Below are 55,796 nucleotides of genomic sequence, written 5' to 3' on the forward strand. Positions count from 1 at the left end.
GGCGGGCCGACCACACCGGTGGCGTCGTCGTCCGGGTCCGGCTTCCGCCTGCGGCCGCTGCGCTTCGGTGCGGGGGCCTCGGCCAGCGGATCGGCGCCGTACGGCGTGGCGGCTTCCAGCGGATCCGGTGCACTGTGCCGGGAGTTGGAGGACATGTCGCGTCCCGGCATGACCAGATTGGAGCGCCCGGGCGGCGGATCCGAGTAGGACGGCGCCGCCGGGTAAGGCGTCGGCTCGGGATAGGCCGGGTAACGCGTCGGCTCGGGATAGAGCGTCGATTCCCGGTACGGCGCCAGCGGGTCGTACCGGGTGATCGGGCCCGACATCGGGGAATGGCTCGGTAGCTCCGCGACGGGATCCGGTGCGGCGGGCTCGAAGGCGGGGGGTTCGTAAGCCGTCGGTTCGAACGCGGCGGGCTCGAACGGTGCGGGCGCGTAGGAGGCGGGGTCGTACGACGCGGGTTCGTACGCGGGCGCTGCGGGTTCGTACGCGGGCGCGGGGGATTCGTACGCGGGCACTGAGTACGCGGGCGCTGCGGATTCGTACGCGGGCGCGGGGGGTACTTCGTCTTCGGGTGCGGCGTGCGCGGAATGGCTGCCGCCGTCCCGGATGACCGGGAGATCGCCCGTCAGCTCGGCGACGGAAATGCCGCGGCCACCGCGCCTGCGTCGGCCACCGCCGGACGACGACGAACCCTGCTGACCGTTGCGGGCCAGCAGCTCGGCGACCGATAGCTGCTTGGATTCATCACTCATGCCTGCACCTCGCTGGCGCTCGGCCTGTGTGAGGCACGCTGGCACACGATTCGCTCACTGCCTTCACTCATGCGCGCGCCTCGCTGACGCTCGGCTCCGGCATGCGCGACGCGCGCCGACGCATGATTCGCTCATTACTGCGTTCGTTCATGACGACACCGTTTCGATCGGACCCGAGCGTGCGGCACCACCGGACGCCGGCGTGCCGGATTCGGCCGCCGGGCCTGTCGTCAAAGACAACGCTTTGGGTCCACCGTTCATATCGGTATCCAGTTTGCGCAGGATCAGCCCTTCTCGCAGCGCCCACGGACAAATCTCGAGGGTATCCAGCGACAGCGCCCGCATACTCGCCTCCGCGACCAACGCGCCAGCCACCAATTGCTGTGACCGATCGGAACTTACGCCTTCCAATTCTGCACGGTCCGACGCCGTCATCCGCGAGATGAACGCAATCAGTTGGCGCAGACCCGAGCTGGTGAGTGTACGGCGCACCCGGGTGCCCGCCGTCGACGGCGCGGCTCCGGTCAGCCTGGCCAGCGAGCGGAATGTCTTCGACGTGCCGACGGCGAGATCGGGCTTGCCCACCTCGATCAGCTGCTTCGCGGGGGCGACGAGTTCGGCGTCGAGCCAGTCGCGCAGGACCGCGATCCGGCGCTTGCCCGGCGGGTCCTCGCGCAGCCACTCCCTGGTGAGCCTGCCCGCGCCGAGTTGCAGCGAGAGCGCGACATCGGGTTCCTCGTCGCCGCCGTTGCTCATCTCCAGCGAGCCGCCGCCGATGTCGAGGTTGAGGATGCGGCCCGCGCTCCAGCCGTACCAGCGGCGCACCGCGAGAAAGGTCAGCCGGGCCTCGTCGACGCCGGTGAGCACCTGCAGGTCGACACCCGTCTCGGCGCGCACCCTGGCCAAGACCTGTTCGGAGTTGGCCGCCTCGCGCAGCGCGGAGGTGGCGAACGGCATCAGCTCTACGCAGCGCGACGTCTCGGCGATGCTTGCGAATTCGGCCACGGTCTTGATGAGCCGCTCGGCGCCCTGGACGGTGATCCGGCCCTCGTCGTCCAGGTTCTCCGACAGCCGGAGCGTGGCCTTCGTCGAGCTCATCGGCATCGGGTGGGCACCCCGGTGTGCGTCCACCACGAGCAGGTGGACGGTGTTGCTTCCGACGTCGAGTACCCCAAGGCGCACATGAATACGGTACTGGGTCGACCAGCACTTCAGGCCAGGCGATCGAACTGTTAGCGTTTCAAGGTGTGACGGTAGGCGTAACGGCGAGCAGCCAGACCCCGCCCCGACCAGCGGCGAAGATCGACCCGGCGCCGGAGGTCGATCTGGACTTTCCACGTGAATGGATCGAGTTCGTCGATCCAGCAAATGAAGAGCACCTGATCGTCGCCGACCTCACCTGGTTGCTGTCCCGGTGGACGTGCGTCTTCGGGACGCCCGCGTGCCAAGGCATCATCGCGAGCCGCCCGGACGACGGCTGCTGTTCGCACGGCGCGTTCCTGTCCGACGAGGACGACCAGCAGCGTTTGCGTAACGCTGTGAGAATGCTCACTCCGGCCGACTGGCAGCTGATGCACGAGGCCGAGAACGCCAAGGGCAAGATCACCAAGAAGGGCTATCTGGAACTCGACGAGCTCGAGGACGAGCCCGCGCTGCGCACCCGTCGCGTCGACGGCGCATGCATCTTCCTGAACCGTCCCGGCTTCGAGGGCGGTGTCGGCTGCGCACTGCACACGATGGCGCTGCGCCGCGGCATGGAGCCGCACACCGTGAAACCGGACGTCTGCTGGCAGTTGCCGATTCGGCGCACCCAGGAATGGGTGGACCGCCCCGACGGCGTGCAGATCCTGCGCACGGTGATCACCGAATACGACCGGCGCGGCTGGGGCCCCGGCGGGCTCGACCTGGATTGGTACTGCTCCGGCTCGCCCGACGCGCACGTGGGCGAGCGGCCGGTCTGGCAGTCCTACGCACCCGAGTTGAAAGAACTGCTCGGCGAACCCGCCTACGACGAACTCGCCAGGCACTGCAAGCGCCGCGAGGGACTCGGCCTGATCGCGATTCATCCCGCGACGGTGCACGCGCAGCGCAACGCCGAGCAGCAAGCGCACGGCGCCTAGCCGCAACTCCCCCATCGCGACCGTGGCCCCCGCTGGGCCAACCCCTAACGGACGCTTGTCCAGTTTTGCGAAACGCTCACATTTCACACATCCGGTCGCTTACTGTGCGGAGGCCCACACCCAGCGGGCAGCACAGGAGAACACCATGAGCGAACGAAGTGAGCGAATCAAGTGCCAGCGCGCCTTGCGCATGCTGGAGCCGAGCGTCAGCGAGGCGGAGGCATGAGCACCACTTCCCCAGGCCTGGTCGGGCGACGGATCGGCACCGGACTCGCGGGTTTCGCCGCGGCAACGGCCGTCGCCGTCTTCGCGGCGCCGCAGGCGCACGCCACCGTCGACTCGATCACCGTGTCCGGCGCCGACCACACCATCAACACCACCTACACGCTGCGCGCGAAGCTCAGCGGCGCGGGCATCGGGCTGCTGGTCTACTGGTCGGACAACAGCGATCAGATCTCGGGCCCGAAGGTGCCGTGGCCGGTCGGCGAGTCCTCCGTCAGCTGGACGCCGAAAACGCCTGGGCAGCACCTGATCACGGCCTCGCAGGGCGGTAGCACCAAGACGATCGTCGTCCAGGTGAAGGACCCGAACGATCCGGGCGACCCCGGCGACCCGGGCGATCCCGGCGACCCCGGCAATCCGGGCGGCGGCACCGGCAGCGCGGGAACGGGCAGCGCGGGCAAACTGCTCGGCGGCCTGCTCGGTCGCTGAGCCCGGTTCCCCCAACGCATTTCGGCGCGGCCGAACTCGCGCCAAAATCTGAAACATCTCCGCTTCAAAGAGTAGGGTCCAGTCGATCGGCATGGTCGGCACAGGAGGAGCACCATGACATCACTCAGCATCACCCGGCGCGGGGCGGGCGTCGGAATCACCGCGATGGCGGCCGCCGCCGTCACCGTGCTCGCGGCGCCCTCGGCGTACGCGGCCGTGCAGTCGGTCTCGGTCGAGGGCAGTAACCACAAGGTCGGCACCACGTACACCATCACGGCCGAGGTCGGCGGCGCGTCCGGTGGCCTGCTGGTCTACTTCAGCGACAACGGCGAATTCATCGGCGCGCCCAAGGTTCCGTGGCCGCCGGGCAGCGCGACCATCGAATGGAAGCCGAGCACGCCCGGCCAGCACATCCTCACCGTCGAGCAGGGCGGCAGCACCAAGTCCATCGTGGTCGAGGTCGACAAGGCGAGCAGCGGCGGCAGCGGAAGCTCGGGCAGCGCCTCCTCCGGCAGCGGTACCGGCAGCGCGGGCAAGCTGCTCGGCGGATTGCTCGGTGGGTTGCTCGGCAGCAGCTGAGCGCGCGGTGTGCAGGCCGTCACTCGACGGTCTGCACACCTTCTGGATCAGCGTGCGCGAGCCGAAATACCCCGCAGGTCATCTGCTCGCCATGCGCGCGTCACTCATTTCGGGTTTGATGTCGGGTCATGAAGAAAGCGCTCACCCTCGCAACCCTCGTCATCGGTGCGACCCTGTCCATGGCCGGCGGCGCACACGCCGAACCCGACGCGGATCCGACCAAATTCTCGGACTTCACTGCCACTTTCGTGCCCGCGACGGATCCGAACGCGATGAACGCCGCCAAAGAGGGCAAGAACGTGATCATGAGCCCCTACGGCGTCGGCCGCACCATCGCCTGCCGCGGCAACGGCACCAGCGTGCCGCTCTACGACTGCATGCAGGAAGACGACCTCGGCTGGATCACGCTGCGCAAGACCGACGTTCCCGCCATCGGCCCGACCTGGGTCTACCTCCCGTAACAGACGGCGTCCGTCGATCGCACCGCCCACATGGCCGGAGCGAAGGCGGAGGTACACGCCTTCCGGGGGGCCGCCAACGCACATACGAAGAACGGGCCCCGGTTCCGCGCTCGGGGTGAGGACGCGGAACCGGGGCCCGTTCGCTGTCTTTCGGCTCAGGCCTCGAGCTTGTACCCGAGACCACGCACGGTCACCAGGTGCTCCGGCTTGGCCGGATCGGCCTCGATCTTCGAGCGCAGCCGCTTGACGTGCACGTCGAGGGTCTTGGTGTCGCCCACATAGTCGGCGCCCCAGACGCGGTCGATCAGCTGGCCGCGGGTCAGCACCCGGCCGGAGTTGCGCAGCAGGTACTCGAGTAGATCGAATTCCTTGAGCGGCAACGTCACCGGCTTGCCGTTGACCAGCACGGTGTGGCGGTCCACGTCCATCCGGACCGGACCGGCCTCGAGCACGCCGTTCTCGCTGCCGCCGTCGAGCTCGTCGCCCGCGCCGCGGCGCAGCACCGCGCGGATGCGCGCGATGAGTTCACGCGCCGAGTACGGCTTGGTGACGTAGTCGTCGGCGCCCAGCTCCAGGCCGACCACCTTGTCGATCTCGCTGTCCCGCGCGGTCACCATGATGACCGGTACGCCGCTGCGGGTGCGCAGCTGCTTGCACACGTCGGTGCCGCTCATGCCGGGCAGCATCAGGTCCAGCAGCACGATGTCGGCACCGGAGCGGTCGAATTCGGCAAGCGCGGAAGGTCCGTCGCCCACCACGGTGACCTCGAAGCCCTCCTTGCGCAGCAGGAACGCGAGCGGATCGGCCAGCGACTCCTCATCCTCGACGATCAGAACACTCGTCATCTGCGTGCCTCCACACCATTGGGTCTGCCCGGCCCCTGGGGGCGCGGGCCGGTTTCCTTCGTGCTCACCACGGGAGCCTCGACTTCCTCGTCGCTGTCGGTCTCGAGGTGAGCGGGTATTCGCAGGGTGAACGTCGATCCGGTGCCCAGTTTGCTCCACAGGGTGATCTCACCGTTGTGGTTGGCCGCCACGTGCTTGACGATAGCGAGCCCGAGCCCGGTACCACCGGTGGCGCGCGAGCGCGCCTTGTCGGAACGGAAGAACCGTTCGAACACCCGCTCCTGGTCTTCTTTCGGGATGCCGATGCCGCGGTCGGTGACCGCCATGGCGACGTGGTCGCCGCGCAGCGAACGGCTCACCGAGACGTGCGAACCGGTCGGCGAGTAGGCGATCGCGTTCTCCACCAGGTTGGACAGTGCGGTGACGAGCAGCGTCTCGTCGCCGAGGACCTCGAGCCCGCTGGGCCGGTCGGTGCTGACGGTGATGCCCGCCGCCTCGGCGGCGGTGCGCGAGCGGTCCACCGCCTGCATGACGACGGTGTCGACGTCGACGACCTCGAGTTCGGGCAGCTTCTCCGCGCCCTGTAGTCGCGAGAGCGCGATCAGCTCGGTCACCATCTTGCCGAGGCGGCGGGATTCGCCGAGCACGCGCTCGCCGAAGTGGCGCACCGCCTCGGGGTCGTCGACGGATTCCAGCAGCGCCTCGGCGAGCAGGCTCATCGCGCCGACGGGGGTCTTGAGTTCGTGGCTGACGTTCGCGACGAAATCGCGCCGGGTGGCCTCCATGCGGGCCTGCTCGGAATCGTCGTCGGCGAACAGAACGGTGAAACCGGTCTCCTCCGGCGAGAGCGGCCGTGCCACGCCGCGCACCGCGATCCTGCTGCGGCCGGGCATCGGATTCTTCGCGGTCAGGTCGAACTCGGCGAACTCCCCGGTGGTCAGTACCTTCTCCACCGCTGCCCAAGCGCGTTCGTCGAGCAAACGGTTGCGGACAAGGCCGAGCTCCTCGGCGCGCGGGTTCACCAGCACCACGTCGCGGTATTGGTCGACCACCGCGATGCCGCTTTCGGAAGCGAGCACGATCAGGTCGAGCACCTGCGACATCGTCAGTCCGGAATCGGCCTGTCTTCGGGCGGCCTGGCGGGCGTTCACGTAGGGAATCAGCAGCCCGCCGACTGCCAGGCCGACGACAGCCGCGAGGACTGCCAACAACACGGCCTGCGGAACACTCACACTTGAATCGTACGGTCGCCGACCGACTGACCAACGCCGGGTACACGAAGTTTCACCCAGGTCACAGGGCATTCCAGGGCCGTTAGCCGTGTGTTTACGCGTTGTTCGGACTAAGGGTGCCGTGGCACGTCGCCGCGAGCAAGATCGACCCCTATCCGGTACGCAAGATCGACTGCGGCGGTCAATCCGCGTCGCCCGCAAGCGCCTCGTTCACCGCCCGGCCGTGCTTGTCGACCCACTCGCCGAGCGCGTAGATCGGCCCGAGCAGGTCGTGGCCCGCCTCGGTGAGTTCGTATTCGACGCGGGGCGGGGCTTCGGCGTAGCGGCGGCGCTCCACCAGTGTGAGCTGCTCCATCCGGCGCAGGGTCTGGGTGAGCATCTTCTGGCTGATCCCGCCGATCGCGTCGCGCAGCTCGCCCGGGCGCATCGGACCGTCGCGCAACATGTAGACGATCACCGGCAGCCAGGAGTTGCCGAACAGATCGACGCCCATGCGCGCGGGGCAGTCCGATTCGTAGTCGCCGTAGGGCGGGTAATCGACCAGGAGCGGTTCTGGCCATTCGGTCGGCTCCGCCCCGGTCGGCGTCGGAACGCTCGCCGCGGGTTCGTGTCGCCGCGCCGTTGCGCGGACCGGGTCATGCGGCGCGGGGCCGTGGAACACGCGGGTCGGTGAGGACTGGGCGGAGGCTTCCGGCTGCGGTGGGGACATCGGTCCGGCGTTCGCGCTGCCGGTGCCGGCGGGTGACGCGGTCATGGGGTTCAGCATGGCACCGCCGTTGGGCACCCGGAGGTGCCTATCGAATTCCTTACCGTCGGAAACACATTCGACAGTGAGGAGTTCATCATGCAGATCGGAGTCATCGGGGCGGGCGCGATGGCGCGGGCGCTCGGCGGCCGATGGGCCGCGGCGGGGCACGAGATCTACTTCGGCGCACGGCGGACGGAGGCGGCGGACGAACTGGCTGCCGGCGTGGGCTACGGCGCGCGCGGCGGGAGCATCGAGGAGGCGGCTCGGTTCGGGGAGGTGGTGCTGCTCGCCGTGCCGGTCGACGGACTGGACGCAGTTCTGCGGGCGACGCCCGAGTTCGCCGGTCGCGTTCTCGTCGACTGCACCAACGCCTTCGAACCCGATACCGCGGCACCGGACGGTGCGGCCGGGTTCGTCCTCGCCGAGGACGCGGTTGCCGAACGGATCGCCGCGACCGTCCCCAGCGCGCAGGTGGTGAAGGCGTTCAATCTCTGCGCGGCCGAGGTGTGGGCGGACGATGCTCGCGAATTCGAGGGCAGTCCGTTGTCCGTGCCTCTCTGTGGCGATGATCCGGATGCGGTGCGCGTCGTAGCGGGCTTGGCGGAGGATCTGAAACTGCGGCCGTTCCTCGCGGGCGGGCTGCATCGGGCTCGGTATCTGGAAGCTGCCTCCGTTCTAACGGTCGGTCTGTGGTTCGCGGGCTATGACAGCCGCGCCATGCTTCCGCCTTTGTCTGCTGCGTTCGCTACGCGGGATCAGCAGTGAGGCCGGGGACGCGGCCGCAGGAAAAGCGCGAGGGCGCCTTCGATTCGAAGGCGCCCTCGCGAAAAGGAATTCACCAACCGTGATTGCCGCGCACCGGGATGTTCACGAAGCTCGGCCGCGCCGGGTCCAGCTGCACGTGCTGCGGCTTCAACTCCGTGTCGAGCAGCATCGGCAGGACGGGCAGGCCCTTGGGGAAGTTCCCCGCGAACACGTCCACCCGCAGGCGGTGGCCGGGCTGCAGGATCGCCTCGGTGGCGCTGAGCGTGATGTCCAGCGTGGTGGCCTCGCCCGGCACCGTCGGCTGCCTGGTCTCCAGTGAGGTGAACGGTCGCGGGTCGGTGTAGTCGCCGTTGGCCGAGCGGGTGCTGTTGGCCTCGTCCACTTGGCGCAACGAGGCCATCAACTGGCCGGAGGTGAGCACGGTCGACTGCCCGTCGGGCGCGACGTCGTTGACGGTCACCGTCCAGTAGCCGTCGATCGCGTCCTGAACGGTGTTGAGCCGCACCGCGATCGGACCGGAGATGGTGGTCGCCTCGGCCACCGGCGCGCTGGTGAAGGTGAGCGCGTTCAGCTCCGCGACGCGGGAATCCTTGGCGCAGCCGTCGATGATCGACAGTATGCCCGCACTGCCCTGCGCGGCGTCGTTGGAGCACAGGGTGGTCAGGCCGGGTGCGACCGTCAGGCGCGCGGTGTCGTCGTTCGCTTCGGCGGTGAGCGAGCCGTCGTAGACGCTGCGCGCGGTGCCGCTCGGCGCCGCGGACAGGTACATGCGGCGGTGCTGCGCGGCGGCCTCGCCGACGGCCGAAGCGCCGAAGCCGTTCTGGGTGACCCAGCCGCCGCCCTGCTGGCGCAGCGTCACCGGGCCGTAGCTGTCGATGCCGTTGTCGATGCCCTTGAGCCACTTGTCGAACCACGCCCGCTGCAGCACGTCCAGGCGCGGCGGCAGGCCCGGCTTGCCGTACTCGTTGCCCGAGTTCACGTGGTAGGTGTTGCCCATCAGCAGCTGCTTCTGACCGGCGGGCAGCGGAATCTCGTTGTAGATCTTGGATTCCGAGTAGGTGAACAGGTCGTGCCAGCCGCCGACGACGAAGGTCGGCACCCGGATCTGCGTGGGATCGCTGACGTAATCGCCGCGTTCGGGGCTGTTGTGGCTGAGCAGGCCGAGCAGGCGCGGGTCGGCATCCTGGAAACGCGTTGCGGTGTAAGCGTTCAGGAAGACGTCCATGAAGGTGAGCGGGGAGGCGGCGCGATCGGCGAGCCACTCCCAGTCGAACTTGCCGTTCACGATGGACTGCAGATCCGGCACCCACTTGAGGCTGTTGATCGCGGTGAGCCACAGCGGGATGAAGTTGAAGCCGAAGCCGCCGCCGGGCGCGAGCACGTCGTTGACCAGGTCACTGCCCGGCACCACCGGGAAGATCGCCTTCAGCGCGGGCGGCTGCTTCGCCGCGGCCTGCACCTGGTTGATGCCCGAGTAGGAGATGCCGCTCATGCCGATCTTGCCGTCGGACCACGGCTGGCGCGAAGCCCAGTCGATGACCTCGAGGGTGTCCTGCTGCTCGCGGGCGCGGAGCATGTCCCACTCGCCCTGCGAGAAGCCGGTGCCGCGCACGTCGACGACCAGCTGCGAGTACCCGCTCTTGATCAGCTGACGGTCCACGGTGAAGTTGCGCAGCTCGCCGCCGCCGAAGGCCTTGGTGAGATCGGTGACGCCGGACAGCGGGGTGCCGCTGAAGTCGATCTGGCGGAACAGGTTCAGCAGCGCGTCCGACAGCACCGGAACGGACTGCGCGTGATCGGCGAGGTTCGACACCAGCTTGGTGTAGGGCGTCATGTTGACGATGGTCGGCGTCTGCGCGTCGATCGGGCGGCCGGAGGCGTCGGCGGGCCGGTACACATTGCCCTTCAGCACCGTCCCGTCACTCATGGTGATCGGCACGTCCCATTCGATGTGCACATTCGGGTATTGCTGGGCGCCGTCCTCGGTGGCCGCCCACGCCGCTCCGGCGGCGCCTCCGTCGGGACCGGTCGCGACGGGCGCGGCGGTCGCGCCAGTGGTGAGGAAAGGAACGAGCACCGCGGCGGCGAGCGCCGCGACTGTGGCCCGTAACGCGTACTTCATCGGACGTGATCCACCTCTCGGACTGGTCGAACGTCCGGAAGCATACACAACTTACCAGTCGGTAAGAACTCCCGGATTCGCGGAGATCGGCTGGAATAGCGATTCACATACGCCGGACGGCTCGCGATAGTGGCTGAATATGGAGATCTTCGCGAGATCCGCGCGCCAGAATGAAGGCTTACCGTATGGGCCGCGGCATCGCGGATGTACACGCCGGAGCGGGCTGAAAGCGCGGGTGGATTTCCGCGAGATACCGCGGCCGGATCACCCCGGGCGGCATTCCTCGGCACAGGAGGGGCGCGATCGGTGATCGAAGTCGGCTCGGCGCTCGGCGCTCGGGACAGAGCCTCATCGGTCCCGATAGTCCGTGCCACCCCTGGCGCGCTCCGGAGCGCGGACTCGACCGAAGATCCGGCGCGGGGACTGCCGGAATCGATCGCCTTACTAAATCGATCGCCTTACTAAACGACAATGCGCCGCGGTCGACAGCCGACCGCGGCGCATTCTCGGGTTCGTACTACTTACCGCCCTGGCTCGCGACGGCGGCGGCACCGGCGGCGGCGGCCTCCGGGTCCAGGTACTCGCGCGGACGCACCGGGCGCAGGTTTTCGTCCAGCTCGTAGCGCAGCGGGATGCCGGTCGGGATGTTCAGGCCCGCGATGTCGTCGTCGGAGATCTGGTCCAGGTGCTTGACCAGCGCGCGCAGCGAGTTGCCGTGCGCGGCGACCAGCACGGTCTTGCCGGTGAGCAGCTCCTTGGAGATGGTCGACTCCCAGTACGGGACCATCCGGTTCACCACGTCGAGCAGGCACTCGGTCTTGGGCACCTCGATGCCCGCGTAGCGCGGGTCGCCTTCCTGGCTGTACTCGTTGGCCGGGTCGATCGGCGGCGGCGGGGTGTCGTAGCTGCGACGCCACAGCATGAACTGGTCGTCGCCGTACTTGTCGCGGATCTGCGCCTTGTTCTTGCCCTGCAGCTCGCCGTAGTGACGCTCGTTGAGCCGCCAGTCGCGCACCACCGGGATCCAGTGCCGGTCGGCGGCGTCCAGCGCGATGTTCGCGGTGGAGATGGCGCGGCGCAGCAGCGAGGTGTAGACGATGTCGGGCAGGATGCCGTGCTCGGCGAGCAGCTCGCCTGCCCGCTTACCCTCGGCGATGCCCTTGTCGGTCAGGTGCACGTCCACCCAGCCGGTGAACAGATTCAGGGCATTCCATTCGCTCTCGCCGTGGCGCAGCAACACGAGGGTGTACGTCATGACGGTCATCCTGCCACGCGCGGGATTCGTATCGGAGCCCTGGTCAGGGTGCCGGAGCGAGTGCGGTGAGCAGTCCGGCGCCGACCAAGGTGGCCTGATCGCCCAATTCCGAAGGGACCACGCGCAGGTCGCGCAGGAACTCGATGCGGGCGTGCGCGCCGAGCGCCTCCTGTAATGGTCGCCACAGTGGCTCACCGGACTGGGCGAAGCCGCCGCCGATCACCACCAGGTCCACGTCGAGCAGCGCGGCCGCCGACGAGATCACCTGTCCCAGGGCGATTCCCGCGCGCCGCAACGCCGCCTTGGCGATCCGGTCCCCCGCCTGGGCGTCGACGGCCAGCTCGATGCCGGTGGACCCCTGCCAGCCGCGCTCGCGCGCCCACCGCACCGAGGACGGACCGCTGGCCACCGCCTCCACACAGCCGACGCCGCCGCAGGCGCAGGGATCGGTCGACCCGGGCACGATCATGTGACCGATGTGACCGGCGTTGCCGGTGTGCCCGACCGCGACCATGCCGCCGACGACGACACCGCCGCCGATGCCCGAGGACACCGTCATGGCCAGCGCGTCCGGCGTCTCCCGCGCCGCGCCGAAATGCCGCTCGGCGAGCGCGAGGCACACGCCGTCGATGGCGAAACGTACCGTCGCGTCCGGGAACAGTTCCTGCACCGCGGACACCAGCGCGAAGCCGTCGCGCCACTCCGGAATGTTGAGCGGGGTGGTGATGCCTGCGGGCGCGTCCACCGGACCGCACGCGCCGATGCCGACTAGGTCCACGTCGGACCCGTTGGCCGCCGCGAGCAGCAGCCCGCGCACCGCGTCCCACACGCCGGTCGGCGGCACCTGAATACGGCCGACCTCGTGCGTCATTCCGTCGGCCCCCACCAACCCGACCGCGATCTTGGTCGCGCCGATGTCCAGAGCGAGAACGGTCATCTGAAACCCCCACTTCCCAACGCCACCGGACCGCCGCGAGCGCGCGACGGTCCGGTGCCGAATGATCTTGCTGTGCGGTCGCCAACGGTAGTTGCCCGACGGCCGACAGGCACCATCGGTCTCCACGCTCGGCGGTTGCCGAACATCATCGGCCGCCACCTCCGACGGTTGTCGAACATCATCGGCCTCCGCGTCCGGCACCTGTCGAGCATCACCGAAACTCGCGCCCACCGGTTGCCGGAGACCGTCGGGGCGCAGCGCGGCAGGCAATCATCATCCGCAGCATCGGCAGACGTCGAGCACCGCCGGGCTCGCGCACGGCGATCGACAGCATCGCCGACCTCAGCGCAAAGCCATTGTCGATCGACATCGGGCTCACTGCCCAGCAGTCGGCGGACATCGAACTCGGCGCTCGGTGGTCGCCGGGCACCATCGAACTCAGCGTCCAGCCGGACCCAGGCGGGTGCGGGAGGTCAGGAGTTCTCGGAGGATTCCACCAAGTGCTCGAACGCACGCAGGTTCTTCAGCGACTCGCCGCGCGAGACCCGCCATTTCCATTCCTTCCGAATGGATTCCGCGAAGCCGAGTTCCAGTAGCACGTTGAAGTCCGCGTCCACTGCCTCGAGCACCTGGCCGAAGATGCGGTCGAGTTCGTCCTCGGTGACGGCGTGCGTGGCGATGCGGCCGACCAGGTAGATGTCGCCGACCCGGTCCAGCGTGTAGGCAACGCCGTAGAGGCGGCGGTTGCGGCGGAGCAGGAATTTGTAGACGCCTTCGAAGTTCTCGTCGGGCTTGCGGCAGACGAAGGATTCGATGCGCACCCCGTGCTTGCCGACGGTGAGCATCAGCGTCGTCTTCAGTTTGCGCTCACCGGGGAGGACGACGACGAAGACGCCCGCGTCGGGACGGGTGTACTCGATCTCCCGGTCCCGCAGGGTCGCGTCGATCAGCTGGGTGGTGGCCTGGATATCGGTCATCGGTGCACTCCCATCCGGCGCCGCCACAGCGCCCGCGATCTGGCCTGACCGCCCTCACCGAGGAGCGCGGCTCCGGACAGGTTAGTGCGTTCGGTGCCGAGCGGGCCGTCGAGCACCGTCGGCTGTACGCCACCGGGCTCGACCGCGCCGAAATCGGACAGTGCCGCGGCGTAGCTGGCGAGCAGCCCGTCGGCGGTGTGTTCCCAGGAGAAGTTCGCGGCGTGCTCGACCGCCCGGTCGCGCATCGCGCGCAGCCTGCGCGGCTCGTCCAGCAGCGTGCCGAGCGCGGCGGCCCAATCCGGGGTGCGGTGACCGGCCACCAGCAGTCCGGTCTCGCCGTGCCGGACGGCGGTGCCGAGTCCGCCCACGTCGGCGGCCAGCACCGGGGTGCCGGTGGCCTGCGCCTCGATGGCGACCAGGCCGAAGGATTCGTTGTAGCTGGGCACCGCGACCAGATCGGCGGCGCGGTACACCTGGACGAGCCGGTCCGGCGGCTGCGGCGGCAGGAAGGTCACGCGGTCGGTGATGCCGAGTTCGGCGGCCAGCTCGATCAGGGCGTCGGGGCGCTCCAGGCCGGTGCCGGACGGGCCGCCGACGATGAGCACCCGCAGGTTGCGTGCGGGATCGGTGCGCAGCAACTCGGCGGCGGCGCGCACGAGCACGTCGGGCGCCTTCAGCGGTTGGATGCGGCCGACGAACGCGACGATCTGCTCGCCGGCGGCCAAGCCGAGCTCGACGCGGGCCGCGGCCTTGTCGCCGGGCCGGTAGCGGGCCAGGTCGGCGCCGGGAGGTACCACGTCGATGCGCTCGGCGTCGGCGCCGTAGAGCTCGACGAGCTGGCGTGCCTCCTCGGCCGTGTTGGCGACCATGCGGTCGGCCTCGGCGATGACCTGCTTCTCGCCGATCTCGCGGGTGGCGGGCTCGGGGCAGTCGCCCTCGGCCAGCGCGGCGTTCTTGACCGCGGCCAGGGTGTGCGCGGTGAACACCAGCGGCACCCGCCAGCGGTCTCTGGCCAGCCAGCCGACCTGACCGGACAGCCAGTAGTGCGAGTGCACGAGGTCGTAGTGGCCGGGCTGGTGGCGCGCCTCCTGGCGCAGTACCTCCGCGGTGAACGGGCAGAGCTGAGTCGGCAAGTCGTGCTTGTCGAGCCCCTCGAACGGGCCCGCCACCACGTTGCGCACCAGCACGCCGGGCCCCGCCTCCTGCACGGGCGGCACGTTCGAGGAGGTGGCGCGGGTGAAGATCTCGACTTCGGTCCCGCGCCGAGCCAGCTGGAGAGCCGTTTGCAGGACATAGACGTTCATACCGCCCGCATCACCCATGCCCGGTTGCGCGAGTGGTGAGGTGTGCACCGACAACACGGCTATCCGATTCGGCCGTAGGTCTGCACGTTGACTCACACCATCCATAGTGCACGGTGGATATCCGCTCTCGACGCCGCCTACCGGCCAAGTGAGAGTCATCACACATAAAACGCCCGCGGCCTCGGGAACCCCGCTGACCTGCGATTCGAATGTATGTGCGTACCTCCGCCTTCGCTCCGGCCGTGCGCGGGTTCAACGACGGGCTCCCGCCCGGCAGCGCCAGCTGTGCGTACCTCCGCCTTCGCTCCGGCCATGCGCGGGTTCAACGACGGGCTCCCGCCCGGCAGCGCCAACTGTGCGTACCGGTCCGCTACAGGCTGTCGATGAACTCGGTGACTTCTGCGACGAAGCGCGGGCGGTCCTCGATGAACAGGCCGTGCTGCGCACCGGGCCAGAACGACGTGCGCGCGTGCGGGGTGTTCTCGGCGATGTAGCGGCCGTTGTCGATCGGGACCACCGGGTCCGCGTCGCCGTGCAGCACGAGCACCGGAATGTCCAGGGCGCGCAGGGTTTCGGTGTTGTCGATGGAACGGTAGAACAGCGCCTTGCGCACCGCGGGCGGGGTGGCCAGGCTGATGCCAAACAGGCGCTGGGCGTCGACGCCCTTGTCCTCCCCGGGACCGGTATTGGCGTTGCCGAACACGGCGAAGGCCCTGGTGGCGCGGCCCGCACTGGTCTCGAAGACGCCGGGGATGGCCTGCTGCATGGCCGATCCGGTTGCCGCACCGGGGACGTCGCGGCCGATATTGGCCATCGAGCCGGTGAACACCACGCCGTCCACCGCATCCGCGCCGTAGGCGGTGAGGTAGTCGCTGATCACGATGCCGCCGTAGGACCAGCCGAGCAGCACCGCGCCGGACTCGATGCCCTCGGCCGCCAGCACCGAGGCGATGTCGGCAGCCCAGTTCTTGGGATCGTCGTAGCCGCTCTCCGGGGCGTCGGAATAGCCGTGACCGCGCAGATCGAGTGCGATCACGCGGAAGCGGCCTGCCAGGTCGTCGGCCGCGCCGCCCCAGCAGCGCAGGCTGGCCGACCAGCCGTGCACCAGGACGAGCGGCCGTCCTTCGGCGGGTCCGTCGACCCGATAGACGATGGTGGTGCCGTCCGCGCTGACCGCTTCCCGAAGTGCCATGGCACCCAGCGTAAGGCCGCGCACGGCCGGAGGGGAGGCAGAGGTATGCCTAGGATCGGGCCCATGAGCAATCGCACCGCCATCGTCACGGGAGCCAGTTCCGGTATCGGGGAAGCCACCGCAAGGGAACTCGCCGCACAGGGCTATCACGTGTACGTCGGCGCGCGCAGGCTCGACCGGCTCCGCGCGCTGGCCGACGAAATCGGCGGCACCGCACTGGAACTCGACGTCACGTCGGACGAGTCCGTCGCGGCGTTCACCGAGGCGGTGCCGACCGCCGACGTGCTGGTCAACAACGCGGGCGGCGCGAAAGGCCTTGCGCCGGTGAGCGAGGCCGATCTCGACGACTGGCGCTGGATGTGGGAGACCAACGTGCTCGGCACCCTGCGCGTGACGAAGGCGTTGCTGCCCAAGCTGATCGCGTCCGGCGACGGCCTGATCGTCACCATCACCTCGGTCGCCGCGTTCCACGCCTACGACAACGGTTCTGGCTACACCTCGGCAAAACACGCCCAGGCCGTGCTGCACCGCACCCTGCGCGGCGAACTGCTCGGCAAGCCGGTGCGGCTCACCGAGATCGCGCCCGGCGCGGTGGAGACGGAGTTCTCCCTGGTGCGTTTCGACGGTGATGCGGAGCGGGCGGCGAAGGTGTACGAGGGGATCGATCCACTGGTGGCCGCGGATATCGCCGAGATCGTGGGATTCGTGGCCTCGCGGCCGCCGCACGTCAATCTGGACCAGATCATCGTCAAGCCGCGCGACCAGGCCGATCCGGGACGGTTCGCGCGGCGCTCCTGAGCCGGCGGAAAGCCAGCGGGCGACCCGCTGAGCCGGGTCACCCGCAGGGCTTTCGCGGTCGGTTCGACCCGCAAGCTACGGCGGCCGACCGCGATTCCATGGTGTCCGTATTGCCGAAAATCCCGAGCAGATTATTTGCTGTGAATTCGCCGAGTTGCGGAGACGCCGTTAGCATCGGATTGTTTTTCTGAAACTCGGCTACACCAGATTGGAGTTGTACGACTCATGCTCAAGGGCTTCAAAGAGTTCCTGATGCGCGGCAATGTCATCGACCTCGCCGTGGCGGTCGTGATGGGCACCGCGTTCACGGCGGTGGTGACCGCGGTGACCAAGGGCGTCGTCAACCCATTGCTCGCCGTTTTCGGCAGCGCCAACGAACTGGGCCTCGGCTTCCACCTGGTGCCGAGCAAGCCCGCCACCTTCATCGCCGTCGGCCCGATCGTCACCGCGATCATCGACTTCGCGATGATCGCCGCGGTCCTCTACTTCGTGCTCATCCTGCCGATGAAGACCCTGAAGAACCGGTTCGGCACCACCAAGGCGTCCGAGCCCACCGAAACCGAACTGCTCATCGAGATCCGCGACCTGCTCGCCAAGCAGAGCGCCGACGCTCGCGCCGCGAACAACGCCGAAACCCTCGCCAAGCTCGACCGGGTCGACCCCACCCTCGGCAGCTCGCACCGGTAAGGGCCCTGGAGGTCCGCCCGGTAGGCGCGGCTGGACTGGTTCCGTCCGGCCCGCAGCGAAAGCGGAGGTCCGCCTAGCGAGGCGGGCCGGGCGTGACCGGGGTGGCGGAGACGACCGGGGCCGCGGAACCATCGAGGGCCGACATGGTCTTCCAGGTGTCCCAGTCGATGGTCCAGTCGTAGAGGTCGCCGTCGGCGGCGGACAGGGCGATCGAGGTGCCGGTGACCTCGACCGGGTCGCCGTAGAGCGCGGTCGGGAAGAACGCCTGGGCGTCGCCCGGCGACAGGTTGATGCAGCCGTTGGTGACGTTCGCCGAGCCCTGCGCCGACAGGGATTCCGGGTTGGCGTGGATGAATTCGCCGTTGTTGGAGATTCGCACGGCCCAGCGCTCCCGGACGTTGGTGTAGTACGGCGGATTCGACATCAGGAAGTCCTCGTACTTCTCGGTGACCACGTGCACGCCTGAGCGCGTGACGTTGCGCGGCTCGTTGCCCTCGCCGTAGCTCACCGCGAAGTCGAAGATGGTCTGCCCGTCGCGCACCACCCGCATGCGATGGCTCGGCGCGTTGGCCTCGACGATCTGGCTGCGGCCGATGCGGAAATCCGAGGTGAGGTCGGAGTAGCCGTAGTTGCCGCCGCCCAAGTCCAGCCCGTAGAGCTCGGCCGCGACGTGCACGGTGGTGCCTGGCGTCCAGTACTGCTTCGGCCGCCAGTGCAGGCGCGAGCCGCCGTTGTCGTCGGGGAACCAGGCCCAGGCGCCCTCGGTGGGCGGATCGGTGGTGACGGTCAGTGCCTTCTCCACCGCGGCCTTGTTCGTCACCGGGGACTTGAACTGGAGGATGATCGGCGCGCCGATGCCGACCTCCTGGCCATCGCCGATATTGACCGTCGCCGGGACGATGCTCTTCGGAGTCAGCGTGTGGAAGGAGCCGTCGATCGGGACCGGCTTGCCGTCGACGCCGACCGCGGTGCCCGACCAGCTGTAGGTGGCGTCGTAGCCGAGCGGTTCGGTGATGCGGAAGGTGCGCTTGTCCTGGCTCAGCTCGCCCTGCACCTGCTTGCCCGCCGCATTGGTGAGCGCGACCTGGGCGATGGTTCCGTCGGCGACCGCCACGGAGACGGGCGCGACCGGGTTGACGTCCTCGGCGTCGTCGGCGGGGGTCATGGTCACTTCGGCCACCGAATCGGGCGTGCCACCGGGCTTGTCGTCGCCGGCGGAGCACCCCGCCACCAGGGCGATCACGACGAGCAGCACGGCCGACACGACGGCCACCGGTCGGCGAATCACTGGACGCTTGCTCACCGCATCGAATCTACGCGTGGCGAACGGCCCGTCCGATCAGAGCGTGACGCCGACCGTGACGGGTTCGGGTTCGAGCCGGATGCCGAAACGCTCGGCCACGCCGTCGCGCACGATGCGGGCCAGCGCCGCCAGGTCCGCCGCGGTCGCGGCGCCGCGATTCGTCAGGGCCAGCGTGTGTTTCGTGGAGAGCCGAGCCGCGGCATCGGGGCCGGGGAAGCCTTTGGCGAAGCCCGCCCGTTCGATCAGCCAGCCCGCGGAGAATTTCACGCCGTCCTCGGCCGGATAGGTGGGAATCGTGACCTCACCCACACGGGCCGTGATCGCGGCACGCACCTCGGGCACCCGCGCGTGCGGGACCACCGGGTTGGTGAAGAACGAGCCCGCGCTCCAGGTGTCGTGATCGGCGGCGTCGAGCACCATGCCCTTGCCCGCGCGCAGGCGCAGCACCGCCTCCCGCACCGACGCGGCGGTCCTGGTCTCGCCTTCCGCGGCCTCCAGCACCCTGGTCAGTTCGCCGTAGCGCAGCGGTGCGCTCGTTCCGCCCGCGTTCAGTGCGAAATCCACTTCGAGCACGACCGCGTCGTCGCGGTGCTTGAGCACGCTGGTGCGGTAGCCGAAGCCCAGTTCGGCGGGCTCCGCCCAGCGGATCTCGCCGCTCGCCCGATCCAGCAGCCGCACCCGGCGCAGCAGATCGGCCACCTCGACGCCGTAGGCGCCCACGTTCTGCACCGGCGTCGCGCCCGCGGAACCCGGTATGCCGGACAGGCATTCGAGACCGCCCAGGTCGGCCGCCACGGTCGCGGCGACCACCGCGTCCCAGTTCGCGCCCGCTTCGGCGACGACGCCGTCCCCGTCGATACGGACGCCCTCGGTCGCGATCCGCACCACCACGCCGTCGAACCCGTCGTCGCCGATGAGCAGGTTCGAGCCGCCCGCAAGCAGCAGCAGCGGAATGCCCGCCGCGTCCAGCGCGCGCACCGTCGCCACCAGGGACTGCGTCGAGGCGCACTCGGCGACGAGCGCGGGACCGCCGACCCGTAGCGTGGTCAGCTCGGCAAGCCGCACCGCGTCGCGCACCAGCGCGCCGGTATCGGCCAGCACGTCGCGCACCTGATCGGTCGCCACCACACGTGAAGTTCGCACGCTCCAGACGGTAGCGTGTCCAACCATGGCTACACCCCTGGCGTTCACGGCCCGCTACTCCCACTCGGTCGCCGCCGTGCGCGCGGCCTTCGCCGACGAGCTGTACTGGAAGGACCGTATCGCCGAGGTCGGCGGGCCGAACGCCCGCCTCGAGTCGGTCACCGCGCAGGGCGACCAGGTGCGCGTCGAGATGGTGCAGGCCATCGCCGCCGAACAGCTGCCGCCGGCCATCACCGCCGTGCGCCCCGGCGACCTGATCATCCCGCGCACCGAGAACTGGACCGGCGACACCGCCGACTTCGACGTCCGCGTCGAGGGCGCCCCCGCCACCATCCGCGGCACCGTCACCCTGACCGGCGACGACGCCTCCAGCACCGCCACCGTCGAAGGCACCATCGAAGTCAAGGTCCCCCTCTTCGGCGCCAAGATCGAATCCGCCATCCAGGAGCGCCTCACCGAACTCCTCCAGTCGGAAGAAGAGTTCACCAACATCTGGCTCACCCAGCACTGACAGTCGCCGGGCGACAGTCGTCCGCAGGACATCGCCACCGCCCATGCCGTCAGCACGGCCAAGCGTCTCGACCGGCCGGTGTTGACGCTCGAGTCGTCGCGCTGGCAGCCGATCGATCAGAAACTGCCGTGGCAGGTGCCGATTGTCGAGTTGAAGGAACCCTGAGGACGCAGGGCGCAGCGCGACCAATCCAACGCATCATCCGCGCACTCCCAGCCACCCCGAGGGCGAGTCTTACGAGCCCGTTCGCGGCCGTCTCGCTTCCGAGCGGTCGAAGCGCATGCGACGCAGTCGCGAGTCTCGACCGCTCGGAAGCGAGACATGAAGGGCCGCGAACCCGCGCGCGCCAGCGCGCCAACAACTCAGTACCCTTTCCCGAATGGCACGCCGACTGGACTACTCCGCCCGCTACCCGTTGCACACCACCAAGGAGCTGTACGAGGCGCTGTCGACCCGTCGGTACTGGGAGGCGCGGGTCGCGGAGATGCGGAAGTACACACCGGACAACGAGGTGGTCAGCCACGAGGTGAGCGATTCGGGGATCGAGGTTGTGTTGCATCACACCTTGCCGCGCGAGATGCTGCCGGAGATCGCGCAGACGGTGATGCGCAAGGACATGATCATCACCCGCAAGGAGAGCTGGGGCCCGTACGTGGGCGAGGAGACCGTCGGCAAGTACTCGGCGTCGATTCCGGCCGGGCCGGGCAGCCTGGGCGGCATCGTCAAACTCTTCCCCACCGAGACCGGCTGCACCATGCGGTACTCCTCTGAGGCGAAGGTGTTCATTCCGATGGTTGGTCCGCGCCTGGAGCAGTTGATGCTGGTGAACCTCGTCGATCTGTTCCGCGGCGAGGCCGAGGAAACGGTGAAGTGGCTGGAAGAGCGAAACCCGACCAGCTGAGCAGACCTATCGGCACGATCACCAGGGGGACCACCGGCGTCAACCGGCTGCGGCGCAGCGACCGCTGGCTGAGGCACGACGAGCTGGTCACCGCGCGCCTGTCGGCGGCGCCCGATCCGCTGGTGGTCGATCTCGGCTACGGCGCGAGCCCGTGGACCACCTTCGAGCTGGCGGCCAGGCTGCGCGCGGTGCGTTCGGATCTGCGGATGGTGGGTCTGGAGATCGATCCGGAGCGGGTGGTGCCCGGCCGCAACGGCGTCACCTTCGCCAGGGGCGGTTTCGAACTGGCCGGTCTGCGTCCCGTGTTGGTGCGCGCGTTCAACGTGCTGCGCCAGTATCCCGAGTCGGCGGTGCCGGACGCCTGGTCGACCATTCTGTCCGCGATGGCGCCCGACGGCCTGCTCGTCGACGGCACGTGTGACGAACTGGGCCGCCGGTCCGCCTGGGTGCTGCTGGACCGCACCGGCCCGCTGTCGCTGACGCTGGCGTGGGATCCGTTCACGGTGGAGCGCCCTTCCGATATCGCCGAGCGGCTGCCGAAGGCGCTCATTCACCGCAATGTGCCCGGCGAACCGATCCACGCCTTGCTCCTCGCCGCCGATCGCGCGTGGGCGCACGCCGCGCCGCTCGCGCCGTTCGGGCCACGGGTGCGCTGGCGCTCCGCCGCGGAACAGCTACGCGCGCAGGGTTTTCCGGTGCGCGAGTACCGCAGGCGCATGCGTGACTGCGTGCTGTCGGTCCCGTGGTCGCTGGTCGCGCCCCGTCAGTGATCGCGTTCGGTCCGGTGCAGCAGTCCGCGCAGGTGCCCGGTGGCGATCGCGATGGGCAGGAGCGAGCGCGGCTCGAACGGCAGCCGCCACAGCCCGCCGTGTGCCGCGCCCGCCGCGAACAGCGATTCCGGGTTCGGATCGGCCGGGGCCGGGTCGTTGAGGTCGGCGACCAGCTTGGCGGCGAGCAGCGTGCGGGCGGTGCCGGGTTCGAAGATCTCCATGCCGAAGCGGTGTGCGCTGCGGTAGGCGGCGGTCAGTGAGCGCTGGGCCCGCACCCCGCGGGTCCAGGTCGGCGGCGCGACGGTGTAGGAGACCGTGTGGCCCGCGGCTCTGGCAGAGATCGCGCGCCAGCGCAGGATCCGCTGGGCGAGTGCGTGATTGGGTCCCTGGAACGGGAAAAGCGCGTTGGCGACCGACCAGTGCGCGCCCGCGGCGTCGGTGATCACGGTCTGGTAGTTCGGCTGATAGAGCGCGGACCGGGTCAGCACGCGCAGCAGGTCTTGGCCGAGGCCGCGCGGCCCGCGCTCACGCAGACGCGAATGCGCTTGCGCGAATACCGATTCCGGCACCGCATAGCAGTCCGTCGGTGAACCGACACCGGCCAGCGCGGTATCGGGACGTGCGGTGAGCAGATCGTCGGCCAGCAGATCGAGGGCGACGGCGAGCCGGACACCGCCGGGACCGCGGCGCGTCACGTACCCGCCGAACACCGGAAAACTCTCGCTGCCCAGCTGTTCCCGGATCCAGTGCACGAGGGCGGGGAACTGGGTGGTGACATCGGCGCCCGGCTGCCCGTCGATCAGCGGATAGCGCAGCACGCCGGCGCCCGCTTCGGCCTCCCGCACCAGCTCGCGCCAGCGCGCGGGTCCCGGCCGCGCCACGGCGAGCACGTCGGCGCCCCAGCGCAGCAGTGGGCGCAGCGGCGTCAGCTCGCCCGCGCCCGCGATCACGACCCGAAACCCCGGCAGCGCCAACCACTCCGGATGATCGATCACCCGCTCCACCGCCGCCGCGAAGCCGGGTTCCACGATGCCGCGCTGCCGCCACTCGGTGAGGCTGCGTTGCAGCGCCTCCTCGGCCAGGACGCCGCCGCGGAACGGAACCTCCAGGCGACGAACGGTTTTCCCAGCGCCGCGCGCGGTGGCCGTGTCGGGCCCGTTGTTCGGGGCTACCGATCCGATTTCCACGCCGCGCAACGGTTCCACGGTGCACCCCGTGACGAACCGCAGCAGATTCCGTGCGGCCCGCAGACCCTCGCCCGCGATGCCCACCGACGCGTCGGGCGCGCTCGCCGCGAGCGCGGTCATCCCGCGAAACACCGAGCGGTACTGGCGTGACCAGTCACGGCAGGTCTCCACCCATTGCGCGAGGTCGGCGTCGTAGCGGCGCACGGCGTCGGCGACCACGGCGGTGGCGAACATGTCACCGACCCGCTCGGGCGCGCCGGACGGAAAGACGAGATCCCACCTACCCGCACCTACCGACCCCATGTTCAGTCACCCTGCCACGATTACGCGCCCGGCAAAACCGGACGGTCCCGGAATTCATAGCCGGACCGGATGATCACGGCCGCACCCACCCGCGCCTCACAGCCCCGTCAGCGCGCGGTGCACCCTGGCCGCGGCCCTGGGCGGCAGACGCACGCTGGCCGAACGGATTTCCGCGCCCGCGCATCGGCGGATGGCGACCGCGTCGCCGACCACCTCGTCCAGCGCGGACTGCCCGATATCGGCCTCGGCGAGGTCGAGCACGGTGCGCACCGGCGTCGTCACCAGGAACGCGCCCGCCGATTCCACGTCCGAGCCGATCAGCGGACGGCGCAGCACCACGAGTCGCGGGGTCACCGGCGGGCGTCCCGCACCCACCGACAGGTGCAGGAAGCGCGGACGCAACCGGCCCATGCCGTGCAACTCGGCCGCGCTCTGGTGCGAGACGGCGGCGGCGCCGTCAAACCAGGCGGCCCACATCGCGTATTCGTCGAGCGGTCCCTCCGGCCATTCGGTCAGCCGCAGCATCCCGACACCGGCTCTGGTCACCGATCCGTCCCCCAGCCCCGCCCGCACCTTGGACTCGCATCCCGTGCGCAGTACCTGTCGGGTGGTGAAGAATCCGGCGTGCCGCCCGGCCAGCCTGCGCAGCACACGCCACCCTTGATCCACTGATTCGGGTGCGCGGCCCGCCGCATCGCCAGCCATGCAGACCAGGCTACGCTCGAATTCTGTGTCACATGTCACATTCGAGACCCTCAACGCGCCCACAGAGCGCGCACAGAAACGTCGTGAAGAATCTTCCGCATGAGTACGAAGCCGCCCACCGCGCGGAAAATCAGCAGGCGCACGCTGGTGATCGCCCTGGCCGTGGTCGCCACGTTGCTCGTCACGATCCTGGTCGGAGGCGAGGCGTACGCGCGCCACGTCGTCTCCCGTTGCATCAGCAGCCAGTTCGAGAAAGAGATGGGCTCACAGATCGATGTGGGCTTCGGCGCCAAGCCGATGCTGATCACCTGGCTGGACGGGAAGGTCTCGTCGGTCACCGTGGACAGCAAGGACAACAAGTTCGGTCCCGCCGTCGGCATGGTCGTGCACGCCGAGTTCAACGATCTCGAGGGTGTGAACAGCGCCAACGGCGGCGGCAGCGTCGGCAGCTCCTCCGCGGACGTCACCTGGAGCAACGAAGGCATCCAGGAGACGTTGGGCGGCATGGTCAGCGGGGTCCGCTCGTCGTCGGCCACCGGCATGATCACGCTGGACGTGCTCGGCGGACTTGCCCAGCTCCAGGTGCATCCGCAGGTGCACAACGGCGTCGTCGAGGTGCAGACCAAGTCGGCCGAGCTGCTCGGCATCGGTCTGCCCACCGATCTGGTCGAAGGCATCGTCGACGTCATCACCGAGAGCCTGCAGAGCTACCCGCTCGGCCTGAAGGCCACCGAGATCAAGGTGACCGACAACGGCGTCGCGGTGCAGCTCGCGGGCGGCCACACCGAACTGCCCGCCGCCGAGAACAACGCCGAGATGCGCTGCTGACCTCCGCGCGATGCGCAGGCGAAACAGCCTCGGCTCCGGCCGTTTTCCGCGATCCCGCGGGCAGCGGCCGGGTTCAGGCGGGGAAACCCTCCAGCACCGCACGGGATTTCGACAAACCGAGCCGGGTCGCGCCCGCGGCGATCAGTTCCGCCGCCGCCGCGGCCGTGCGGATGCCGCCGCTGGCCTTGATCCCGAGCCGCCCGCCGACCGTCTCGGCCATCAGCCGCACCGCGTGCGCACTGGCGCCGCCCGCGGGATGGAATCCGGTGGAGGTCTTCACGAAATCGGCGCCCGCGCGCTCGGCGACCCGGCACACCTCGACGATCGCGTTGTCGGGGAGCGCGGCCGATTCGATGATGACCTTGAGCACCGCGCGATCGGCGATGGCCTCGCGCACCGTGACGATGTCGGCGAGCACGGCGTTGTACTCGCCCTCCAGCGCGGCGCCGACATCGATGACCATGTCGACCTCGGCCGCGCCCTGATCCACCGCGAGCCTGGCTTCGGCGCCTTTCACCAGCGAATGATGTTTGCCCGAGGGGAATCCGGCGACCGTGGCGACCGCAAGGCCCGGCGCGCGCACCGGAAGCATGGACGGCGAGACGCAGATCGCGTACACCCCGAGCGTGCGCGCCTCCTCCACCAGCGCGGCGACCTCGGCGGACGTCGCGTCCGGCGCGAGCAACGTGTGATCGATGATGGCGGCCACTTCGGCCCTGCTCAGCGACGCGGAATCAGCCATGTTTCGAGAGTCTGGCACACGCGAGGTGAATTCCGTTGCGTGCCTGGCGAGGCGTACCGCACACTCGTATCTGTCGGTGGATCCGCCGGCTCGCCGCGGCCCGCCCACATGACGAGCGTTGTGCGGATGGCCCAACCCGTTCGGGAGGAGACGACACTGTGCTGATCCGTCGCGAACGCGCCGAGGACGCCCCCGCCATCGCGTCGGTGCACCGCAGCGCCTTCGGCGCGCTGTACGCGCGCGAGGCCGCCGCGGGCGGACTTCCTGCGCCGCCGCCCGCCGAACCACCCGAGGCCGATCTGGTCGCGCGGTTGCGCAGCGACGCGGGCTGGATCCCCACGCTGTCGCTGGTCGCGGTGGAGTTCGACACGGTGATCGGCCACGTCTGCCTGACCCGCGCCGCCGTCGGCCCGTTCCCCGCGCTGGGTCTCGGGCCATTGGGCGTCCACGTGGAGCACCAGGGCGCGGGCGTGGGCTCCGCGCTGATGCACGCCGCCCTCGGCGCCGCCGACGCGCTCGACGAACCGCTGGTCGGCCTGCTCGGCAGCCTCGACTACTACCCCAGGTTCGGATTCGTACCCGCCACCCGCCTCGGCATCGCCCCCGACGAACCCGACTGGGCCACGCACTTCCAGGTCCGCCCGCTCACCACCTACGAGGCCCAGATCACCGGCGAATTCCATTACGCCGAACCGTTTTACGAACTGTGATCGGCGGGCGCCCGTCCCACATCGTCAACCCTCGAACCACCATTTCTCTCCCGTCGATAGAGAAATGGATTCGGCGGTAGTCGAATGGCGGCAAGTTGATCTTGGAGTGCCACCTCATGACTCCCGTCGATTTCCGAAACGCGCTCACCTACTGGCCGCCACCGCCGCCTGACCAGGAACGAAACCGCAGCCGATCGGCGCGACCGGCACTGCGGGCGTACCCGACCGGCTATCGCGCGACCGGGCCCCGGGCGAACACCAGGCATCCGGCGACCGGCGCCGCGGCAGACCCGGTCCTGGTGCAGCGGGCGAAGCGTCGCCTGGGAGGATAGGCCGATGAGTTCCGCTCCATCCGCCCCGGACGATCGCCGTTTCGTGCTGACGCTGGGCTGCCCGGACCGCCCAGGCATCATCGCAGGGATCACCTCGTTCATCGCCGAGTTCGGCGGGTCGATCGTGGAGGCCGGTTACCACTCGGACACCGACACCGGGTGGTTCTTCACCCGGCAGGCGATCAAGGCGGCGACGGTGCCCTTCGGCATCGCGGAACTGCGCGACCGGTTCACCGCGGTCGCCGACCGGCTCGGCCCCGAGACGGAATGGCAGGTGCACGACACGGGCGAACGCCGTCGCGCGGTGCTGCTGGTCAGCAAGGACGGCCACTGCCTGCACGACCTGCTCGGCCGCGCGTCCTCGGGTGAACTGCCGGCCACCATCGAGGCCGTCATCGGCAACCATCCGGATCTGGCGGCGATGACCGAGGCGCACGGCGTGAAGTTCCATCACGTGCCGTTCCCCAAGGATCCGGCCGAGCGCGGGCCCGCCTTCGAGCAGGTGCGCGAGCTGGTCGACGCGCACGACCCGCACGCGGTGGTGCTGGCCCGCTTCATGCAGGTGCTGCCCGCCGAATTGTGCGAGCACTGGGCGGGCCGGGCGATCAACATTCACCACAGCTTCCTGCCCTCGTTCGTCGGCGCCCGCCCGTACCACCAGGCGTTCGCCCGCGGCGTCAAGCTGATCGGCGCCACCTGCCACTACGTCACCGCCGAGCTCGACGCGGGCCCGATCATCGAGCAGGACGTGATCCGCATCGATCACGCCGACGAGGTGCGCGACATGGTGCGCCAGGGCCGCGATATCGAACGCGTGGTGCTGGCCCGCGGTCTGCGCTGGCACCTGGAGGGCCGGGTGCTGGTGCACGGGCGCCGCACCGTCGTCTTCAACTGAGCGCCGTCGCGGCAGACATGAACCGCGTGGTTACCCACCCGGGGTGGCCACGCGACGGTCGAACAATCGACGGAAGTCATATGGCGGCTAGTTGATCTTGGACAACCGCCATACGACTCCCGTCGATTCCATTTCTCTATCGACGGTAGTCAAATGGTGGCTGAGGGACTGACAGGCCGAGATCTCTCTTTGTTTGCGCACTCTCGTGTCGGCTCTACTGCGCCCCGCCCGGTCGGACGCCGCGGCCCCGATCGGAGACGGCGTCGGCTCCGGTCGGGGTCAGCGTGCGATCGGCCTCGGATCAGCCGACCGCTTCGGTGCGCGCGAGGGCGTGCACCGAGTCGAGAACGACGGCGAGTTCCTCGTTGAACCGCTCGTACATCTCGACGTTGCCGAGGTGTCCGGTGTTCAGCACCTCGTAACGCACCAGGCTGCCCACCGACTCGAGCATCTCGGCGATGATCTCCGAGTGCAGCGGCGGCGTCATGTCGTCGGCGGACCCGGCCAGGATCGTGGTCGGCACCACCAGGTTCTTCGCCGACTCGCCGAGGTCCATGACGGCGAGCAGCCTGCCGAATTCGGCGCGCACCAGCGCGGGACACGAGCGCACCACCGCCATGCTGTAGTCCACCAGGTCGCCGGTGGACTCCAGGCTCATGATCTGGCGGGCGAACACCCATTTCACGGGCTTGATCGGCGGAAAGACGACCGGGGTTCCCAGGCCGAGCTCGCCGACGACGTGCGGCAGCGAAACGCCGGTGCGCTTCCACGGCAGCGGCCGGTTGAAGAAGGGCACCACGGTGGTCGTGGCGACCAGGCCGTGCGGCGCGGTGTTGGTCAGCAGCACGGCCTCCGCACGCCGGGTGACCTCCGCGGGGTAGCGCCCAGCCCAGGCCTGCAGCGTCATGCCGCCGAGGCTGTGTCCGACGAGCACGGCCTTGCGGCCGGCGGGCAGCGCGGCTTGGAGCACCGCGGCCAGGTCGTCGGCCAGCAGGTCCATGGTCAGCTTCGAGGAGCCGCGCTCGCTCTCACCGTGTCCGCGCTGGTCGTAGGCGATCACACGGTATTCGCCCGCGAAGGCGTTGATCTGGGCGTTCCAGTATTCGATGGCGCAGGTCCAGCCGTGCACCAGCACGATGGCGGGAGCGTCGGCCGGGCCGTACGCGTGCACCCGCAGTTTCGTGCCGTCGGGCGCGGTCACCGGGATGACGTCGTGTGGCACGGCGGGCGGGTTCAGCGCGGCGATCGAGTAGGTCCGCGCCCGGAGGTTGGCGCGATGGACGTCGAGCAGGCTCCGAAACTTTCCCGGAAGCTCCGCCAACGCGGTCGGCAGCTGTGCACGCATTCGGACACTCCTTTGTGTTACTGATAATTACAGTAACCCGAAGTATCACGTGCTAGCTAGTGCAAGCACAAAAAAAGTCGCCGCCGCCCGGTCGAAGGGCAGCGGCGACCAAGCCGCCAACCAGCAGGGACATCAAGTCCGCTTGCTGGCGCAAGCACGAAAAACGATCAGCGAATCACCAACGCGGGCCGCGCTGGATCTCGTCCACCTTCGGCCGCACGTCGGCCAGGTAGACACCCGTCGCGATGATCGCGACGAAGGCGAGCAGCCCCAAGCCGGCAGGCGAGAGCAGCAGAAGCAGGAGCGACACGCCCAGAATCGCAAGCCAGATCGGCTTGGTCTGCTTGTCCACCGCGGTGAAGGCGTCCGGCCGCTGGCGAATGGCGTGAATCAGCGCGAAGATCGTCGCGCCCAGCGCGACGAGCCACAGCACCAGCAGGATCAGTCCGGTCAACCCGTTCACGGTAGTCACCTGACCCATGATACGAGCGACGCCCCCGCACAGCAGGGTGCGCGGGGGCGTCGAGTCGTGTCGAAACCGGGTGATTACACCTTCTTCGGCGCGGCCTTCTTGGCGGGCGCCTTCTTGGCGGCCGGAGCGGCCTTCTTGGCCGGAGCCTTCTTCGGCGCACCGTTCTCGGCGGCCGGAGCGGTCTCGGTGGTGACCGCGACGACCTCGGCCTCGACGACCGGCTCGGCGGACTCCTCCTCGGCCTCGGCGGCCTTGCCGGGGCGGCCGATCAGGCCGTTGACCCGCTCCAGCACCTCCTCGGCGCGGACCGCGGCGTCCTTGTACAGGGTCTCGACGCGGTCGATCCGGTCCTCGACCACCTGGTTGGCACGCAGCCGCTCGACGGTCTCCTCACCGCGCACGGCGAGGTCGGCGTACAGGTCGACGACCTTGTTGTAGTACTCCTCGGCCAGCTTGCGCAGCTCCTCGGAGGTGAGCTTCTCACGCAGCTCGGCAAGATCGTCCGGCAGTTCGGAGGGCAGGCCGGACAGCCGCTCACGCAGCGTCTCGAACTGGGCCTGCACGTCGGCGGGCACGTTGGCGAAACGCTCGCGCGCCTCTTCCACCCGGCCCGGCACATCGGCGGAGGCCGCGCGCTCACGCACCTGGGTGACGACATCCAGGGCGGCGGTGTAGACGGCATCTCCGGCGCCGACGGCGGCGAACAGAGGCTTGCTGACGGTCAGGGTCTTGTCGGTCATAGTGTTTCGTTCTCCTGGCGTGGCGGAGTGTCGGTTGTCGTGCGCGGAACGTCGCTGTCCCATTCCCCCCCTGGCTCGTTCCCTCCGTTTTCCCGGCGAAACGATTCATAGATCTCCAGGAGCATCTGCTTCTGCCGTTCACTGATCTCCGTGTCGGCAAGCAGGGCGTCCCGGACCGGACTGTGCGGCCGCTGCTCGAGATAGCCAGCCCGTACGTACAGCACCTCCGAGGACACCCGTAGCGCCTTCGCGATTTGCGCGAGTACCTCGGCGGAGGGATTACGCAATCCGCGCTCGATCTGACTGAGATACGGATTGCTCACCCCCGCCAGCGCGGCGAGCTGACGCAGCGAGACTTGCGCCGCCTCGCGCTGCGTCCTGATGAAACCTCCGATGTCGTGCGCCGCGTTGGCGACACGGCCCCCTCGTTCGCCGACGCCGCCCGATTGCTCGGGTGGACCGTCGGTGTACTCGGCGGAAACCTCGGGATGGTCTGCCATCACTCACCTTCTGGCGGTTGTACGGGTTCAATTCTAGGGCAGGGTGCTAGCTCTTGCAAGCACGCTGTTAGCACGTTTTCGGCAAACCGCCGGCGTGCCGTTGTTTCAGCCGTGGAACAACAGCTGCGACACGGTGTAGATCACCAGCCCGGCCAGCGATCCGACGACCGTTCCGTTGATCCTGATGAATTGCAGATCGCGCCCCACCTGCAATTCGATCTTCTTGCTCGCCTCTTCGGCGTCCCATCTGGCAACCGTGTCGGTGACCAGCGTGGTGATCTCGCTCGCGTAGTTCGATACGAGGTAGCGCGCCCCGCGGTCGATCCACCCGTCAACCTTGCCTCGCATCTCGGCGTCGTCACGCAGCCGCTCACCGAGCTGCTGCACATTCTCCCCCACCTTGCGGCGCAACGTACTGTTCGGATCGTCGGCGGATTCCAGGATGAGCCGCTTGGCCGCGCGCCAGGTCGCCTCGGCCATGCCGGTGATTTCCTCGCGGCCCATGATCTGCGACTTGATCCGCTCGGCCTTCTTGATCATCGCGTCGTCGTACTGCAGGTCGTTCGCGAATTCCTCGAGGAAGCGATTCGCGGCCAGCCGCACCTCGTGCTCGGGATTCGACCGCACCTTCCAAGTGAACTCGACGAGTTCGCGGTAGATCTTTTCCGAAAGCAGAATGTTGACAAATTTCGGAGCCCACTGCGGCGCGTCGCGCAAAACAATCCGGTCGATGGTCTCCTGGCTGCCCAGCGCCCACTGGTGCGCGCGCTCGGCGAGCATGTCCAGCAGCGGCAGCTGCCGGTTGTCGGCGAGCAACTCGGCGAGCACCCGGCCGATCGGCGGACCCCACAGCGGTTCGGCGATCCGCTTGACGATCGTGTTGTCGATGACCTGCTCGACGTCCTCGTCGCGCAGCACCCCCACCACCGCGCGCAGGATCGTCGAACTCTCCTCCGCCACCCGCGCGGCGTGCTGCGGGTCGGCCATCCAGCGGCCGACGCGCAGCGAGACCTGCGCCGAATTCACCTTGGCCGAAACCACATCGGGCGAGAGGAAGTTGGTACCGACGAAGCTGCCGAGGCTGGCGCCGAGCTGATCCTTCTTCTTGCGGATGATCGCCGTGTGCGGAATCGGCAGGCCGAGCGGATGCCGGAACAACGCCGTCACCGCGAACCAGTCGGCGAGCGCGCCGACCATGCCCGCCTCCGACGCCGCGCGCACGTACCCGACCCAGTCGCCGCCCCCGCCGCGCGATTCCAGCCAGCGACAGAACAGGTAGACCACCGTCGCGAAGGCCAGGAATCCGGTGGCGACGGCCTTCATCTTCCACAGGTCACGCCGTTTGGCGGCCTCGTCGACGAAGAACCCGGTCGGGCCCGCCGGGGTCGGCGGTGCCATGACCGAGATGTTGCCGGGAGCTTTCTCCATGTCTCCATTCTGCTGTGCCGCGCTCGGGGGACCCTGTTCTGTGGTTCCTGCCGCATCCGGCCCCCAAACGGACCTACGCTGGGTGGCCTGCACCTAAGCTGAAGGTCCACGACCAATACGAACGAGGGAGCCAACGCTGTCCACCGAAGACCTTGTCGACATCGGTGAGCGCGCCGAGCGACCGGCTGCGGTGCGCGGCGGCCGGATGGACGGCCGCAAGCGCCGGTGGCGTCAGCACAAGATCGACCGCCGCGAGGAACTCGTCGACGGCACCCTCGCCGCTGTCCGCACCCGGGGCAGCAACGCGGGCATGGACGAGATCGCCGCGGAGATCGGCGTCTCCAAGACCGTGCTCTACCGATACTTCTCCGACAAGAACGACCTGGTCCACGCGACCATGCAGCGGTTCATCGAGACCACCCTGATGCCGCGGGTCTACGGCGCGATCAGCCTCGACGCCGACGAGTTCGAGCTGGTGCGCACGGCGCTCGCGGCCTACGTCGGCACGGTCGACGAGGACCCCGAGGTGTACCGCTTCATCATGGGCAGCGGCTCGGACGCGTCCTCGCTCGCCGAGTTCGAGAAGCTCTTCGCCGAGGTGGTCTCCGCGGTCATCGCGGACAAGGCGGGCGCGCTCGGCATCGACACCACGGGCGCGATGCTCTGGTCCTATGTGCTGGTCGGCGGCATCCAGCTGGCTACCCACTGGTGGACCACCGACAAGTCCATGTCCCGCGAGGAAGTCATCGACTACCTGACGATGATGGCCTGGAGCGCCATCGAGGGCATGGCTCGCGCGGGCGGCTCCCGCGAGACCTTCAGCAAACAGCAGCACGTGCTGCCCTCCCGGGAAACCGACGCACCCGCGTAACAGACACCGTCGGGCAAAGGCACACCTGATACCCCCGGATGAAGTCCGGGGGTAACTCGCGCGCGCCCGCTGCGGAGGTTCACCTGTCTGTGACGGCGGGTTCGACAATGCCGCTCGGTTGGTTAGTCTGAACGCGAGCGGTGCCACAGTGGGGTGGGTCACCGCCCCGCGTGGCCACGCAAGCTCGCACTTGCGCGTCCCGTCGGCCCGACCGCGGCACCAATGGAGGTACCTCGATGGCGAAGCAAGTGCCGACTTCCCGGCTCGCTCGCGGCACCAAGCTGGGTGCGGTGGCTGCCAGTTCGGTGTTGCGGACCCAGCGCACGAGGCTTTCCATGCGGGGCAGATCCGAGGCCGTGCGCGCCAAAATGGCCGAGGAGTCCATGATTCGCACCACCGAGCAGGTGGTCATGGTGCTGGGCACCATGAAGGGCGTCGCCATGAAACTGGGACAGATGATGTCGGTGCTCGATCTGGACCTGGTGCCCGAGGATCATCGCGAACGGTTCCAGAAGCGGCTGGCCGTGCTGCGCAATGCCGCGCCGACCGTCTCGTTCGACGCCATGCGCCAGGTGATCGAGGAGGACTTCGGCCAGCCGCTCCCCGCGCTCTTCGCGGAGTTCGATCCGGAGCCGATCGCGGCCGCCTCGATCGGCCAGGTGTACCGGGCCACGCTGCACGACGGCCGGGTTGTCGCGGTGAAAGTGCAGTACCCGGGCATCGATGCCGCGGTGCGCGCGGATCTGAAGAACCTCAACATGTTCCGCAAGGTGCTCACCTCCGCGATGCCGTGGGTCACCCCCGCCGTCCTCGACGAGCTCCGGCTGAACATGGAGAGCGAGCTCGACTATCAGGCCGAGGCCGTCACCCAGCTGCAGATCGCCGAGCTCTACGCGGGGCACCCGTTCATCGCGGTGCCGCGCTCGCTGCCCGAGCTCAGCACGACCCGGGTGCTGGTCAGCGAGTACCTGCCTGGCAAGGGCTTCGAGGAGCTGCGCCAGTTCCCGGAGGACGAGCGCAACAGGATCGGCGAGATCATCTACCGGTTCTACGTCGGCTCGCTGTTCACCTTCAACGAATTCTGCGGCGACCCGCACCCCGGCAATGTGCTGCTCGTCGATGACGGCCGCGTCGGGTTCCTCGACTTCGGCCTGTTCAACCGGATGGACCCCGAGCATGTGCGATTCGAGCTGATCTGCCTGCGCGCGGCCGCAGAGGATCGCGCGGAAGACCTGCGCGAGTTGATGATTCAGCGCGGGGTGATCGACTCGCCGGAGGAGATCGGCGCCGAGGAATGCCTCGAATACGTGCTCGCGGCCTCGGAATGGTGTCTGGTCGACGAGGAACTCACCATCACGCCGGAACTGGCCAGCGGGGCGTTCCTGCTCGCGGTGGACCCGCGCGCCAGCGAGTTCGCCGGGATGAAGCAGCAGAACCTGCCGCCGGAGCACCTGTTCTCCCGCCGCGCCGACTTCCTCACCTTCGGCATGCTCGGCCAGCTCAACGCCACCGCGAACTGGCATCGGATCTCGCGCGAGTGGCTCTACGACGAACCGCCGGTGACCGACATGGGCAAGGCGCACCAGCAGTGGCTGGCCGAGAATCCTCCGCCCGCCACGACCAAGACCGCGCGGCCGCGCGGCGCGACCACAACCGAGAAAGCCGCGGCGAAGAAGACGCGGCAGCCAAGGACCGGGCGAAAAGCCTGAGTCACCCTCCGCTTCGACCAGGAGTGAAGAACACATGCCAGACAACCGCGAATTCGATATCGCCCTGTTCGGCGCGACGGGTTTCGTCGGCAAGCTCACCGCGCAGTATCTGCTCGACGCGGCGCCCTCCGACGCGCGCATCGCGCTGGCGGGCCGCTCGCTGGACAAGCTGACCAAGGTCCGCGAGGAGCTGGGCCCGAAGGCCGCGTCGTGGGATCTGGTGGTCGCCGACTCGACCGATCAGGCCGCGCTCGACGCGCTGGCCGCGCGCACCAAGGTCGTGGTGACCACGGTCGGCCCGTACCTGCGCTACGGACTGCCGCTGGTCGCCGCCTGCGCGAAAGCCGGCACCCACTACGCCGATCTCACCGGCGAGCCGCTGTTCATCCGCGAGGCCATCGACGCCTACCACGACGAGGCCGCGCGCACCGGCGCGAAGATCGTCAATTCCTGTGGGTACGACTCGATTCCGTCCGATCTGAGCGTGTACCAGCTGTACCGGAGCACGGTCGCGGACAACACCGGCGAGCTGACCGACACCACGCTGATCGCCTCGCTCAAGGGCGGCGTCAGCGGCGGCACCATCGATTCGGGCCGGGCCATGATGGAGGCCATCGCCGCCGATTCCAGCAAGGCCTCGGTGCTGTCGCACCCGTATTCGCTGAGCCCCGACAAGTCGATGGACCCCGCCGTGGGCCGCCAGTCCGATCAAGCACTGCAGCGCGCGAGCAACATCGACCCGAGCCTGGACGGCTGGGTCAGCACCTTCGTGATGGCCGCGCACAACACCAAGATCGTGCGCCGCAGCAACGGCCTGCTCGGCTGGCCGTACGGCAAGAACTTCCGCTACCGCGAGGTGATGAGCGCGGGCAAGTCGGCGGCGGCGCCGCTGGTCGCGGCGGGCATGGCAGGCGGCATCGTGGCCACCATGGCCACCGGTGCGCTGCTGTCGCGAGTCTCGGTGGGCCGCAAGCTGCTCGACCGGGTGCTGCCGAAGCCGGGCACGGGCCCGAGCGAGGAGGCCCGGCGCAGCGGCTGGTTCACCATGAAGACCTACGCGCACACCACCTCCGGCGCGAAGTACGTGGCGACGTTCGCCGGGCAGGGCGACCCCGGCTACCAGGCGACCGCGGTCATGCTCGGCGAAGCCGGGCTGTGCCTGGCCTTCGACACCGACAAGCAGCCCGAGCTGGCGGGCATCCTCACCCCGGCCGCGGCCATGGGTGACGCACTGACCGACCGGCTGCGTGCGGCGGACATGACCATCGAGGTGCAGCGGGCCTGAATCAGGCTGCCGCACCACGATTTCCACGGTCTAGGAGCTGTTGTGCACGACAAGTCCGGGAGGGCGGCGCGGTGAACCTGGCCCGCCGCACCATGAATCACCCGGCGGTGGCCGCCGTCTACGAGCGCGCGTGGCGACCGACGCTGTTCTACCTGGCCAGCGGCCGCAGCACCGCGTCCGATCGCCGCGACGCGGTCGGCACGCTGCGGCTGGCCGGGGACAAGAAGGTGCTCGACATCGCTTGCGGTCCGGGGAATTTCACCAGGTACCTGAGCGAATCGCTGGCCGAGGGCGGCTATGCCGTCGGCGTGGACTATTCCGAGCCGATGCTGGCGCGCGCGGTGGCCGACAACGCGGGCCCGCGCGTCGGCTACCTGCGCGGGGATGCCCGTGCGCTGCCGTTCACCGACGGCGCCTTCGACGCGGTGTGCTGTTTCGGGGCTCTCTATCTGATCCCCGATCCGCTCGCCGCCACCCGGGAGATGGTGCGCGTGCTCGCCCCCGGCGGCCGCATCGCCATCACCACCAGCCATCGCGCCGACACCCCGTTCGGGCACGCGAGCCGAATCGTCGGCGGCTGGAGCGGTTTGCGGGTGTTCGACCACGAGACCTTCCCGAACCTGTTCCGCGAACTCGGGCTGGTCGAGATCGATCAGACGGTGCACCGGCTGTTGCAGTACGTCAGCGCCACCCGTCCGGCCTGAGCGGAAGGCCAGGGCAGCTTGCCCTTTCGATCAGCTTGCCGGAGCCGCCTGTGACGCAGAGAGTCTCGGGCGGCAGCGCCACCCGTCCAGCCCGATCGGAAGGCCATGGCGGCTTGCCCTTTCGGTGCCAACGTGCCGGAGCTGCCTGTGGCGCACAGCGTCTCGGGCGGCTCCGGTGGCGGGGCTCAGTCGGACTGTTCGTCGGATACCGGGACTCGGCTCAGCTCGACCATCCGTTGCAGCACCGAGGGCGCGACCGCGAAATCGAGTTCCGTGCCGCCGTTTTCGAAGACGTAGGTCAGGTAGTCGTCGCTGTGCAATGCGGCGCGCCGGACCGAGCAGTGCTCGCCGACGACTACCCAGCCACCGATGGTCAACTGATCGAGCATCGCACCTCCCACCCTCCGGCCTAGGCCATTCCCTGGCGTGGCGGACTATTCCAGGCGTGATCCCGCCTTGTCAACGGCATCACGGCGCGTCATCGACCGCGTGTCACACGCCTCGGACGGAGTATTCCTGGCGGAATACCCATGATTCGGGCGGATAGATGCCCTCGTCGAACTGCAGCACCGCGCCGTCTGCATCGAGCGCGGTGAGCCGGTACACCAGCACCGCGGACGTGCGGGCCAGCAGCAACCGCTTGCGCTCCTCCGAGGTCGCCAGCCGGGCGCTGACCTGATCGAACACCGACGCCACCCGGCGACCGGTCACCGCCTCCAGATAGGTGGCGGTGCCGCCGGGTAGCCGCTGGGTGTCGAGCAGCCGATCCGCGACGTCGGCGAGCTCGCCGGAGAACCAGGACGTCGAGAGCTCGGCGTCGCCGTTGGTCCCGGTGAACAATCGCCTGCGAGCGATCACCTCGCTACCGGTCGCGAGACCGAGCGCGTCGGTCACGTATTCCGGGCCGTCGACCAGTTCCGCGGCGAGGATGTCGACCGGCTCGCGCTCGGCGTACATCGCGCCGTACTGCCGTGCCCGCCCGGCGGATTCGCGCACCAGCGGGACGGCGTCCGGGCCGCGCACGAAGGTCCCCGACCCACGCCGGGATTCCACCAATCCTTGCTGGCGCAACGTATTCAGCGCCTTGGCTGCCGTCGGCCGCGCGACCTTCCACACGACGGCGAGCTCTCGTTCGGAGGGCACCTCGGCGCCGGGAGCGAGTTCGCCGCGCTCGATCTGGTCGCGGATGTACCCCGAAATCTGCTGATACTTCGGGAGTACTTCTTCGATGTCGGGCACCGAACGCCTTCCGCTCCGGGATCTGCCAATACTTCCGGTCAGTGTAACCAGCCCGCGAACCCTGCCCGGCCGCCGACCGTGCGCCACATCACAGCAGGTGCACGGGGGAAAGCCGGCAACGGGGGTGGTTACCCAACGGTAGAGTGCCGACCAGTATGGCCGTGGGTGTGGGCCTAGCAGAAGGGGGCGACCCAGATGGCGGTGCCGGATACGGGGCAGGGGCTGGCCAGGGGGCTGTATGCGGCGGCCGTCGGCACGGACGGCGGCGAACGTTTCGAGCTGGCCGAGGATGTCGCCGAGAACCTCGCCGCGGCTTGCGACCGGCTGGTCGACGACCTGCGAAAGGCCATGGCCACAGGATATTCGGTCACCGAGGTCGGCGGGTTTCCCGACCTGCCGACCGGCCGCGGCCTCGCCGCCGGGTTCAGCGACAAAGGTCAGCAGTTCCTCGACACCGTGGCCGCTTTTCAGGAGACCGCGCTGCTCTTCAAAGCGGCGTACCTCGCGGCGGGCCGTAAACTCCAGGACGCGGAAGCGGCGCACCGGGCCGCGCTCGAGCTGGTCACCGACTATCTGGATCCGCGATGACCGCGCGCGAGTCCGGAATGCGGAGGTGGTGACCGTGGTGGACGCCGCGGCGAGAGCTGCCGCCGACGAGATCAGGGTGCAACAACGCGCACTCGCCGCGTCCGCCGGAACATCCAGCGGTGGAACGGATCCCGCCTACGCGCAGGAGCGGGAGCGGTTCGGCGCCTACACCCACGTGGAGATCTGGGACCGGGTGCACGAAGCGCTCGATCCCGGCGCGCTCGGCGAGACGGCCGCCGCATGGCAGGCCAACGCCGACGCGGTCGCCGACGCCTTCCAGACCTTCGCCGACGCCGCCGATCGCGAATTCGCCCGCTGGGCAGGACGATCCGCCGAGGCGGCGCAGCGCGCGACCAGGGAGTTCATCCGGGCTGGTGTCGAAGCGCACGACGTCTGCCGTGCCGTGCAGCGCCTCATGGAGCTCAATCGCGATGCGGCACAGACCATCCGCGCCGCGATCCCGCAGCCGCTGCGCTATGTGCCGCTGGACGACCCGGCCGCCGAGTCCGTGTACGGCGGTCGCCGCCGAATGGACCACGACCTGGCCGCCGCGACGGCCGAGGCCGACGTCCAGGACACCATGACCTACGTCTACACCCCGACCATGCCCGCCTCCGGCGACAGCGTGCCCCGGTTCACCCCGCCGCACGCCCCCTCCGACGGCGGGGGCGGCGCACGGTGAGATGGGTCCTCACCCCGGACGAATTCACGCATGTCTGGGAAAGCGAAACGAACCTGGACAGGCGACCGTATCCGATCAACATGGTGCCGTCGTCCACCGTGCGCACCGAAACCGAATACGCCGCACTGCGTTTGCCGCAGCGGTTCGCCAGGCAGGCCGACCCGGATCTGGCCGCCGCGCTGATGCTGTGCGCCCGCACCGACGCCACCACGATCACCATCTCCGGTGAGCGCAGCGCGCCGGGACGCAACGGCAGCGCCCCCGAGGACGACCGCATCCTTGCGTTCGCCGCGATCGTGCACAAGCACGCGGGCGTGCTGGTCGCCACGCCGGACAGGGTGATCGTGCAGATGTGCCATGTGCGCAACCTCGGCCAGCGCTTGGTGCAGGTGATCGGCTCGGCGCAGCCGGGACGGCTCGGCGCGATGCGCGAGCCGCAGGACGCGGTGCTCACCACCGAACCGTCCGATGCATCGGCCAACGGCCAGCGCGGCGCCGCCCGCTTCCGGCAGACGTTGCGCAAGCCGGTGGATTGCCGCGGGTTCATCACCGTGACCGTGGACCCGGACAATCCGATGTCCCCGCCGACGCGCCACCGCACCTGGCTCGATTTCACCGGCGACGGCCGCTACCTGCTGACCACCTCGCACGATCTGAGCCTCACACCGGTCTCCGACGACGATTTCGCCGTGCAGTTGCTGCGGCTCGCCCAGATCCGCTGACGCCGAACCCCGTGCCGGGCGCCGACGGACGTGATAAGTGTGGTCGATGGTGAAGCACTGGTCTGTTCCGGTCACCGAGGCCCTGAAAGCCGACGGTTTGCAGATCGCGGAGCTCGCGACCTCGTCGACTCCAGGATTCACCGGGGACAAGAAGAAAGCCGAAGAGTTGCTGATCAAGCGCGGCGAGGCGCTGTCGGTACTGCAGGAGAAGCTCTACGCCAACGGGCGCTCCGGCGACAAGCGCAGCGTGCTGCTGGTATTGCAGGGCATGGACACCGCGGGCAAGGGCGGCATCGTCCGGCACGTCATCGGTTCGGTGGACCCGCAGGGCGTCGACCACGCGGCCTTCGGCGTCCCGACCGACGAGGAACGACGCCACCACTACCTGTGGCGCATCCGCAACGCACTGCCGCGCGGCGGTCAGATCGGCGTGTTCGACCGCTCGCACTACGAGGACGTGCTCGTGGTGCGGGTGCACGACCTCGTGCCGCGCGAGGACTGGGAGCCACGCTACGACGAGATCAACCAGTTCGAGCGCGAGCTGATCGGTGAAGGCATCACGCTGGTGAAGGTCGCCATGTTCGTCTCGCTGGACGAGCAGAAGAAGCGGCTGCGCCAGCGGCTGGAGCGTCAGGACAAGTACTGGAAGTTCAATCCCGCCGACATCGATGACCGCGCCTACTGGCCTGCGTACCACGAGGCGTACCAGGACATGCTCGACCGCACGTCCACCGCCGACGCGCCCTGGTACGTGCTGCCCGCCGACCACAAGTGGTACGCCCGCCTCGCGGTCACCGAACTGCTCATCGATGCACTGGAGACACTGAAACTCGACTGGCCTCCAGCACATTTCGACATCGCCGAACAACTCCGCCGCTTGGAGCAGGTCTGAGCTTCGGACCCGGTGCTGCTCGCGCGGCCGGAGATACTTGCGCAGGCCGCCGCGGAAATCCATGCCGCGCTGGGTGTTGTGCGGCCGAGTGCTGCGAAATAGATGTCCGCGGAGATAACACAACAGCCGAGGCAGGCAGACATCTCGAACAGCTCCGCCTCGGCCGAGCGGCCCCCGTCTGTCCCCTCCTGGCGGGGGCCGCTCCTCGTCAGATCCGGCGCATCACCGAGACGACCTTGCCGAGGATCACGGCCTCGTCGCCGTCGATGACGTCGTAGGCCGGGTTGCGCGGTTCGAGATACACGTGGCCGTTGCGGCGGCGATACACCTTGACGGTGGCCTCCTCGCCGATCATGGCGGCCACGATGTCGCCGGAGTGCGCCTCGTGCTGCTGGCGCACCACCACCGTGTCACCGTCGCAGATGGCGGCGTCGATCATCGAGTCACCGCGCACGCGGAGCGCGAAAACCGTGCCGCGACCGACCAATTCGCGGGGCAGCGTCAAGGTGTCGTCGGCGTGCTGCTCGGCGAGGATCGGCGTGCCCGCGGCGATGTCGCCGACCACCGGCACGGTGACCGCGGAGTCGGAGGTCTCCGCTCGCGCCGTGCCATGAAGGAACAACCGCACGTCGATCGGGCGGGCCATCCCGGAGCCGCGCCGCAGAAATCCCTTCTCCTCCAGGCTCTTCATGTGCTTGGAGACCGTGGACGCCGACAGACCGACCGCCTCACCGATCTGCCTGGTGTTCGGCGGATACCCGTATTCGACCACCCAGTCCCGAATCACGGCCAGAATCCGCTGCTGGCGCGGCGGCGGCGTCGAAGTGTCGAGATGCTCGAAGTCGTATCCGGTCACCCGGGGAATGCTAGAGGCGGGCGCGGACAAACCACGCACGCGACGCCGCGGCGACCGATCCGGAGCCCGGCACTGTACAGCGCCCCTGCGGTGCGGCGGGAACGCTGCGCGGTCCGGTGAGGCTCAGGCCGGGCCCGACCGGTGCGCGGTGAGCACCGGCTGGAAGAAGCCCGTCTCCTCCGGCATGTGCCAAGTCGGTTCGGCGAAGCCCGCCTCCGCCACGAACTCGATGAGCTGCGCCCTGGTCAGCGCCCAGTACCGCGCGCCGCCCGCCCGAACGGCCCAGCCGTCGCCGCCCTCGGTGAGCCGGAACATCTCGAAGTCGTAGCGCTCGCCGTCCTCGTGCCAGTGCCAGAGCTGGAAGGTGACGGTGCGCCCGGCGGCGGAATCGACCGACTTCGGCGGCAGCGCACCGGGTTTGGCGGCGCGTAGCGCGTCGTAGTCCCTGGTGGTCAGCACCAGCAGACCGCCGGGCCGCAGCACCCGCCACATCTCGCCGAGCGCTGTGCCCACCTCGACGGCGGTGAGCAGATGCGGCAACGCGTTGTCGGCGCACACCACCGCGTCCGCCCATCCGCCGTCGAAGGGCAGCGCCCGCATGTCGCCCGCCAGCGTGGGCAGCCGCAACCCCCGCGTCCGCGCCTCCTCGGCCGCCCGAGCCGCGGCCACGGGGCTCAAATCCATCCCCACCACGGTGTGCCCGCACGACGCCAACCCGATCGCCTGCGTCCCGATTCCGCACGCCGCGTCCAGCACGGTCGACGGCCCAGCCCCCAACCGCCCCCGCAGCACCCGATCCAACGCCCGGCCCTGCCCCGCGACCGCCGCGGGCCAGTCCTGATAGAGCAGGTGATATTCCCCGGCCAGCTGGTCGTAGAAGTCGCGCGCCACATCACCGGACATGACTCAACCGTAATCGAAGCGAGTTAGTTTTCCCCGAATCTCGCGTGTCCAAACATCTTGCCTGTCAGGATGTTCCCCACACGCGACGACTCCTGTCGGGGGGAGCCGCCTTCGGGCCTGCATCGGGTCGCGTCATCCATTCAATCGATATGGGGATCATGGGGACACCACGACAGACCGCTGTCGTCGCCGCGATCGGATTCGCGCTGCTCGCCGCCGCCGCGGGGTGCGGCGGCGACACCGGAGACGACCGTCCGCGACCGACGACCACGGCACGAACCACCACCGTGACCACACCACCGACCACGACCAGCGCGACCACGACGCCGCCCCCGACCACCACCGGCGTGACCACGCTTCTGCCACCCGCGTCGTTCGTGCCGCCCTCGCCGGTGCTGCCGACACCGCAGCTACCGCCGCCGCCCGCCGTTCCGACGCCGCAGGCAGCGCCCCCGCCCGCGCCGCCGCAGGTCGCGCCGCCACCGGCTCCGCCCAGACCGCAGCAGAGCAGCGTCTACTACCGCAACTGCGCCGCGGCCAAGGCTGCGGGCGCAGCGCCGATCTATCAGGGCGAGCCCGGATATCGCAGCGAGCTGGACCGGGACGGCGACGGGATCGCCTGCGAGACGTGAGGCGGGGCTCAGGCCGCGTTGCGCTGACGCACCCCCGGCGACATTTCGGAATCTCTCAGGTTGACCCACGATGATGTGGACCGTGCCCGACCGCTCGACGACGAGTTCCGGAACTACCATCGTGGCGGCAGGCGAAACCGGCAGGCGAGCGAAAGGCGTGGTGAACGCACGGTGAGCAACAACCCGGGACGGAAGAATCCGCTGCTGCAAGCGGAGCGCGCCGACCGCAATCGCAAGATCTTCATCCAGGTGGCGGTGGCCGCCGTGCTGATCGGCCTGGTGGCCGCGATCGGCATCGGAATCGCGATCAAGAAGGCGGAGAAGGACGATCCCGGTCCCACCCCGAGCATCGCCGCGGCACAGGCGCCGGGCGCCGTCACCGGAGCGATCACCGACAACGGCTCCATCCGCGTCGGCAAGCCCGAGGCGAAGGTCACCGTCCGGGTCGTCGCCGACCTGCAGTGCCCCGCATGCAAGGCCTTCGAGGCCGCCTACGGCAAGGTGCTGGACGACGCGGTGAGCACCGGTACCGCCGCGGTCGAGTACAACATCATCTCGTTCCTGGACAAGGCCTCGACCACCCAGTACTCGACCCGCGCGGCCAACGCCTCCTACTGCGTCGCTCAGGAGGACCCGACCAAGTACCAGGCGTGGCTCACGGCGATGTTCGCCCAGCAGCCGCCGGAGGGTGGTAACGGCCTGCCCGACGAGAAGCTGATCGAGATCGCGAAATCGGCAGGCTACAGCGACGCCGTCGCGAGCTGCATCACCGACCGCACCTACGAGAAGTTCGTCGCGGACACGACCAACAAGGCCTTCGACAGCGGCATCCAGTCGACGCCGACGGTCTTCGTCGACGGTAAGCAGGTCAACCCGAGCGCTCTCGAGCAGGCCATCGCCGCGGCGGCCGCGGGCCAGTGATCGCCGCGCCACCCCGGTCCGCCTGGCTGCTGCTGATCTGCGGCCTCGCGGGCTGGCTCGCCTCGATGGCGCTGACCATCGAGCGGTTCAAGCTCTTCACCGATCCGGGCTACCGGCCCACGTGCAGCATCAACCCGATCCTGTCCTGCGGCTCGGTGATGGTGACCGATCAGGCCGCGGTGTTCGGGTTCCCGAACCCGCTGCTCGGCATCGTCGCATTCTCCGTCGTGGTCACGCTCGGCGTCCTCGCTGTCGCCGGGCTCGGTTTCCCGAAGTGGGTCTGGGACGGCCTGTGGCTCGGCACGGTGGCGGGCATCGGCTTCGTCTGCTGGCTCATCTTCCAGAGCCTGTACCGCATCAACGCGCTGTGCCCGTACTGCATGGTGGTCTGGGCCATCGTCACGCCGCTGTTCGCGGTGGCCACCGATCAGCTGTGGGGCCGGTCGAGCGGCCCGCTCGGGGTGCTCGCCGAATGGCGCTGGACCATCGTCGCGCTGTTCTACGCGGTGGTGCTGCTGCTGATCTTCCTGCGGTTCCAGGATTACTGGCTGAGCCTGGTCTGACGCGCGCCGGCGTCAGTTCGGCGCGCCCTTGCCGAGCACCACGGTCACCGTCCGCTCGGCGCCGCCCACGCCGATCACGCCCAAGCGCACAGTGTCGTTGGGTTTGCGCACGTTGATCGCCGCGCGCAGGGCGCGGGCGGTGCTCACGGCCCGGCCATCGACCGAGGTGATCACCTCGCCGTCGGTGAGTCCCGCGGAATAGGCGGGGCTGCCGTAGATCGCGACGTCGATGCGCGCGCCGCTGGGCTTCGCGTCGGAGATGAGCACGCCGAGCGTGGCGGTCGGGCCGATGTGCACCGTCTCGGTCGGCGTGCCGGAGCGGATCTGGCGCACCACCCGCATGGCGGCGTCGATCGGCACCGCGTAACCGTTGGGCTGCCGGTCGACCTCCCGGTTCTGGTCACCCGACGCCGCGGTGATCACGCCGACGATCGCGCCGCGCCAATCGGCCAGCGCTCCCCCGGACTGCCCGGAAGTCACCGCGGCCGCGATCTCGAGCATCCCCGACAGCGCCTTGCGGGACAGATCGGCGGAGTTCAGCGCGACGATCGTGCTGTCGAGATCGGTGATCTTCCCCGCGATCGCGGTCGGCGGGCCACCCGTGCCACCCGCATTGCCGATGGCGAGCACCTCGTCGTCCATCCGCAGATCGGCGGAGCTGCCGAGCCGCGCGACGGTGAGTCCGGCCGCGCCTGCCAGTTCGAGCAGGGCGATGTCGGCGGCGGAGTCGTAGCCGAGCACGGTCGCGGAGTAGGCGTCCCCGGTGCCGACCGACGTCACGGTGACCGTGTCGGCGCCTTTGACCACGTGATGGCTGGTCAGCACCTGCCCTTCGGCGGTGAGCACGATGCCCGATCCGGCGGCGCCCTGGCCGAACGTCTGGGCGGTGGTGCTGATATGCACCATGGTCGGCGCCACGGCGGCCGCGACCGCCACCCGGTCCAGCGGCGGGGCCGGTTCCAGCGTCATCGGCGAGACGACTGTGCCGGGACCGCCGAACAGCGGCCAGCCCGGCAGCTCACTGCGATAACCGAGGAAGCCTGCCAGGCCGAGCACGGCGACGACGATCAGCGCGAGCGCCCGCCCGCCGCTGCCGCGCCGTCCGTCGTCCATGGGCACTCCTGCCTCCGCTACGCCTGGCGATTTCCATTGTGGCCGGAGATCTTCTCCGCTGAGAGCCGGAAATACCGGACACGGTGAGCATCCCCCGCGCCGCCGCGGGCAAACCCGGTCTCGGCAAACTCTCGGCGTGGCAAACCCGAGGGGTTGGCAATCACGAGCATGCGGAGGTAGGCATGTACTCATGAGCACCGCTGCCGCCGCCTACGCCCTGCCCGCTCCCGACGGAGTCTTCGAGAAGGTCACCATCGAGCGCAGGGAGCTCGGTCCGCACGACGTGCTGATCGACGTCAAGTTCGCGGGCATCTGTCATTCGGACATCCACACCGCCCGCGACGAATGGGGCGGCACCCGCTACCCCTGCGTACCAGGCCACGAGATCGCGGGCCTGGTGGCCGCGGTGGGTTCGGCGGTCAGCAAACACAAGGTCGGCGATCGGGTCGGCGTCGGCTGCATGGTCGATTCCTGCGGCAAATGCGGCCCATGCCTGGCCGACGAGGAGCAGTTCTGCCAGGCAGGCGCCACCATGACGTACAACTCCGGCGTCGCGCCCGAGGTACAACCCGGCGGATACACCATGGGCGGCTACGCCACCCAGGTCGTGGTGACCGAGAACTTCGTGCTGTCGATCCCGGAGGGCATCGGCCTCGACGTGGCCGCGCCGCTGCTGTGCGCGGGCATCACCTTGTTCTCGCCGCTGCGGCACTGGCAGGCCGGGCCCGGCAAACGGGTCGCGATCATCGGCATGGGCGGGCTCGGGCACGTCGGCGTGAAGATCGCCGCGGCGATGGGCGCGGAGGTGACCGTGCTCAGCCACTCGCTGAGCAAACAGGACGACGGCAAGCGGTTCGGCGCGCACCACTACTACGCCACCGGCGACCGGCAGACCTTCCGCGAACTGCGCGGCCGCTTCGACCTCATCCTCAACACGGTCTCGGCCGACCTGCCGGTGGACGACTACCTCAAGCTGCTCGCCCTGGACGGCACCCTGGTGATCCTCGGCCTGCCCGAGAACCCGTTGAGCGTCAAGCCGTTCACCCTGACCGGCTACCGCAGGTCGCTGTCGGGCTCGATGATCGGCGGCATCGCGCAGACCCAGGAGATGCTGGACTTCTGCGCCAAGCACGGCGTCGGCGCCGAGATCGAACTGATCTCCGCCGACGAGCTCGACAGCGCCTACGACCGCGTCGTCGCCAGCGACGTGCGATACCGGTTCGTCATCGACACCGCGACCATGTAGGCGTACGTCTGGCTCCGCCCCGGCCATGCGCGGGTCTGTCGATGGACTCCACCAGCTAGCCCAACGCGCATCGGTACCCGCCCGCGCTGGCCTGTTACGGGCGTCCGGAGCGACCGCTCAGTACCGTGGTTTTGTGTCCGCGGATGACGAAGACTCGACCAACCCGAAGTCCGGTGCGGATTCCCACGCACCCGGGTCCGAGACGCCGAAGCCCGAGGCGTCGAAACCCGACGTGGCGAAATCCGATGTGTCGACCGGGCCGCCGCCGTGGCTGTTGCGCGCCTTCCTGCTGGCCGCCGCCACGGTCGCCGGGCTGATCGTCGGGTTCTGGGTGCTCCAGCGACTCCAGGGCTTGCTGACCGTGCTGATGGTCTCGCTGTTCCTCGCCTTCGCCATCGAGCCCGCGGTCAACTGGCTGGCCGCGCGCGGGGTACGGCGCGGTCTCGCGACGGGCGTGGTGTTCCTCGGCCTGCTGCTGATCGTCGTCGGGTTCGTGTGGACACTGGGCTCGCTGCTCATCGATCAGGTGACCACGCTGGTCCAGAACGCGCCCGAATACGCCGACCGGGGCGTCGAATGGATCAACCGGACATTCCACACCGAGTTGTCCGGCACCGACATCCAGAAATACGCGACGGAGTGGAGCGACCAGATCGAGGGCTATCTGGTCGGCCTGGCCGAAAACGCCTGGGGCATCGGCACAGCCGCCATCGGCGCGCTCTTCCAGGGGCTCGGCGTGCTGCTGTTCACCTACTATTTCGCCGCCGACGGACCGCGCTTCCGCAACGCGGTGTCCTCACTGCTGCCGCCGCACCGCCAGCGACACGTGCTGCGCGCCTGGGACATCGCGGTCGACAAGACCGGCGGCTACATCTATTCACGCGGCCTGCTCGCCGTCTGCTCGACGCTCGCGCACTACGTGATGCTGCGAATACTCGACGTGCCTTCGGCATTCGCGCTGGCGCTGTGGGTCGGCGTGGTCTCCCAGTTCATTCCGACCGTCGGCACCTACCTGGCGGGCGCGCTTCCGATCATCGTCGCGCTGGTGAACGGCGGCCCCGGCGACGCGCTGTGGATCCTCGGATTCATCGTCCTGTACCAGCAGTTCGAGAACTACGTCCTGCAGCCACGCATCACCGCCACCACGCTCGACATGCACCCCGCGGTCGCCTTCGGCGCGGTGATCGCGGGCGCCGCACTACTCGGCGCCACCGGCGCCTTGCTGGCCATCCCCGTCACCGCCACCGTTCAAGCCTTCGCGGGCGCCTACGTCCGCCGCTACGAGGTGGAGACCGACACGGACACCGCCGCACCCGAGCCGATCAAGAAGAACGGCCGAAAGCGGATGTGGCAATGGCCGATCCGGCCCGGCGGGCCCGTGCGCTGAGCGGATCCATCGCGACGCCGAATCTTTTCGCCGGGGAAGGCGGCCCGTTCCTGTCGGGCAGGCATGCCTCCGCCTAACGCGATGCCGCGACCAAGCGCATGACCGCGTCCACCGAGGATTCGGCGAGTTCGTCGTCCAGCGGCAGATGGCCGAACAGCGCGCGAAAGTAGATCGGAGCGGCGACGGCGTCGAGGACGAATTCCATGTCGAGGTCGGGGCTGACCTCGCCGCGGTCGATCGCCGCGCGTAGCGCGATTTCGGTGGTCTGCCGCCGGGGCTCGAAGACCGTGGCGAGGAAGTGCTCGCGCAGATCCGGATCATTGGCCAGGTCGGCGAGCAGCGCGGGGAGCACCCGATCGAGCGAGGTATCGCGGAGTGCTGCGACGAGATCGCGCATCGCCGCGGTCAGATCGGCGCGCAGGTCTCCAGTGTTCGCGGTGGGACGCAGGCCGAGCAGATCGGCGACCACCGCCACGACCAGATGCCGTTTGGATGGCCAGCGCCGGTAGATCGCGGGCCGGTGGACTCCCGATCTGGCCGCCACCCCGCTGATCGATAGTTCGGCATATCCGTTCTCGTCCAGCAGCTCTCGCGCGGCGGTCAGCACCGCCGCGTCGATCCGATCGTCGCGGGCCCGCCCCGCCATCAGAACACCGGCCGCGGCATCAGCATGACCAGCCAGCCGTCCGGATCGGGAAAAGCCAAGCCGCCGTTCGCCGCCCAGTACGGATTGTCGACCGGCACCGGCTCGACCCCGTATTCACCGAGTCGCTGCGCCACGTCGTACATCTGCGCCTCGCCCTCGAAATAGAGCACCAGCAGATTCTCGGAACTCGGTGCGGCGCCGGGACTTCCGTCCACGTACGAGGTGAACTCCAGGTGATAGTCGGCGCCGGGCAGCCCGAGCATCACACCGTCGTATCCCGCGTGGTTCTGGAACCGGTACAGCTCGCGCAGGCCGAGCCCGTCGACGTAGAACCGCACCACTTCATCGAGCCGATCCGTCGGCCGCGCGACCCGCACCTGGGCCACACGCAGCGAATCTGGCCACACACTCTCGTTCACAGCCATAACCGAATGATACGGTACGTACCGTACCGAAATGAAGACCCAATCGCTCCCGCGCTACCGAAGCGCGCACCACGCTGGTGTCGCCGGACCCGCATCGTTGTCACGAAAACGACAGGCCGCCTTTCCGTTTCGCGACGGAAAGGCGGCCCGGGTCGATTGGCTATTCGGCCGTCGGGATCCGCCGCCGAATACGGCGCGCGGCGGCGACCAGATTGCGCAGCGAGGGTTCCAGCTGCCAGCCGTGGCGGGTCTTGAGGCCGCCGTCCGGGTTGGCCCAGAGCCGTTCCGGGGTGACGGCTTCGGCCGCGGCCGTGAGCAGTTCGTCGAGTTCGTCGATGTCCGGGATACGGGCCGAACGGCTTTCGTACACACCGGGACCGACGCCGTGGCTCAGGCCGTGGCCCGAGGCGCAGTCCTCCTTGAGCGCCTTGAGCACCCACTCGATGGAGCGGGTCGCGACGATCGCGGTGACGTCGGCGTCGAGCTGATCGATGGCCTCCACCACCTCGGCGCGACCGGAATAGCCGATGTGCGTGTGGATCTGGGTCTCCGGCTGCACACCGGAGGTGGCCAGCCGGAACGCGCCGACCGCCCAGCGTAGGTACTCCGCGCGACCGACATCGCGCAGCGGCAGCATCTCCCGGATCGCGGGCTCGTCGACCTGGATGATGGCGATGCCCGCCCGTTCCAGATCCACCACCTCGTCGCGGATCGCCAGCGCCACCTGGTCGGCGGTCTCGTGCAGTGGTTGGTCCTGCCGCACGAACGACCGCGCGATCATGGTGACCGGGCCGGTGACCATGCCCTTGACCGGCCGGTCGGTGAGCGACTGGGCGTAGGTGATCCACTCCACCGACATCGGCGCCGGGCGCGAGACGTCGCCGTAGATGATCGGCGGTCGCACGCAACGGGATCCGTACACCTGCACCCAGCCGAAGTGGGTGGTCGCGAAGCCGTCCAGCAGCTCGGCGAAGTACTGGATCATGTCGTTGCGCTCGTGCTCGCCGTGCACGAGCACGTCGAGGCCGATGTCCTCCTGCAGCCGGATCGTGGCCTCGATCTCGGCCTCGATCCGCTTGCGGTACTCGTCGTAGGACAACCGTCCCTCGCCGAGTTCGTACCGGGCCTGGCGAATCCGGTCGGTCTGCGGGAACGAGCCGAGCGTGGTGGCGGGCACCGACGGCAGATTCAGCTTGGCCTGCTGCGCGATTCGGCGCTGCTCGTAGGGTTCGCGCTCGCGCATGTCCGGCGTGATCGCGTAAACCCGTTGGCGCACCGCGTGCTTCTGCTTGAAGTGCACCACCGTCGGCCGCTTGCGCCACTTGTCCGACGGGCCCTCGGTGAGCGCCTTGGCCAGCGAGACCACCTCGCCCACCTTCTGTTTCGCGAAGGCGAGACGATCGGCGACATTGCCCTCGATGTCGTATTCGACGAGCAGGTCGTAGGGCACGTGCAGCAGCGTGCTTCCGGTGGAGACCACCAGATCCGGGCACACCTTGGCCAGTTCGTTCAGGTACTCCAGCGTCACGTAGCGGTCGGCGCGCCACACGTTGCGGCCGCTGATCACGCCCGCGTACAGCCGCTTGCGGCGAATGCCGGGCACCTCGGCGAGCTCCTCGGGGCGGATCCGGTGGCTGGCCAGGTCCAAACCGATGGCCTCGACATTGGACGCGGCCAGGATCGCCAGCGCCGGTCCGAAATCGCCGTACTGACCGGTGACCAGCATGCGGGGACGCAGCGGCGCCTTGGACAGCCGCTGGTAGGCCCGCTCGAACGCGGCCAGCTCGGCCTCGGTGCGCTCGCTGGTGAACGCGGGCTCGTCCAGCTGGACGCAGGTCGCGCCGCGCTTGGCGAGGATCTCGAACAGCTCCTCGTAGACCGGGAGCAGCTTGTCCAGCAGGGTGAGCGTGTCGAACTCGGCCTCGCCGGGGACCTGGCCCGCCTTGGAGAGCAACAGCAGCGAAAGCGGGCCGAGCATGACCGGACGCAGCTCGATGTCGTGCGCCTTGGCCCGGTCGAACTCGTCGAGCAGGGCCTCGGGATGCAGCGAGAAGTCGGTCTCGGCGTCGAGTTCGGGCTGACGGTAGTGGTAGTTGGTGTCGATGTAGCGCACCAGCTCCAGCGGCGGCAGGTCGGGCCGCCCGCGCGCCATCAGGAAGTAGAAGTCCAGCGGATCCATCCCGCCCTGGTAGGGCTGGAACCGCTTCGGCACCGCGCCGAACATCAGCGCGTTGTCCAGGACGTGGTCGTAGAAGGAGAAGGTGTTGCCGGGCACCTGGGTGAGCCCGGTGGCGGCCAGTTCGCTGAACTGCTGCTCCTGAATGTCGCGACCGACCTCGAGCAGTTCCTCACGTGACAGCGAACCGTGCCAGTAGGACTCCAGCGCCCGCTTGAGTTCCCGGTGCGGCCCGATCCTGGGATACCCCAGAATGCTCGACCCGTAGCCATCCGTGACGTTGACCATGCGCGGGAACTCCCTTTCGATCACCTGCGCGAAATCCGCTCCGCAAGGCGGAGGACGCGCAGCGCTGCGCTTTCGGTGTCCGGCCGAGCCGCGTCAACGACTCGGCGTCCTTGCAGCTTATGCCGTTACTACTGGTATCACTGCGAAGCGATGAGCAGCAGCCCCCCGGCTCAACCGGCCCGCCTCGACCGATTGCAGCTTGTGCCCGGCAATGATGGACGCGCCACCTGCGGGCGACGTGCACCCGAGGAAGCGAAGATCGACGCTGATGAGCGCCAAGGCCGGAAGCCCGGCGAACTCCTTCGCCCAACGCGACAACTGATCTCGCGAGGGCCGGGTAACTCGCCGGGTACGACCGAAATCGGTTCGGCACCCAACCGCCGGCACGGGTGCCCGACGCCGACGGCTTCGCGCCGCCCGCTAAGTACGCGGAGAGGCGGGGGAGTTGTACTGGTAAAAGCCCGCGCCGGTCTTCTTACCCAGCAGCCCCGCCTCCACCATGCGCATCAGCAGCGGCGGCGCGGAGTACAGCGGCTCCTTGAACTCGGAGTACATCGAGTCGGCGATGGACTTGACGGTGTCGAGGCCGACCAGATCGGTGAGCGCCAGCGGGCCCATCGGGTGGGCGCAGCCGAGCACCATGGCCTTGTCGACGTCGTCCTTGGTCGCGAAACCGGATTCGACCATGCGAATGGCGGAGAGCAGGTAAGGCACCAGCAGCGCGTTGACGACGAAGCCGGAGCGGTCGGCCGAGCGGACGACCTGCTTGCCGAGCACGTCACCCGCGAAGGCCTCGGCGCGCTCGGAGACCGACGCGCTGGTCTTCAGCGTGGTGACCAGCTCGACGAGCGGCAGCACCGGCACCGGGTTGAAGAAGTGCATGCCGAGGACGCGCTCGGGGTTGGCGGTCGCGACGGCGATCTTCATGATCGGGATGGAGGAGGTGTTGGAGGCGAGCACCGCGTTCGGGTCGGTGACGACCTTGTCGAGCTCGGCGAAGATCGAGGTCTTGACCTCTTCGTTCTCCAGCACGGCCTCGACGACCAGCTGACGGTCGGCGAAGTCGCCGAGATCGGAGGTGAAGCGCAGCCGCCACGCGGCCTGCTCACGCTCCCGCTCGGTGATCTTGCCGCTGCTCACGCCACGGTCGAGCGAGCGAAGGATGCGGGCGCGACCGGCGGCCGCTAGTTCCCGGGTCTGTTCGTAGACGAGCACGTCGACGTGCGCCCGGGCGCACACCTCCGCGATTCCTGCACCCATCTGTCCGGCGCCGATGACGCCGACACGCTGAATCTTCTCGCTGCTCACGTCCCGCTCCTGCTGGTCTGGTGTGGCTGGGATGGCTTGGGTCTGGGATGGCTTGGGTTTTTGTCCAAGGTATAGGGATGCCCTCCCCGCCGGGGCTGTTCGGCGGGGAGGGCGGTACACCCCTACTGGAGTAGAGGATCGTCGGCCTGCATCACTGCGGGCTGGTCAACTCAGTGGAACTGACCCTCTTCGGTGGAGCCCTTGAGCGCCGCGGTGGAGGTGTTCGGGTCCACGGTGGTGGCGATGGAGTCGAAGTAACCGGCGCCGACCTCACGCTGGTGCTTGACGGCGGTGAAGCCACGCTCCTTGGCGGCCTTGAACTCGCGCTCCTGCAGGTCGACGAACGCGGTCATGCCTTCGCGGGCGTAGCCGTGCGCCAGGTCGAACATGCCGTAGTTCAGCGAGTGGAAGCCGGCCAGGGTGATGAACTGGAACTTGAAGCCCATCGCGCCGAGCTCACGCTGGAACTTCGCGATGGTCGCGTCGTCCAGGTGCGCCTTCCAGTTGAAGGACGGCGAGCAGTTGTAGGCCAGCAGCTGGTCCGGGAACTCGCCACGGACGGCCTCGGCGAACTTGCGCGCGACCTCGAGGTCCGGCACACCGGTCTCCATCCAGATGAGGTCGGAGTACGGGGCGTAGGCCTTGGCACGCGCGATGCAGGGCTCGATGCCGTTCTTCACGCCGAAGAAGCCCTCGGAGGTGCGGGTGCCGTCCAGGAACTCACGGTCGCGCTCGTCGACGTCGGAGGTGATCAGGGTGGCGGCCTCGGCGTCGGTGCGGGCGATGACCACGGTCGGCACGCCGGCGACGTCGGCAGCCAGACGGGCCGAGGTCAGGGTGCGGATGTGCTGCTGGGTCGGGATCAGCACCTTGCCACCGAGGTGGCCGCACTTCTTCTCCGAGGCGAGCTGGTCTTCCCAGTGCGAACCGGCGACACCGGCCGCGATCATGGCCTTCTGCAGCTCGTAGACGTTGAGCGCGCCACCGAAGCCGGCCTCGCCGTCGGCGACGATCGGAGCCAGCCAGTTGGCGACCGAGGTGTCACCCTCGACCTTGGCGATCTCGTCGGCGCGCAGCAGCGCGTTGTTGATGCGACGCACGACCTGCGGCACCGAGTTGGCCGGGTACAGCGACTGGTCCGGGTAGGTGTGGCCGGACAGGTTCGCGTCACCGGCGACCTGCCAACCCGACAGGTAGATGGCCTTCAGGCCGGCGCGGACCTGCTGGACCGCCTGGTTGCCGGTGAGGGCGCCGAGGGAGTTGATGTAGTCCTCGTTGTTCACGAGATCCCACAGGATCTCCGAGCCGCGGCGAGCGAGCGTGTGCTCCTCGACGACAGTGCCCTGGAGCTTCACCACCTGGTCCGCGGTGTAGTTACGGGTGATGCCCTTCCAGCGCGGGTTGGTGTCCCAATCCTGCTGGATTTCCGCAGCGGTCTTCGGGGTGCCGGTGGTCGACATCTCTGACTCCACTTCTTCTTTGGTCGGTCGGTGCCGCGCTCGCCGAGATTTCGCTCGGACTGCTGGAGCGGCGATTTGCAGGCTTGCTAGGCCCATGGGGTGTACTTCCACACGATGGCATACCGCGAAATGGCCGTCTACCTGTTGCTAATGTGAATCTCAGCTAGGTTTCGCCCGGTGATTGCTAACTTTGTAAAATTTGCGGGCGAATTGCAAGCATTCAACCTACCCGCGGGTAGCTCTGACGTGGGGTTTTAGCGTAACGCTCGTACTGTTTGTGATCTCCGGCCGCCCCCGCCGCAACACGCCGAGGCATTCCGGCCTGTGAGTCGATTCACAGGGTGGGGCGGCCGCCCTCTGTGTGGGCCGGGCCACCTTTCGCCGCGAACCGCGCGCGCGTATGCGGCAGACTTGGGCGGAGAACCATTCTCGAGCAAGCGTCCAACTCCAGTCGGAGCACCATGGCGACGCCATCGAACAGGAGCCCCATGCGGAAACTGTGCCTCGCCGCGGCCGTCACGGCCTGCGCGACCGCCCTGCTGTATCCCTCCACCGCGAGCGCCGAACCCGCCGCGGGCACGGTCGAGTCGGTCACCCCGCTCGCCGCCGTCGCGACACCGCCGGACGCGGCGGACGCAGCCCGCCTCCTCTACCGCTCCACGACCGTGCGCGACGCACCGACCACCGCGAGCGCCGCGGTCTACTTCCCGGCCGGAACGCCGCCCGAGGGCGGCTGGCCGGTGATCGCCTGGGCGCACGGCACGGTCGGCCTCGGCGACGACTGCGCCTATAGCATCGCCGGGCCGAGCGCCCGCGAACGCGACTGGGCGTACCTGGGCACCTGGCTGAAGCAGGGGTACGCCGTGGTCGCCGCCGA

At 68.8% G+C, this 55,796-nt stretch carries 58 protein-coding genes and 1 pseudogene (1 of these 59 running past the window's edge); 27 read left to right on the forward strand and 32 right to left on the reverse strand.

Features of this window, described 5'->3' with window-relative positions:
* Both NL1_RS18015 and NL1_RS18020 read right to left on the reverse strand, forming a co-directional pair.
* Positions 1–755 (reverse strand): annotated as a pseudogene (locus tag NL1_RS18015) (hypothetical protein); the annotation flags it as partial.
* A gap of 147 nt (positions 756–902) precedes the next feature.
* Entirely contained in the window at positions 903–1,937 is a 1,035-nt protein-coding gene (locus NL1_RS18020) for a Ppx/GppA family phosphatase (RefSeq protein WP_067840854.1), read from the reverse strand.
* Positions 1,938–2,002: 65 nt separating this feature from the next.
* Here NL1_RS18020 and NL1_RS18025 point away from each other — a divergent pair, with 65 nt between their 5' ends.
* From NL1_RS18025 to NL1_RS18040, 4 genes are all read left to right on the forward strand, one after another.
* The gene (locus NL1_RS18025) at positions 2,003–2,875 is read left to right on the forward strand and encodes a DUF3109 family protein (RefSeq protein WP_067840856.1); all 873 of its coding nucleotides are present in this window, start codon (positions 2,003–2,005) and stop codon (positions 2,873–2,875) included.
* Between the two features lie 222 nt (positions 2,876–3,097).
* Entirely contained in the window at positions 3,098–3,586 is a 489-nt protein-coding gene (locus NL1_RS18030) for a hypothetical protein (RefSeq protein WP_067840857.1), read from the forward strand.
* Between the two features lie 114 nt (positions 3,587–3,700).
* Positions 3,701–4,165, forward strand: coding sequence for a hypothetical protein (locus tag NL1_RS18035; protein ID WP_067840859.1), 465 nt, complete (start codon positions 3,701–3,703; stop codon positions 4,163–4,165).
* A 128-nt stretch (positions 4,166–4,293) separates the two neighbouring features.
* The gene (locus tag NL1_RS18040) at positions 4,294–4,626 is read left to right on the forward strand and encodes a hypothetical protein (RefSeq protein ID WP_067840861.1); all 333 of its coding nucleotides are present in this window, start codon (positions 4,294–4,296) and stop codon (positions 4,624–4,626) included.
* Between the two features lie 155 nt (positions 4,627–4,781).
* On the opposite strand, the gene NL1_RS18045 is transcribed toward NL1_RS18040, so the two are convergent.
* The 3 genes from NL1_RS18045 to NL1_RS39595 all read right to left on the reverse strand — a co-directional run bounded on the left by NL1_RS18045 (position 4,782) and on the right by NL1_RS39595 (position 7,457).
* Entirely contained in the window at positions 4,782–5,471 is a 690-nt protein-coding gene (locus NL1_RS18045) for a winged helix-turn-helix domain-containing protein (protein ID WP_067840863.1), read from the reverse strand.
* A complete protein-coding gene (locus NL1_RS18050; protein WP_067840864.1) occupies positions 5,468–6,703 on the reverse strand; it encodes a sensor histidine kinase in 1,236 nt (411 codons plus the stop codon). Before NL1_RS18050 ends, NL1_RS18045 begins: the two co-directional genes overlap by 4 nt.
* A 181-nt stretch (positions 6,704–6,884) precedes the next feature.
* A complete protein-coding gene (locus NL1_RS39595) occupies positions 6,885–7,457 on the reverse strand; it encodes a winged helix-turn-helix transcriptional regulator (RefSeq protein WP_245673363.1) in 573 nt (190 codons plus the stop codon).
* Between the two features lie 90 nt (positions 7,458–7,547).
* On the opposite strand from NL1_RS39595, the gene NL1_RS18060 reads away from it, so the two are divergent.
* On the forward strand, positions 7,548–8,216 hold the full coding sequence (locus NL1_RS18060) for an NADPH-dependent F420 reductase (protein WP_067840967.1): 669 nt from the start codon (positions 7,548–7,550) through the stop codon (positions 8,214–8,216).
* Between the two features lie 70 nt (positions 8,217–8,286).
* Here the strand turns inward: NL1_RS18060 and NL1_RS18065 are convergent, their stop codons facing one another.
* The 7 genes from NL1_RS18065 to NL1_RS18095 all read right to left on the reverse strand — a co-directional run bounded on the left by NL1_RS18065 (position 8,287) and on the right by NL1_RS18095 (position 16,003).
* Entirely contained in the window at positions 8,287–10,338 is a 2,052-nt protein-coding gene (locus NL1_RS18065) for a CocE/NonD family hydrolase (RefSeq protein ID WP_067840866.1), read from the reverse strand.
* 517 nt (positions 10,339–10,855) lie between these two features.
* Complete coding sequence (locus NL1_RS18070; RefSeq protein WP_067840969.1) at positions 10,856–11,593, reverse strand: phosphoglyceromutase; 738 nt, start codon at positions 11,591–11,593, stop codon at positions 10,856–10,858.
* Between the two features lie 43 nt (positions 11,594–11,636).
* A complete protein-coding gene (locus tag NL1_RS18075; RefSeq protein WP_067840970.1) occupies positions 11,637–12,530 on the reverse strand; it encodes an ROK family protein in 894 nt (297 codons plus the stop codon).
* A gap of 211 nt (positions 12,531–12,741) precedes the next feature.
* Positions 12,742–12,900 carry a hypothetical protein gene (locus NL1_RS18080; RefSeq protein WP_156094927.1) on the reverse strand — a complete coding sequence of 53 codons (159 nt, stop codon included), beginning with the start codon at positions 12,898–12,900 and terminating at the stop codon, positions 12,742–12,744.
* A 103-nt stretch (positions 12,901–13,003) separates the two neighbouring features.
* On the reverse strand, positions 13,004–13,507 hold the full coding sequence (locus NL1_RS18085; RefSeq protein ID WP_067840869.1) for a type III secretion system chaperone family protein: 504 nt from the start codon (positions 13,505–13,507) through the stop codon (positions 13,004–13,006).
* Positions 13,504–14,916: a D-inositol-3-phosphate glycosyltransferase gene (gene mshA / locus NL1_RS18090; RefSeq protein ID WP_067840871.1), complete on the reverse strand. Its 1,413-nt coding sequence runs from the start codon at positions 14,914–14,916 to the stop codon at positions 13,504–13,506. Before mshA ends, NL1_RS18085 begins: the two co-directional genes overlap by 4 nt.
* Positions 14,917–15,181: 265 nt before the next feature.
* Positions 15,182–16,003 (reverse strand): alpha/beta fold hydrolase, encoded by an 822-nt coding sequence (locus NL1_RS18095; protein WP_067840873.1) that lies wholly within the window; start codon positions 16,001–16,003, stop codon positions 15,182–15,184.
* Positions 16,004–16,066: 63 nt separating this feature from the next.
* On the opposite strand from NL1_RS18095, the gene NL1_RS18100 reads away from it, so the two are divergent.
* A complete protein-coding gene (locus NL1_RS18100) occupies positions 16,067–16,801 on the forward strand; it encodes an SDR family NAD(P)-dependent oxidoreductase (RefSeq protein WP_084510719.1) in 735 nt (244 codons plus the stop codon).
* A gap of 225 nt (positions 16,802–17,026) precedes the next feature.
* Positions 17,027–17,488, forward strand: coding sequence for a large conductance mechanosensitive channel protein MscL (gene mscL, locus NL1_RS18105; protein WP_067840877.1), 462 nt, complete (start codon positions 17,027–17,029; stop codon positions 17,486–17,488).
* A gap of 73 nt (positions 17,489–17,561) precedes the next feature.
* On the opposite strand, the gene NL1_RS18110 is transcribed toward mscL, so the two are convergent.
* Positions 17,562–18,791 (reverse strand): L,D-transpeptidase, encoded by a 1,230-nt coding sequence (locus NL1_RS18110; RefSeq protein ID WP_084510720.1) that lies wholly within the window; start codon positions 18,789–18,791, stop codon positions 17,562–17,564.
* Positions 18,792–18,827: 36 nt separating this feature from the next.
* Positions 18,828–19,961: a UDP-N-acetylmuramate dehydrogenase gene (locus NL1_RS18115; protein WP_084510721.1), complete on the reverse strand. Its 1,134-nt coding sequence runs from the start codon at positions 19,959–19,961 to the stop codon at positions 18,828–18,830.
* Between NL1_RS18115 and NL1_RS18120 the strand changes: the two genes are divergently transcribed.
* The 3 genes from NL1_RS18120 (at position 19,960) to NL1_RS18130 (ending at position 22,116) form a co-directional block, all read left to right on the forward strand.
* The gene (locus NL1_RS18120) at positions 19,960–20,445 is read left to right on the forward strand and encodes a DUF2505 domain-containing protein (RefSeq protein ID WP_067840879.1); all 486 of its coding nucleotides are present in this window, start codon (positions 19,960–19,962) and stop codon (positions 20,443–20,445) included. The genes NL1_RS18115 and NL1_RS18120 overlap by 2 nt on opposite strands.
* A gap of 379 nt (positions 20,446–20,824) precedes the next feature.
* Complete coding sequence (locus NL1_RS18125) at positions 20,825–21,346, forward strand: DUF2505 domain-containing protein (protein WP_067840881.1); 522 nt, start codon at positions 20,825–20,827, stop codon at positions 21,344–21,346.
* On the forward strand, positions 21,316–22,116 hold the full coding sequence (locus NL1_RS18130; protein ID WP_174553427.1) for a class I SAM-dependent methyltransferase: 801 nt from the start codon (positions 21,316–21,318) through the stop codon (positions 22,114–22,116). Before NL1_RS18125 ends, NL1_RS18130 begins: the two co-directional genes overlap by 31 nt.
* Here the strand turns inward: NL1_RS18130 and NL1_RS18135 are convergent.
* Positions 22,110–23,606, reverse strand: coding sequence for a hypothetical protein (locus NL1_RS18135; RefSeq protein ID WP_067840883.1), 1,497 nt, complete (start codon positions 23,604–23,606; stop codon positions 22,110–22,112). The genes NL1_RS18130 and NL1_RS18135 overlap by 7 nt on opposite strands.
* Positions 23,607–23,702: 96 nt before the next feature.
* Positions 23,703–24,311 carry a hypothetical protein gene (locus NL1_RS18140; RefSeq protein ID WP_067840885.1) on the reverse strand — a complete coding sequence of 203 codons (609 nt, stop codon included), beginning with the start codon at positions 24,309–24,311 and terminating at the stop codon, positions 23,703–23,705.
* Positions 24,312–24,410: 99 nt separating this feature from the next.
* On the opposite strand from NL1_RS18140, the gene NL1_RS18145 reads away from it, so the two are divergent.
* Positions 24,411–25,139 (forward strand): LmeA family phospholipid-binding protein, encoded by a 729-nt coding sequence (locus NL1_RS18145; protein ID WP_067840886.1) that lies wholly within the window; start codon positions 24,411–24,413, stop codon positions 25,137–25,139.
* A gap of 73 nt (positions 25,140–25,212) precedes the next feature.
* On the opposite strand, the gene deoC is transcribed toward NL1_RS18145, so the two are convergent.
* Complete coding sequence (deoC, locus tag NL1_RS18150) at positions 25,213–25,881, reverse strand: deoxyribose-phosphate aldolase (RefSeq protein ID WP_067840888.1); 669 nt, start codon at positions 25,879–25,881, stop codon at positions 25,213–25,215.
* A 158-nt stretch (positions 25,882–26,039) separates the two neighbouring features.
* On the opposite strand from deoC, the gene NL1_RS18155 reads away from it, so the two are divergent.
* Positions 26,040–26,591 carry a GNAT family N-acetyltransferase gene (locus NL1_RS18155; protein WP_067840890.1) on the forward strand — a complete coding sequence of 184 codons (552 nt, stop codon included), beginning with the start codon at positions 26,040–26,042 and terminating at the stop codon, positions 26,589–26,591.
* 336 nt (positions 26,592–26,927) lie between these two features.
* Positions 26,928–27,818 (forward strand): formyltetrahydrofolate deformylase, encoded by an 891-nt coding sequence (gene purU / locus NL1_RS18165; protein ID WP_067840893.1) that lies wholly within the window; start codon positions 26,928–26,930, stop codon positions 27,816–27,818.
* 301 nt (positions 27,819–28,119) lie between these two features.
* On the opposite strand, the gene NL1_RS18170 is transcribed toward purU, so the two are convergent.
* From NL1_RS18170 to NL1_RS18190, 5 genes are all read right to left on the reverse strand, one after another.
* Positions 28,120–29,163: an alpha/beta fold hydrolase gene (locus NL1_RS18170; RefSeq protein WP_067840895.1), complete on the reverse strand. Its 1,044-nt coding sequence runs from the start codon at positions 29,161–29,163 to the stop codon at positions 28,120–28,122.
* A 175-nt stretch (positions 29,164–29,338) separates the two neighbouring features.
* On the reverse strand, positions 29,339–29,644 hold the full coding sequence (locus NL1_RS18175; RefSeq protein WP_067840897.1) for a DUF2516 family protein: 306 nt from the start codon (positions 29,642–29,644) through the stop codon (positions 29,339–29,341).
* A 65-nt stretch (positions 29,645–29,709) separates the two neighbouring features.
* Positions 29,710–30,375, reverse strand: coding sequence for a heparin-binding hemagglutinin (locus NL1_RS18180; protein WP_067840898.1), 666 nt, complete (start codon positions 30,373–30,375; stop codon positions 29,710–29,712).
* Positions 30,372–30,875, reverse strand: a complete 504-nt coding sequence (locus NL1_RS18185) for a helix-turn-helix domain-containing protein (RefSeq protein ID WP_067840900.1) — start codon at positions 30,873–30,875, stop codon at positions 30,372–30,374. The genes NL1_RS18180 and NL1_RS18185 overlap by 4 nt, the downstream gene beginning before the upstream one ends.
* A 105-nt stretch (positions 30,876–30,980) precedes the next feature.
* A complete protein-coding gene (locus NL1_RS18190; protein ID WP_067840976.1) occupies positions 30,981–32,273 on the reverse strand; it encodes a DUF445 domain-containing protein in 1,293 nt (430 codons plus the stop codon).
* A 220-nt stretch (positions 32,274–32,493) separates the two neighbouring features.
* Between NL1_RS18190 and NL1_RS18195 the strand changes: the two genes are divergently transcribed.
* From NL1_RS18195 to NL1_RS18210, 4 genes are all read left to right on the forward strand, one after another.
* Positions 32,494–33,174 (forward strand): TetR/AcrR family transcriptional regulator, encoded by a 681-nt coding sequence (locus NL1_RS18195; protein ID WP_084510723.1) that lies wholly within the window; start codon positions 32,494–32,496, stop codon positions 33,172–33,174.
* Between the two features lie 236 nt (positions 33,175–33,410).
* Entirely contained in the window at positions 33,411–34,883 is a 1,473-nt protein-coding gene (locus NL1_RS18200) for an ABC1 kinase family protein (RefSeq protein ID WP_067840903.1), read from the forward strand.
* A 34-nt stretch (positions 34,884–34,917) separates the two neighbouring features.
* Entirely contained in the window at positions 34,918–36,168 is a 1,251-nt protein-coding gene (locus NL1_RS18205) for a saccharopine dehydrogenase family protein (protein ID WP_067840905.1), read from the forward strand.
* A 71-nt stretch (positions 36,169–36,239) separates the two neighbouring features.
* The gene (locus NL1_RS18210; RefSeq protein ID WP_067840907.1) at positions 36,240–36,872 is read left to right on the forward strand and encodes a class I SAM-dependent methyltransferase; all 633 of its coding nucleotides are present in this window, start codon (positions 36,240–36,242) and stop codon (positions 36,870–36,872) included.
* 185 nt (positions 36,873–37,057) lie between these two features.
* Here the strand turns inward: NL1_RS18210 and NL1_RS18215 are convergent, their stop codons facing one another.
* Both NL1_RS18215 and NL1_RS18220 read right to left on the reverse strand, forming a co-directional pair.
* On the reverse strand, positions 37,058–37,261 hold the full coding sequence (locus tag NL1_RS18215; protein ID WP_067840909.1) for a hypothetical protein: 204 nt from the start codon (positions 37,259–37,261) through the stop codon (positions 37,058–37,060).
* A gap of 103 nt (positions 37,262–37,364) precedes the next feature.
* Complete coding sequence (locus NL1_RS18220) at positions 37,365–38,111, reverse strand: GntR family transcriptional regulator (RefSeq protein ID WP_067840910.1); 747 nt, start codon at positions 38,109–38,111, stop codon at positions 37,365–37,367.
* A gap of 195 nt (positions 38,112–38,306) precedes the next feature.
* On the opposite strand from NL1_RS18220, the gene NL1_RS18225 reads away from it, so the two are divergent.
* From NL1_RS18225 to NL1_RS18240, 4 genes are read left to right on the forward strand one after another with little or no spacing between them, the layout of a single operon-like run.
* On the forward strand, positions 38,307–38,699 hold the full coding sequence (locus NL1_RS18225) for a hypothetical protein (protein WP_067840912.1): 393 nt from the start codon (positions 38,307–38,309) through the stop codon (positions 38,697–38,699).
* A gap of 34 nt (positions 38,700–38,733) precedes the next feature.
* Complete coding sequence (locus tag NL1_RS18230; protein WP_084510726.1) at positions 38,734–39,381, forward strand: hypothetical protein; 648 nt, start codon at positions 38,734–38,736, stop codon at positions 39,379–39,381.
* Positions 39,378–40,103, forward strand: a complete 726-nt coding sequence (locus NL1_RS18235) for an ESX secretion-associated protein EspG (RefSeq protein WP_067840913.1) — start codon at positions 39,378–39,380, stop codon at positions 40,101–40,103. Before NL1_RS18230 ends, NL1_RS18235 begins: the two co-directional genes overlap by 4 nt.
* Before the next feature lie 46 nt (positions 40,104–40,149).
* Positions 40,150–40,995: a polyphosphate kinase 2 family protein gene (locus NL1_RS18240; RefSeq protein ID WP_067840979.1), complete on the forward strand. Its 846-nt coding sequence runs from the start codon at positions 40,150–40,152 to the stop codon at positions 40,993–40,995.
* 208 nt (positions 40,996–41,203) lie between these two features.
* Here NL1_RS18240 and lexA read toward each other — a convergent pair whose 3' ends face one another.
* On the reverse strand, positions 41,204–41,851 hold the full coding sequence (gene lexA / locus NL1_RS18245) for a transcriptional repressor LexA (RefSeq protein ID WP_067840915.1): 648 nt from the start codon (positions 41,849–41,851) through the stop codon (positions 41,204–41,206).
* Between the two features lie 123 nt (positions 41,852–41,974).
* Positions 41,975–42,754, reverse strand: a complete 780-nt coding sequence (locus NL1_RS18250) for a class I SAM-dependent methyltransferase (RefSeq protein WP_067840916.1) — start codon at positions 42,752–42,754, stop codon at positions 41,975–41,977.
* A gap of 158 nt (positions 42,755–42,912) precedes the next feature.
* On the opposite strand from NL1_RS18250, the gene NL1_RS18255 reads away from it, so the two are divergent.
* The 3 genes from NL1_RS18255 (at position 42,913) to NL1_RS18265 (ending at position 44,870) form a co-directional block, all read left to right on the forward strand.
* Positions 42,913–43,386: an excalibur calcium-binding domain-containing protein gene (locus tag NL1_RS18255; RefSeq protein ID WP_067840980.1), complete on the forward strand. Its 474-nt coding sequence runs from the start codon at positions 42,913–42,915 to the stop codon at positions 43,384–43,386.
* A 171-nt stretch (positions 43,387–43,557) separates the two neighbouring features.
* The gene (locus tag NL1_RS18260; protein ID WP_067840982.1) at positions 43,558–44,307 is read left to right on the forward strand and encodes a DsbA family protein; all 750 of its coding nucleotides are present in this window, start codon (positions 43,558–43,560) and stop codon (positions 44,305–44,307) included.
* Positions 44,304–44,870, forward strand: coding sequence for a vitamin K epoxide reductase family protein (locus NL1_RS18265; protein ID WP_067840918.1), 567 nt, complete (start codon positions 44,304–44,306; stop codon positions 44,868–44,870). The genes NL1_RS18260 and NL1_RS18265 overlap by 4 nt, the downstream gene beginning before the upstream one ends.
* Positions 44,871–44,882: 12 nt before the next feature.
* On the opposite strand, the gene NL1_RS18270 is transcribed toward NL1_RS18265, so the two are convergent.
* The gene (locus NL1_RS18270) at positions 44,883–45,983 is read right to left on the reverse strand and encodes a S1C family serine protease (RefSeq protein ID WP_067840920.1); all 1,101 of its coding nucleotides are present in this window, start codon (positions 45,981–45,983) and stop codon (positions 44,883–44,885) included.
* Positions 45,984–46,173: 190 nt separating this feature from the next.
* Here NL1_RS18270 and NL1_RS18275 point away from each other — a divergent pair, with 190 nt between their 5' ends.
* Positions 46,174–47,229, forward strand: a complete 1,056-nt coding sequence (locus tag NL1_RS18275; protein ID WP_067840922.1) for an NAD(P)-dependent alcohol dehydrogenase — start codon at positions 46,174–46,176, stop codon at positions 47,227–47,229.
* 133 nt (positions 47,230–47,362) lie between these two features.
* Positions 47,363–48,616 (forward strand): AI-2E family transporter, encoded by a 1,254-nt coding sequence (locus tag NL1_RS18280; RefSeq protein ID WP_245673366.1) that lies wholly within the window; start codon positions 47,363–47,365, stop codon positions 48,614–48,616.
* 73 nt (positions 48,617–48,689) lie between these two features.
* Here the strand turns inward: NL1_RS18280 and NL1_RS18285 are convergent, their stop codons facing one another.
* The 5 genes from NL1_RS18285 to aceA form a co-directional block, all read right to left on the reverse strand.
* Positions 48,690–49,262 carry a TetR/AcrR family transcriptional regulator gene (locus NL1_RS18285; RefSeq protein ID WP_067840923.1) on the reverse strand — a complete coding sequence of 191 codons (573 nt, stop codon included), beginning with the start codon at positions 49,260–49,262 and terminating at the stop codon, positions 48,690–48,692.
* Complete coding sequence (locus NL1_RS18290; RefSeq protein ID WP_067840926.1) at positions 49,262–49,687, reverse strand: VOC family protein; 426 nt, start codon at positions 49,685–49,687, stop codon at positions 49,262–49,264. The genes NL1_RS18285 and NL1_RS18290 overlap by 1 nt, the downstream gene beginning before the upstream one ends.
* Before the next feature lie 160 nt (positions 49,688–49,847).
* Entirely contained in the window at positions 49,848–52,151 is a 2,304-nt protein-coding gene (metE, locus tag NL1_RS18295) for a 5-methyltetrahydropteroyltriglutamate--homocysteine S-methyltransferase (RefSeq protein WP_067840928.1), read from the reverse strand.
* Positions 52,152–52,571: 420 nt separating this feature from the next.
* Entirely contained in the window at positions 52,572–53,459 is an 888-nt protein-coding gene (locus NL1_RS18300; protein WP_067840930.1) for a 3-hydroxybutyryl-CoA dehydrogenase, read from the reverse strand.
* A 170-nt stretch (positions 53,460–53,629) separates the two neighbouring features.
* A complete protein-coding gene (gene aceA, locus NL1_RS18305; RefSeq protein WP_067840932.1) occupies positions 53,630–54,919 on the reverse strand; it encodes an isocitrate lyase in 1,290 nt (429 codons plus the stop codon).
* A 488-nt stretch (positions 54,920–55,407) separates the two neighbouring features.
* Here aceA and NL1_RS18310 point away from each other — a divergent pair, with 488 nt between their 5' ends.
* Positions 55,408–55,796, forward strand: the start of a protein-coding gene (locus NL1_RS18310) for an alpha/beta hydrolase (RefSeq protein ID WP_067840933.1). It continues 745 nt past the right edge of the window; only the first 389 of its 1,134 coding nucleotides appear in the window; the start codon lies at positions 55,408–55,410; its stop codon lies beyond the right edge, outside the window.

The organism is Nocardia lijiangensis NBRC 108240, from assembly GCF_001613045.1.
GTDB lineage: Bacteria > Actinomycetota > Actinomycetes > Mycobacteriales > Mycobacteriaceae > Nocardia > Nocardia lijiangensis.

What these genes read in the sequence shown, in the direction of transcription:
- NL1_RS18125 (WP_067840881.1), top strand. Translation starts at nt 20,825, where the DNA reads ATGGCACGCCGACTGGACTACTCCGCCCGCTACCCGTTGCACACCACC.
- NL1_RS18060 (WP_067840967.1), top strand. Translation starts at nt 7,548, where the DNA reads ATGCAGATCGGAGTCATCGGGGCGGGCGCGATGGCGCGGGCGCTCGGC.
- NL1_RS18170 (WP_067840895.1), bottom strand. Translation starts at nt 29,163, where the DNA reads ATGCGTGCACAGCTGCCGACCGCGTTGGCGGAGCTTCCGGGAAAGTTT.
- purU (WP_067840893.1), top strand. Translation starts at nt 26,928, where the DNA reads ATGAGTTCCGCTCCATCCGCCCCGGACGATCGCCGTTTCGTGCTGACG.
- NL1_RS18140 (WP_067840885.1), bottom strand. Translation starts at nt 24,311, where the DNA reads ATGGCTGGCGATGCGGCGGGCCGCGCACCCGAATCAGTGGATCAAGGG.
- NL1_RS18045 (WP_067840863.1), bottom strand. Translation starts at nt 5,471, where the DNA reads ATGACGAGTGTTCTGATCGTCGAGGATGAGGAGTCGCTGGCCGATCCG.
- NL1_RS18115 (WP_084510721.1), bottom strand. Translation starts at nt 19,961, where the DNA reads ATGGTTGGACACGCTACCGTCTGGAGCGTGCGAACTTCACGTGTGGTG.
- NL1_RS18255 (WP_067840980.1), top strand. Translation starts at nt 42,913, where the DNA reads ATGGGGACACCACGACAGACCGCTGTCGTCGCCGCGATCGGATTCGCG.
- NL1_RS18070 (WP_067840969.1), bottom strand. Translation starts at nt 11,593, where the DNA reads ATGACGTACACCCTCGTGTTGCTGCGCCACGGCGAGAGCGAATGGAAT.
- mscL (WP_067840877.1), top strand. Translation starts at nt 17,027, where the DNA reads ATGCTCAAGGGCTTCAAAGAGTTCCTGATGCGCGGCAATGTCATCGAC.
- NL1_RS18145 (WP_067840886.1), top strand. Translation starts at nt 24,411, where the DNA reads ATGAGTACGAAGCCGCCCACCGCGCGGAAAATCAGCAGGCGCACGCTG.
- NL1_RS18040 (WP_067840861.1), top strand. Translation starts at nt 4,294, where the DNA reads ATGAAGAAAGCGCTCACCCTCGCAACCCTCGTCATCGGTGCGACCCTG.
- NL1_RS18270 (WP_067840920.1), bottom strand. Translation starts at nt 45,983, where the DNA reads ATGGACGACGGACGGCGCGGCAGCGGCGGGCGGGCGCTCGCGCTGATC.
- NL1_RS18250 (WP_067840916.1), bottom strand. Translation starts at nt 42,754, where the DNA reads ATGTCCGGTGATGTGGCGCGCGACTTCTACGACCAGCTGGCCGGGGAA.
- NL1_RS18285 (WP_067840923.1), bottom strand. Translation starts at nt 49,262, where the DNA reads ATGGCGGGGCGGGCCCGCGACGATCGGATCGACGCGGCGGTGCTGACC.
- deoC (WP_067840888.1), bottom strand. Translation starts at nt 25,881, where the DNA reads ATGGCTGATTCCGCGTCGCTGAGCAGGGCCGAAGTGGCCGCCATCATC.
- NL1_RS18095 (WP_067840873.1), bottom strand. Translation starts at nt 16,003, where the DNA reads ATGGCACTTCGGGAAGCGGTCAGCGCGGACGGCACCACCATCGTCTAT.
- NL1_RS18240 (WP_067840979.1), top strand. Translation starts at nt 40,150, where the DNA reads ATGGTGAAGCACTGGTCTGTTCCGGTCACCGAGGCCCTGAAAGCCGAC.
- NL1_RS18190 (WP_067840976.1), bottom strand. Translation starts at nt 32,273, where the DNA reads ATGGCACCGCCGACCCCGGCGGGCCCGACCGGGTTCTTCGTCGACGAG.
- NL1_RS18200 (WP_067840903.1), top strand. Translation starts at nt 33,411, where the DNA reads ATGGCGAAGCAAGTGCCGACTTCCCGGCTCGCTCGCGGCACCAAGCTG.
- NL1_RS18085 (WP_067840869.1), bottom strand. Translation starts at nt 13,507, where the DNA reads ATGACCGATATCCAGGCCACCACCCAGCTGATCGACGCGACCCTGCGG.
- NL1_RS18065 (WP_067840866.1), bottom strand. Translation starts at nt 10,338, where the DNA reads ATGAAGTACGCGTTACGGGCCACAGTCGCGGCGCTCGCCGCCGCGGTG.
- NL1_RS18035 (WP_067840859.1), top strand. Translation starts at nt 3,701, where the DNA reads ATGACATCACTCAGCATCACCCGGCGCGGGGCGGGCGTCGGAATCACC.
- NL1_RS18175 (WP_067840897.1), bottom strand. Translation starts at nt 29,644, where the DNA reads ATGGGTCAGGTGACTACCGTGAACGGGTTGACCGGACTGATCCTGCTG.
- NL1_RS18030 (WP_067840857.1), top strand. Translation starts at nt 3,098, where the DNA reads ATGAGCACCACTTCCCCAGGCCTGGTCGGGCGACGGATCGGCACCGGA.
- NL1_RS18075 (WP_067840970.1), bottom strand. Translation starts at nt 12,530, where the DNA reads ATGACCGTTCTCGCTCTGGACATCGGCGCGACCAAGATCGCGGTCGGG.
- NL1_RS18205 (WP_067840905.1), top strand. Translation starts at nt 34,918, where the DNA reads ATGCCAGACAACCGCGAATTCGATATCGCCCTGTTCGGCGCGACGGGT.
- NL1_RS18275 (WP_067840922.1), top strand. Translation starts at nt 46,174, where the DNA reads ATGAGCACCGCTGCCGCCGCCTACGCCCTGCCCGCTCCCGACGGAGTC.
- NL1_RS18080 (WP_156094927.1), bottom strand. Translation starts at nt 12,900, where the DNA reads ATGTCGATCGACAATGGCTTTGCGCTGAGGTCGGCGATGCTGTCGATC.
- NL1_RS18135 (WP_067840883.1), bottom strand. Translation starts at nt 23,606, where the DNA reads ATGGGGTCGGTAGGTGCGGGTAGGTGGGATCTCGTCTTTCCGTCCGGC.
- NL1_RS18185 (WP_067840900.1), bottom strand. Translation starts at nt 30,875, where the DNA reads ATGGCAGACCATCCCGAGGTTTCCGCCGAGTACACCGACGGTCCACCC.
- NL1_RS18290 (WP_067840926.1), bottom strand. Translation starts at nt 49,687, where the DNA reads ATGGCTGTGAACGAGAGTGTGTGGCCAGATTCGCTGCGTGTGGCCCAG.
- aceA (WP_067840932.1), bottom strand. Translation starts at nt 54,919, where the DNA reads ATGTCGACCACCGGCACCCCGAAGACCGCTGCGGAAATCCAGCAGGAT.
- NL1_RS18180 (WP_067840898.1), bottom strand. Translation starts at nt 30,375, where the DNA reads ATGACCGACAAGACCCTGACCGTCAGCAAGCCTCTGTTCGCCGCCGTC.
- NL1_RS18225 (WP_067840912.1), top strand. Translation starts at nt 38,307, where the DNA reads ATGGCGGTGCCGGATACGGGGCAGGGGCTGGCCAGGGGGCTGTATGCG.
- mshA (WP_067840871.1), bottom strand. Translation starts at nt 14,916, where the DNA reads ATGGATGGTGTGAGTCAACGTGCAGACCTACGGCCGAATCGGATAGCC.
- metE (WP_067840928.1), bottom strand. Translation starts at nt 52,151, where the DNA reads ATGGTCAACGTCACGGATGGCTACGGGTCGAGCATTCTGGGGTATCCC.
- NL1_RS18100 (WP_084510719.1), top strand. Translation starts at nt 16,067, where the DNA reads ATGAGCAATCGCACCGCCATCGTCACGGGAGCCAGTTCCGGTATCGGG.
- NL1_RS39595 (WP_245673363.1), bottom strand. Translation starts at nt 7,457, where the DNA reads ATGACCGCGTCACCCGCCGGCACCGGCAGCGCGAACGCCGGACCGATG.
- NL1_RS18120 (WP_067840879.1), top strand. Translation starts at nt 19,960, where the DNA reads ATGGCTACACCCCTGGCGTTCACGGCCCGCTACTCCCACTCGGTCGCC.
- NL1_RS18215 (WP_067840909.1), bottom strand. Translation starts at nt 37,261, where the DNA reads ATGCTCGATCAGTTGACCATCGGTGGCTGGGTAGTCGTCGGCGAGCAC.